The 55463-nt window shown below is 68.0% G+C and carries 56 protein-coding genes (2 of these 56 running past the window's edge); 33 read left to right on the forward strand and 23 right to left on the reverse strand.

Annotated elements, in window-relative coordinates; genetic code table 11:
- From ILP86_RS01095 to ILP86_RS01105, 3 genes are all read left to right on the forward strand, one after another.
- Positions 1 to 456 carry the 3' portion of a holin gene (locus ILP86_RS01095; protein WP_187254693.1) on the forward strand. The gene continues 45 nt to the left of window position 1, outside the view, so the window shows 456 of its 501 coding nt (coding positions 46–501); its start codon lies off the left edge, out of view; the stop codon is at positions 454 to 456.
- Between the two features lie 126 nt (positions 457 to 582).
- Positions 583 to 2067 (forward strand): hypothetical protein, encoded by a 1485-nt coding sequence (locus tag ILP86_RS19850; protein ID WP_193761181.1) that lies wholly within the window; start codon positions 583 to 585, stop codon positions 2065 to 2067.
- Positions 2068 to 2084: 17 nt separating this feature from the next.
- Complete coding sequence (locus ILP86_RS01105) at positions 2085 to 2951, forward strand: DNA adenine methylase (protein WP_193761182.1); 867 nt, start codon at positions 2085 to 2087, stop codon at positions 2949 to 2951.
- 128 nt (positions 2952 to 3079) lie between these two features.
- On the opposite strand, the gene ILP86_RS01110 is transcribed toward ILP86_RS01105, so the two are convergent.
- Positions 3080 to 3292, reverse strand: coding sequence for a hypothetical protein (locus tag ILP86_RS01110; RefSeq protein WP_147805344.1), 213 nt, complete (start codon positions 3290 to 3292; stop codon positions 3080 to 3082).
- Between the two features lie 365 nt (positions 3293 to 3657).
- On the opposite strand from ILP86_RS01110, the gene ILP86_RS19980 reads away from it, so the two are divergent.
- The 3 genes from ILP86_RS19980 to ILP86_RS01125 all read left to right on the forward strand — a co-directional run bounded on the left by ILP86_RS19980 (position 3658) and on the right by ILP86_RS01125 (position 5278).
- Positions 3658 to 3906 carry a DUF3263 domain-containing protein gene (locus tag ILP86_RS19980; protein ID WP_147805342.1) on the forward strand — a complete coding sequence of 83 codons (249 nt, stop codon included), beginning with the start codon at positions 3658 to 3660 and terminating at the stop codon, positions 3904 to 3906.
- Positions 3907 to 4161: 255 nt separating this feature from the next.
- Positions 4162 to 4767 carry a dCTP deaminase gene (gene dcd, locus ILP86_RS01120; RefSeq protein WP_045263886.1) on the forward strand — a complete coding sequence of 202 codons (606 nt, stop codon included), beginning with the start codon at positions 4162 to 4164 and terminating at the stop codon, positions 4765 to 4767.
- Position 4768: 1 nt separating this feature from the next.
- A complete protein-coding gene (locus ILP86_RS01125) occupies positions 4769 to 5278 on the forward strand; it encodes a hypothetical protein (RefSeq protein ID WP_179515729.1) in 510 nt (169 codons plus the stop codon).
- 10 nt (positions 5279 to 5288) lie between these two features.
- On the opposite strand, the gene ILP86_RS01130 is transcribed toward ILP86_RS01125, so the two are convergent.
- The gene (locus tag ILP86_RS01130) at positions 5289 to 6320 is read right to left on the reverse strand and encodes an FUSC family protein (protein ID WP_058630803.1); all 1032 of its coding nucleotides are present in this window, start codon (positions 6318 to 6320) and stop codon (positions 5289 to 5291) included.
- Positions 6321 to 6363: 43 nt separating this feature from the next.
- Complete coding sequence (locus ILP86_RS01135; protein ID WP_193761184.1) at positions 6364 to 6768, reverse strand: hypothetical protein; 405 nt, start codon at positions 6766 to 6768, stop codon at positions 6364 to 6366.
- Positions 6769 to 6838: 70 nt separating this feature from the next.
- Here ILP86_RS01135 and ILP86_RS01140 point away from each other — a divergent pair, with 70 nt between their 5' ends.
- Positions 6839 to 7261 carry a MarR family winged helix-turn-helix transcriptional regulator gene (locus ILP86_RS01140; RefSeq protein ID WP_058630805.1) on the forward strand — a complete coding sequence of 141 codons (423 nt, stop codon included), beginning with the start codon at positions 6839 to 6841 and terminating at the stop codon, positions 7259 to 7261.
- 15 nt (positions 7262 to 7276) lie between these two features.
- Here ILP86_RS01140 and ILP86_RS01145 read toward each other — a convergent pair whose 3' ends face one another.
- Both ILP86_RS01145 and ILP86_RS01150 read right to left on the reverse strand, forming a co-directional pair.
- On the reverse strand, positions 7277 to 8182 hold the full coding sequence (locus tag ILP86_RS01145; protein ID WP_308431869.1) for an NAD(P)-binding domain-containing protein: 906 nt from the start codon (positions 8180 to 8182) through the stop codon (positions 7277 to 7279).
- A 24-nt stretch (positions 8183 to 8206) separates the two neighbouring features.
- The gene (locus tag ILP86_RS01150) at positions 8207 to 9667 is read right to left on the reverse strand and encodes an MFS transporter (RefSeq protein ID WP_046748678.1); all 1461 of its coding nucleotides are present in this window, start codon (positions 9665 to 9667) and stop codon (positions 8207 to 8209) included.
- 116 nt (positions 9668 to 9783) lie between these two features.
- Between ILP86_RS01150 and soxR the strand changes: the two genes are divergently transcribed.
- On the forward strand, positions 9784 to 10224 hold the full coding sequence (gene soxR, locus ILP86_RS01155; protein ID WP_046748766.1) for a redox-sensitive transcriptional activator SoxR: 441 nt from the start codon (positions 9784 to 9786) through the stop codon (positions 10222 to 10224).
- Positions 10225 to 10251: 27 nt separating this feature from the next.
- On the opposite strand, the gene ILP86_RS01160 is transcribed toward soxR, so the two are convergent.
- On the reverse strand, positions 10252 to 10578 hold the full coding sequence (locus ILP86_RS01160) for an NIPSNAP family protein (RefSeq protein ID WP_193761186.1): 327 nt from the start codon (positions 10576 to 10578) through the stop codon (positions 10252 to 10254).
- 18 nt (positions 10579 to 10596) lie between these two features.
- Positions 10597 to 11454, reverse strand: a complete 858-nt coding sequence (locus ILP86_RS01165) for an alpha/beta fold hydrolase (protein WP_193761187.1) — start codon at positions 11452 to 11454, stop codon at positions 10597 to 10599.
- A gap of 73 nt (positions 11455 to 11527) precedes the next feature.
- Here ILP86_RS01165 and ILP86_RS01170 point away from each other — a divergent pair, with 73 nt between their 5' ends.
- A complete protein-coding gene (locus ILP86_RS01170; protein WP_046748681.1) occupies positions 11528 to 12172 on the forward strand; it encodes a TetR/AcrR family transcriptional regulator in 645 nt (214 codons plus the stop codon).
- 70 nt (positions 12173 to 12242) lie between these two features.
- Here the strand turns inward: ILP86_RS01170 and ILP86_RS01175 are convergent, their stop codons facing one another.
- A complete protein-coding gene (locus ILP86_RS01175; protein ID WP_193761188.1) occupies positions 12243 to 12980 on the reverse strand; it encodes a hypothetical protein in 738 nt (245 codons plus the stop codon).
- A 118-nt stretch (positions 12981 to 13098) separates the two neighbouring features.
- Here ILP86_RS01175 and ILP86_RS19520 point away from each other — a divergent pair, with 118 nt between their 5' ends.
- Positions 13099 to 13686, forward strand: a complete 588-nt coding sequence (locus ILP86_RS19520; RefSeq protein WP_227750884.1) for a MarR family winged helix-turn-helix transcriptional regulator — start codon at positions 13099 to 13101, stop codon at positions 13684 to 13686.
- Positions 13687 to 13708: 22 nt separating this feature from the next.
- Here the strand turns inward: ILP86_RS19520 and ILP86_RS01185 are convergent, their stop codons facing one another.
- The 5 genes from ILP86_RS01185 to ILP86_RS01205 form a co-directional block, all read right to left on the reverse strand.
- A complete protein-coding gene (locus ILP86_RS01185; RefSeq protein ID WP_193761189.1) occupies positions 13709 to 14272 on the reverse strand; it encodes a hypothetical protein in 564 nt (187 codons plus the stop codon).
- A 99-nt stretch (positions 14273 to 14371) separates the two neighbouring features.
- Positions 14372 to 15289 carry a cation diffusion facilitator family transporter gene (locus ILP86_RS01190; RefSeq protein ID WP_058630809.1) on the reverse strand — a complete coding sequence of 306 codons (918 nt, stop codon included), beginning with the start codon at positions 15287 to 15289 and terminating at the stop codon, positions 14372 to 14374.
- Between the two features lie 49 nt (positions 15290 to 15338).
- Positions 15339 to 16745: an MFS transporter gene (locus ILP86_RS01195; protein ID WP_052748776.1), complete on the reverse strand. Its 1407-nt coding sequence runs from the start codon at positions 16743 to 16745 to the stop codon at positions 15339 to 15341.
- Between the two features lie 82 nt (positions 16746 to 16827).
- Positions 16828 to 17337 (reverse strand): DUF3253 domain-containing protein, encoded by a 510-nt coding sequence (locus ILP86_RS01200; RefSeq protein WP_193761190.1) that lies wholly within the window; start codon positions 17335 to 17337, stop codon positions 16828 to 16830.
- Positions 17338 to 17396: 59 nt separating this feature from the next.
- On the reverse strand, positions 17397 to 18305 hold the full coding sequence (locus ILP86_RS01205; protein ID WP_227750885.1) for an Lrp/AsnC family transcriptional regulator: 909 nt from the start codon (positions 18303 to 18305) through the stop codon (positions 17397 to 17399).
- Positions 18306 to 18515: 210 nt separating this feature from the next.
- Between ILP86_RS01205 and ILP86_RS01210 the strand changes: the two genes are divergently transcribed.
- The 4 genes from ILP86_RS01210 to speB all read left to right on the forward strand — a co-directional run bounded on the left by ILP86_RS01210 (position 18516) and on the right by speB (position 24191).
- A complete protein-coding gene (locus ILP86_RS01210; protein ID WP_113681436.1) occupies positions 18516 to 19853 on the forward strand; it encodes an MFS transporter in 1338 nt (445 codons plus the stop codon).
- A 61-nt stretch (positions 19854 to 19914) separates the two neighbouring features.
- Positions 19915 to 21582, forward strand: a complete 1668-nt coding sequence (locus ILP86_RS01215) for an amidohydrolase (protein WP_141368290.1) — start codon at positions 19915 to 19917, stop codon at positions 21580 to 21582.
- A gap of 10 nt (positions 21583 to 21592) precedes the next feature.
- Positions 21593 to 23209, forward strand: a complete 1617-nt coding sequence (locus ILP86_RS01220) for a thiamine pyrophosphate-binding protein (protein WP_193761191.1) — start codon at positions 21593 to 21595, stop codon at positions 23207 to 23209.
- Positions 23210 to 23243: 34 nt separating this feature from the next.
- On the forward strand, positions 23244 to 24191 hold the full coding sequence (gene speB / locus ILP86_RS01225) for an agmatinase (protein WP_141368294.1): 948 nt from the start codon (positions 23244 to 23246) through the stop codon (positions 24189 to 24191).
- Positions 24192 to 24297: 106 nt separating this feature from the next.
- Here speB and ILP86_RS01230 read toward each other — a convergent pair whose 3' ends face one another.
- Positions 24298 to 25194, reverse strand: a complete 897-nt coding sequence (locus tag ILP86_RS01230; RefSeq protein ID WP_113681040.1) for a serine protein kinase RIO — start codon at positions 25192 to 25194, stop codon at positions 24298 to 24300.
- A 189-nt stretch (positions 25195 to 25383) separates the two neighbouring features.
- Complete coding sequence (locus ILP86_RS01235; RefSeq protein WP_193761192.1) at positions 25384 to 26511, reverse strand: hypothetical protein; 1128 nt, start codon at positions 26509 to 26511, stop codon at positions 25384 to 25386.
- A gap of 134 nt (positions 26512 to 26645) precedes the next feature.
- Here ILP86_RS01235 and ILP86_RS01240 point away from each other — a divergent pair, with 134 nt between their 5' ends.
- Positions 26646 to 27842, forward strand: coding sequence for an MFS transporter (locus ILP86_RS01240; RefSeq protein ID WP_058632341.1), 1197 nt, complete (start codon positions 26646 to 26648; stop codon positions 27840 to 27842).
- 13 nt (positions 27843 to 27855) lie between these two features.
- On the opposite strand, the gene ILP86_RS01245 is transcribed toward ILP86_RS01240, so the two are convergent.
- Positions 27856 to 28788 carry a helix-turn-helix domain-containing protein gene (locus tag ILP86_RS01245; protein WP_058632340.1) on the reverse strand — a complete coding sequence of 311 codons (933 nt, stop codon included), beginning with the start codon at positions 28786 to 28788 and terminating at the stop codon, positions 27856 to 27858.
- 169 nt (positions 28789 to 28957) lie between these two features.
- Here ILP86_RS01245 and ILP86_RS01250 point away from each other — a divergent pair, with 169 nt between their 5' ends.
- The gene (locus ILP86_RS01250; protein ID WP_061015245.1) at positions 28958 to 29419 is read left to right on the forward strand and encodes a DUF3817 domain-containing protein; all 462 of its coding nucleotides are present in this window, start codon (positions 28958 to 28960) and stop codon (positions 29417 to 29419) included.
- Between the two features lie 25 nt (positions 29420 to 29444).
- Here ILP86_RS01250 and ILP86_RS01255 read toward each other — a convergent pair whose 3' ends face one another.
- From ILP86_RS01255 to ILP86_RS01265, 3 genes are all read right to left on the reverse strand, one after another.
- The gene (locus ILP86_RS01255) at positions 29445 to 30104 is read right to left on the reverse strand and encodes a hypothetical protein (RefSeq protein WP_058632338.1); all 660 of its coding nucleotides are present in this window, start codon (positions 30102 to 30104) and stop codon (positions 29445 to 29447) included.
- 48 nt (positions 30105 to 30152) lie between these two features.
- Positions 30153 to 31103, reverse strand: coding sequence for an NAD(P)/FAD-dependent oxidoreductase (locus tag ILP86_RS01260; RefSeq protein WP_227750886.1), 951 nt, complete (start codon positions 31101 to 31103; stop codon positions 30153 to 30155).
- Positions 31104 to 31232: 129 nt separating this feature from the next.
- A complete protein-coding gene (locus ILP86_RS01265; RefSeq protein ID WP_058632336.1) occupies positions 31233 to 32033 on the reverse strand; it encodes a MerR family transcriptional regulator in 801 nt (266 codons plus the stop codon).
- Positions 32034 to 32150: 117 nt separating this feature from the next.
- On the opposite strand from ILP86_RS01265, the gene ILP86_RS01270 reads away from it, so the two are divergent.
- The 6 genes from ILP86_RS01270 (at position 32151) to ILP86_RS01295 (ending at position 38596) form a co-directional block, all read left to right on the forward strand.
- Positions 32151 to 32900, forward strand: coding sequence for a phosphotransferase (locus ILP86_RS01270; RefSeq protein ID WP_193761193.1), 750 nt, complete (start codon positions 32151 to 32153; stop codon positions 32898 to 32900).
- Between the two features lie 109 nt (positions 32901 to 33009).
- On the forward strand, positions 33010 to 34362 hold the full coding sequence (locus tag ILP86_RS01275) for an HNH endonuclease signature motif containing protein (protein ID WP_193761194.1): 1353 nt from the start codon (positions 33010 to 33012) through the stop codon (positions 34360 to 34362).
- A 162-nt stretch (positions 34363 to 34524) separates the two neighbouring features.
- Positions 34525 to 36390, forward strand: coding sequence for a molecular chaperone DnaK (dnaK, locus tag ILP86_RS01280; protein WP_193761195.1), 1866 nt, complete (start codon positions 34525 to 34527; stop codon positions 36388 to 36390).
- A 2-nt stretch (positions 36391 to 36392) separates the two neighbouring features.
- On the forward strand, positions 36393 to 37049 hold the full coding sequence (locus tag ILP86_RS01285) for a nucleotide exchange factor GrpE (protein ID WP_046748698.1): 657 nt from the start codon (positions 36393 to 36395) through the stop codon (positions 37047 to 37049).
- 7 nt (positions 37050 to 37056) lie between these two features.
- Positions 37057 to 38040 carry a DnaJ C-terminal domain-containing protein gene (locus tag ILP86_RS01290; protein WP_046748699.1) on the forward strand — a complete coding sequence of 328 codons (984 nt, stop codon included), beginning with the start codon at positions 37057 to 37059 and terminating at the stop codon, positions 38038 to 38040.
- Positions 38041 to 38182: 142 nt separating this feature from the next.
- A complete protein-coding gene (locus ILP86_RS01295; protein WP_046748771.1) occupies positions 38183 to 38596 on the forward strand; it encodes a heat shock protein transcriptional repressor HspR in 414 nt (137 codons plus the stop codon).
- Between the two features lie 53 nt (positions 38597 to 38649).
- Here ILP86_RS01295 and ILP86_RS01300 read toward each other — a convergent pair whose 3' ends face one another.
- On the reverse strand, positions 38650 to 39582 hold the full coding sequence (locus ILP86_RS01300) for a hypothetical protein (RefSeq protein ID WP_227750887.1): 933 nt from the start codon (positions 39580 to 39582) through the stop codon (positions 38650 to 38652).
- A 68-nt stretch (positions 39583 to 39650) separates the two neighbouring features.
- On the opposite strand from ILP86_RS01300, the gene ILP86_RS01305 reads away from it, so the two are divergent.
- From ILP86_RS01305 to ILP86_RS01330, 6 genes are all read left to right on the forward strand, one after another.
- Positions 39651 to 40811 (forward strand): DUF4185 domain-containing protein, encoded by a 1161-nt coding sequence (locus tag ILP86_RS01305; protein ID WP_193761196.1) that lies wholly within the window; start codon positions 39651 to 39653, stop codon positions 40809 to 40811.
- A gap of 155 nt (positions 40812 to 40966) precedes the next feature.
- Complete coding sequence (locus tag ILP86_RS01310; RefSeq protein WP_193761197.1) at positions 40967 to 42334, forward strand: ABC transporter substrate-binding protein; 1368 nt, start codon at positions 40967 to 40969, stop codon at positions 42332 to 42334.
- A 71-nt stretch (positions 42335 to 42405) separates the two neighbouring features.
- The gene (locus tag ILP86_RS01315; protein ID WP_046748703.1) at positions 42406 to 43332 is read left to right on the forward strand and encodes a carbohydrate ABC transporter permease; all 927 of its coding nucleotides are present in this window, start codon (positions 42406 to 42408) and stop codon (positions 43330 to 43332) included.
- Positions 43332 to 44225, forward strand: a complete 894-nt coding sequence (locus ILP86_RS01320) for a carbohydrate ABC transporter permease (RefSeq protein ID WP_046748704.1) — start codon at positions 43332 to 43334, stop codon at positions 44223 to 44225. The genes ILP86_RS01315 and ILP86_RS01320 overlap by 1 nt, the downstream gene beginning before the upstream one ends.
- A gap of 57 nt (positions 44226 to 44282) precedes the next feature.
- Entirely contained in the window at positions 44283 to 45383 is a 1101-nt protein-coding gene (locus ILP86_RS01325) for a DUF4185 domain-containing protein (protein ID WP_052748778.1), read from the forward strand.
- Between the two features lie 109 nt (positions 45384 to 45492).
- Complete coding sequence (locus tag ILP86_RS01330) at positions 45493 to 45933, forward strand: DoxX family protein (RefSeq protein WP_058632328.1); 441 nt, start codon at positions 45493 to 45495, stop codon at positions 45931 to 45933.
- Positions 45934 to 45945: 12 nt separating this feature from the next.
- Here ILP86_RS01330 and ILP86_RS01335 read toward each other — a convergent pair whose 3' ends face one another.
- Positions 45946 to 47079 (reverse strand): glycoside hydrolase family 172 protein, encoded by a 1134-nt coding sequence (locus ILP86_RS01335; protein ID WP_193761198.1) that lies wholly within the window; start codon positions 47077 to 47079, stop codon positions 45946 to 45948.
- 103 nt (positions 47080 to 47182) lie between these two features.
- Here ILP86_RS01335 and ILP86_RS01340 point away from each other — a divergent pair, with 103 nt between their 5' ends.
- The gene (locus tag ILP86_RS01340; protein ID WP_193761199.1) at positions 47183 to 48166 is read left to right on the forward strand and encodes a LacI family DNA-binding transcriptional regulator; all 984 of its coding nucleotides are present in this window, start codon (positions 47183 to 47185) and stop codon (positions 48164 to 48166) included.
- Here ILP86_RS01340 and ILP86_RS01345 read toward each other — a convergent pair.
- Positions 48163 to 48477: a hypothetical protein gene (locus tag ILP86_RS01345; protein WP_193761200.1), complete on the reverse strand. Its 315-nt coding sequence runs from the start codon at positions 48475 to 48477 to the stop codon at positions 48163 to 48165. The genes ILP86_RS01340 and ILP86_RS01345 overlap by 4 nt on opposite strands.
- Positions 48478 to 48678: 201 nt before the next feature.
- Between ILP86_RS01345 and ILP86_RS01350 the strand changes: the two genes are divergently transcribed.
- The 3 genes from ILP86_RS01350 to ILP86_RS01360 are packed head-to-tail and all read left to right on the forward strand — an operon-like array spanning position 48679 to position 54367.
- A complete protein-coding gene (locus ILP86_RS01350) occupies positions 48679 to 50172 on the forward strand; it encodes an FGGY-family carbohydrate kinase (RefSeq protein ID WP_113681054.1) in 1494 nt (497 codons plus the stop codon).
- Positions 50169 to 52736, forward strand: coding sequence for a GH116 family glycosyl-hydrolase (locus ILP86_RS01355; RefSeq protein ID WP_193761201.1), 2568 nt, complete (start codon positions 50169 to 50171; stop codon positions 52734 to 52736). The genes ILP86_RS01350 and ILP86_RS01355 overlap by 4 nt, the downstream gene beginning before the upstream one ends.
- Entirely contained in the window at positions 52733 to 54367 is a 1635-nt protein-coding gene (locus ILP86_RS01360) for a fucose isomerase (RefSeq protein ID WP_193761202.1), read from the forward strand. Before ILP86_RS01355 ends, ILP86_RS01360 begins: the two co-directional genes overlap by 4 nt.
- Before the next feature lie 14 nt (positions 54368 to 54381).
- Here the strand turns inward: ILP86_RS01360 and ILP86_RS01365 are convergent, their stop codons facing one another.
- Positions 54382 to 54693, reverse strand: a complete 312-nt coding sequence (locus ILP86_RS01365; RefSeq protein WP_113681049.1) for a hypothetical protein — start codon at positions 54691 to 54693, stop codon at positions 54382 to 54384.
- A gap of 238 nt (positions 54694 to 54931) precedes the next feature.
- Between ILP86_RS01365 and ILP86_RS01370 the strand changes: the two genes are divergently transcribed.
- Positions 54932 to 55463 carry the 5' portion of a hypothetical protein gene (locus ILP86_RS01370; protein WP_218867275.1) on the forward strand. It continues 296 nt past the right edge of the window, so only the first 532 of its 828 coding nucleotides appear in the window; the start codon lies at positions 54932 to 54934; the stop codon falls past the right edge of the window.

Genomic DNA, 55463 nt, shown 5'->3' on the forward strand with positions numbered 1-55463 from the left:
CGTGCGCTCTACACCGCGATCGCCATCGCCATCCCGTACATCGCTGCCGTCGAGCTCGCGGCCGTGCCGTGGCTCATGGCCGCGTCCGCCGCAGCCGTCGGCGCGATCCTGTCCTTCGCGACGTCGCTGTTCGGGCTGCCCGAGTCCGAGGGCGTCGACCTGCCCTGGTGGCTCGCCGCGCTCGAGCGCGTCGCGAAGACCTTCGGACAGGCGCTCGCTGCCGGCCTCACCGGCGCCGTCTTCCTGACGGACGTCGACTGGGCCGTCGTGCTGCAGGCCGCGCTCGGAGCAGCGTTCATCTCGCTACTCCGACTCATCCTCGCAACGCTGCCCGCTGACCCCGCCGCGCCGAAGGCGATCGTGCAGAACTTCACCTTCGAGACCCGGAGCGGTATTCCGGGCACGCTCGAAGTCGACGACCGAGCGCAGATCAGCAAAACCCACGATCGATCCTGACGTATTCTCCGCAGAGCCCCCGCTCAGCTTCGGCTGGGCGGGGGCTTTCGCGGTTTCGTGGCCGGCCTACGGGGAATTCGCACCTGCGCTAGAGTCATTGCAAACTGCTGACCTTGGGGGATGTCCGTGATCGAGAAGACCACGCTGAGTGGCGGAGACCTTTGGAAACTCCGGCTGGATGAACAGAATCCGCGTCACGAACCGAAGTCCCAGCAGCAGGACATCATCAACTACCTGGCAGCGAACGAGGACGTCTTGCCGCTTCTTCAGGACATTGCCGAGATGCGGTCTTTGAATCCCTTCGACCGCTTTGGGGCGATCCGTGACGGCGAGCTGCTGATCGCTATCGAAGGTAACCGACGCCTATGCTCTCTGATCCTACTGAACGACCCTGACCTGGCTCCTGCGAAGTATCGTGCGCGAGTACGGGCAGCGGCAGAAGGATGGGATCCCGGCTCGGTAGACATCGACATCGCAGTATTCGATTCGCGCGACGAGGCTGATCCGTGGCTCGAGCGGCGGCACCAAGGTGCGCTCGCCGGGCGCGGGCTGCGCCAGTGGTCGCCGGCTGCGAAAGACCGTCACTTCGGGGAGTCAGGGAACGCTCTCGCTCTGAAGCTTCTGGACGATGGGTTGGCGCAGAATCTGATCACTCCCGAGCAGCGCCAGAAGCGGGTTGTGACGACGGTTCGTCGATTCTCGGACCGAGTTTCCTTCCGCCGAGAGTACCTGCGGATCTCGACCGGCGCGAGCGATCCCGAGTACGTGACAGACCTCACGCCAGAGCTCTTCAAAGAGCGACTGCGCATCTTCCTTTGGGGGCTGTTCGCCGCAGAACCGACAGTCCATTCCAGGATGTCCGCGAAGGACATCGAGAATTGGGTCCGTGACCAGCTCCAAGATCCAGTTCTGGCGGAGGATCCTGTAGAGAGCTCATCGGACGCCCCAGATGGAAGCTCATCCGATATCTCGGGGGAAAGGTCCTCGGATGGCCCTACTGAAGACTCGAGCGGATCGACCGCGTCATCGTCGACGACGCGTGGCGCGGACGGACCAGCGCCTAGCGCTGCGGGTGCAGGCAACGGTGCTGCCGGTGCCGCGGACGAACCGGGGGAGGCGGTGCCTCCGGTACCCAAGCCTGCGCCACCTGCGAGCCGCTGGAGCTTGGTGGACGGCGGGACCTTCGCCACCGCGACCAACGACCCGGTGCGCAGACACGTCATCTACGAGCTCTCCCGGATCACCCGCAACACGCCTTTGGCTGCCGCTGTTGTCGCGCGCGTGCTGTTGGAGGGCTTGTACCTGGATTTCTGGCACCGAACGTGCGTTGGAAAGGCCGACTCCAAGCTTCACGTAAAAGTCCTCGAGATCGTCAAGGTGATCGAAGCATGGAGCGATCTCACTCGCGCCGAAAAGAATGCGCTCAACGCACTGCAGCGCAGTGCGCAGAACCCCGGTCAGGTACTCAGCCCCGCAGCGTTGGGTGCTGCGGCACACGGGGCTGCTATCCCGGCGTGGAGCACGCTTGTGGCGGAGTGGGACACGCTGCTGCCAGTCACCCGTCGTATCTTCGCGTTCGTCGAGAGCGGCGCTGGCCAAGCAGGCCTCTAGTCGCTAACGTTGCACTCGTGCCGATCACTGATTCACCCCTCCGCTATCCCGGAGGAAAGAGCGCTCTGTTTGACGCCGTTGTCGATGTGATCGACCGCAACGGGCTGAGAGGGCACCGCTACGCGGAGCCCTACGCAGGCGGCGGCGGTCTTGCTCTGTCTCTCCTCTACGGGCGGCACGTGCACCGCATCGCGCTCAATGATCTAGACCCCGCGATCTACTCGATGTGGTGGTCGATTCTGAACGAGAACTCGGACTTCGTGTCGAGGATCTCATCAACGCCGATCACGATCGATGAGTGGCATGCTCAGCGATCGATCTACTTCGAGGGAGATATCCGCGACCCGGTGACGCTCGGCTTCTCGGCATTGTTTCTGAATCGGACCAATCGCTCAGGTGTGATCAAGGGGGGCGTGATCGGAGGCCTATCCCAAACCGGGAACTATCTGCTCGATTGCAGATTCAACCGCGACAACCTTCGACAGAAGGTCGAGAGAATTTGGAAGTATCGAGCCCAGATCGAGCTGTCTCGGCAAGACGGGCGCGACTTTCTCAGAGATCACGACCAGCGCGATGAGTCAACGCTGTTTTTCGTAGATCCCCCCTACTTCGTCAAGGGGCGCGGACTGTACTCGAACTACTTCGAGGACGACGATCACAACCTCCTTTCGCAGCGCGTTCTTGGGCTCAAGAATCCATGGTTGTTGACGTACGACGATGCCGACACCATCGCCGACCTGTATCAATCTCAGCCCCTCTATCGATACTCGATCCGCTACTCGGCGGCGGTGAAGCGGACGGGCACCGAGCTTCTCGCGACGTCGCGCGGACTCGCTGTTGCATTCCCGAACATGCAACGCGTCGAGGTTGCTCAGTCTGCCTGAGAGACGCCGTGGCCGATACCGGGCGGCGTCGACACGTCGGCGACGGGCCCGTGCAGTGGGGCGATGCTCTCCGGATGGCAGCGACCCTACGCGCGGCCGTGGACGTCGTCGAGCGTCGGGTAGCCGGATCAGCGCTTCTCGAGGTCTTGGATCCGCATGTCGAGGGCGGCGATGATTCGGGCTTGCCCTTCGGTGATCGCGAGCATCGTGTCGACGATGTCGGAGATGTTCGCGGCTTCGGGGTCGTCATGCCATTGCATGGCGAGGGCCTGGACCTGATCGGACGTCGCGAGGAGCCACCTGTTCGCAGAGGCCGGGAGGTTCGGGTCATCCAGTTCCATGACCACGACGGTACCGCTACTCGGAACGGTCGTCGAGCTGGACCGCGCTGCCCCACACCCAGCACCGAAACGTCTGATCTTCAGCGCGGAACTCGATCCCTGCCGCGATCGGTGTGGAGCGGACGAGCCTGGCGTCGACACGTACCGCCTCGGGGCCGAACCTCACCCACGCGCGGACGCGTTTCGGCCGCGGGTAGATCGTCATTGGCTGCTCGCGCACGTCCATCTCGCGAGCGGTGAGAGACTGCAGCGGGCCTTGCTTCGCTGCTTCGAGGATCGATCGCGCTTGCGATTGCTTGTCGCGGTACGCGGAGAGCGTTGCCCCAGGGTTACGTCGCCACGTCGGACACCGCTGTCGGTGGTCGATGGCAGGATCGTTGACCGTGACGCCCGCCGACCTCCTCGCTTTCGAAGCTGCCTACCCGACGTCGTCGCCGGCACGCGACGAGCTCATACGTACACAGCTGCGGATCTCGCCGGTCCGATACACCGTCCTGTTGCTTCGGGCGGCGGCGTCTCGGGATGGCATCGCCGCTGACCCGTTCACCGCGCGACGGGTGCGCGAGCGGCGAGAGCGAAGCGCGCGTGTGCGCGAGCGTCGGTCAGCGGCGTAGCGGCACTGCTCGCGGTTTACTCGCGGTTTTTGAAGATGTCACGTGCTGTCACCAGTTGTAAAAACCCGCGGAATCATGCGGGGTGTGACGGTGAGTGACAGCCGGTGACGGGTATGAGGTGTAGCAGAAGTTCTACCATTGAACTACAGCCCCGTACCCGCATCCGAGGAGCGGGCGAACGCCAGCCTACCCGTCCGGTGCCCTTTGGCCAAAGCAGGCACGGCGTCGGAAGCCCGTGGCAACTAGGCTGGTGCCGTGCTTCTCAGCGACCGCGACATCAAGGCAGAACTCGCATCCGGCCGCATCGGCCTCGACCCGCGTGAAGACGGGATGATCCAGCCGTCGAGCATCGACGTGCGTCTGGACCGGTACTTCCGCCTGTTCGACAACCACAAGTACCCCTTCATCGATCCGTCGGTCGACCAGCCCGAGCTCACGCGGCTGATCGAGGTCGACCCCGACGAACCGTTCATCCTGCACCCCGGCGAGTTCGCACTCGGCGCGACGTTCGAGCAGGTCACGCTGCCCGACGACATCGCGGCACGTCTCGAGGGCAAGTCGTCGCTCGGACGCCTCGGGCTCATCACGCACTCGACCGCGGGTTTCATCGATCCCGGCTTCACAGGGCACGTCACGCTCGAACTCGCGAACGTCGCGACCCTGCCGATCAAGCTGTGGCCGGGCATGAAGATCGGTCAGCTGTGCTTCTTCCGGCTCACCTCTCCCGCCGAGAACCCCTACGGATCCGGCCCCTACGGCAACCGCTACCAGGGTCAGCGCGGACCGACGGCCTCCCGGTCGTTCCAGAACTTCCATCGGACGGATGTCGGCACCACCGACGTCGGAGCAGTCGGAGGCTGAGATGACCGACGCGAGCGGCACGCAGCCGGAAGAGCCCGTCATCCCGGAGCAGACGCCCTCCCCGGAGGGCCCCGATCTGCCCGAAGGGCTCGATCTTCCGGACGAGTCGCTGATCCCGCCCGCCGACGTCGTGATCCCGCCGCCTCCGCCCGAGATCCCGATCCCGGACGGGCTGCTGACCCCGCCGCCGTCTGACCTCCCGTCCGCCGACGCGGTGATCCCGCCGCCTCCGCCCGCGACGCGGCGCGGCGACCGTGCCCGTCCGACTCCCGCCATCCTCGAGGGGGAGCCGCCCGCCGCGGTGGCCGATGACTGGGCGCTGCCGTCCGTCGCCCCCGAGGTGCCGACGTCGGGTGGCTACCGCGTGCTCACCATCGTGATCTTCGCGTTCCTGTTCCTGCTCCTCGTCGCCGCGATCGTCGTGGGTGTGTACCTGCTGAACACCACCAGCTTCCCGTTCGCGGGCGCCGACGTCGCAGCGTCGTCGATCTCAGGCGTTCCGCTCCTGTGACCTGCTGAGCTCAGGAGCGTTTCGGGGCCGTCCTGCGTCGAAGTGCTGCCGAGGCGACGGCGACGATCGTGCCGACGGCCACCCCGATCACGGTCTCGATCGCGCGGTCCTGCAGCAGCATGTCGACGGGCGTGGGTGCGGCCAGGTGCACCATGAGCAGGGCAAGCGGGGTGATGAAGATCATCGCGATGCCGTAATTGCGGCCGACGAACAGCTCGGCGGCGGCCTGCAGCACGACCACGAGGGCGATCACGGCGAGAGGGGGCAGGTCGATGGCGAGGATCCCGGCGGCGACGAGCACTCCGAGCAACGTACCGACAAGGCGCTGGATGCCGCGGATCACGCGGGCGTTGAGCTGAGGTCCGCTCACGGCGGCCACCGCGCCGACCGCCGCCCAGTACCAGTGCGAGTCCATGATCAGCAGCCCGGCGAAGCCCGCGCCCAGGATCGCGACTCCGACCGACGCGGCCATCTCGCCCGCGATCGGGCCGACGGGCTGCAGGGTCTTCGGCGGCACGTCGTCGGTGCTGCGGGTGAGGATGCCGATGAGGGCGGTGATGGCCAGGCCGAACAGCACGCTCGGTCCACCGACCAGCAGCACGTCCCCGAAGGAGGCGGCTGTGGCGGGGATCGTCGCGCAGGCTCCGACCGCGAACACCGGGAACAGCGGCCCCGGCGGGTGCCACCGCATCGTGTAGGCGAGCAGGGTGACGGCCGACGCGATGACCGCGACCACGAGGATGCTGGCCGGGGCCGGGGCGGCGAGGACCGACAGTGCCGTGCCGACGAGCATCGAGGCGAGGATCACGCCACCGGCGCTCGCCTGCATGCGGATGCGGTCGCGGAACACGTCGTGCCGCCCGTAGAGGGCGGCGAAGGCGCCGAAGCTGGCGTAGATGCTGAGGTCGAGGCGTCCCAGTGCCCAGAGCACGAGTAGGGGGACGGCCACGCTGACCGCGGCGCGCAACGCCACCCGGTGGTCGCCGCGGTGCGGCTCGACGCGCAGAACGCCGGTCCACACCCTTCCCCGCGAATCCGCCACTGATCCAGCCTACGTCCGACTCCCGACCGCCTCCGTCGTCGGGTCAGACTGCCGAGGCGCGTAGGAGCAGCCGGGTCTTCTCCAGGATGTGGTTCAGTGCTCGTGCGGCGGCGAGCGCGTCGTCGTGATCGACCTCGTCCCAGATGGGGCCGGCGACGCGCGCGATCTCGCGGCTGATCGCGGCCACCAGTGTCGTGCCCGTGGGGCTGAGGTGAGAACCCTCGACGAGTCCCCGCTCCTGGAGGGCGCGGAGGAAGAGCGCGGAGTCGGGGTCGTGTAGACGGTCGGCGACGAACCTGTCCACGCTGCCCTCTCCCTCGAACTGGGAGACGAGGCGCAGCGTCACCCATTCCCGTTCCGACAGGGCGTGGGGGGAGAGCAGGGTGAGCAGGAGGGCGTTCAGCGCCTTCTCCGTCTGGCCGATGAGCTGCGGGCCGAGAGGGATCATGAGGGCTCCATATCGTTGGTGCGGCCAACGGTAGCACATCATTGGTGATGCCAACGAGTAGCATCGGTTCATGGATCGACTCGAACACAGGGCGACGTGGTGGGTCAGTCGGGCGCACCTGCGCTCCCACGCGCTTCTGCAGGAACTCTTTGCCGACGTGGGCGCTCGCGCGTACCACTACCGGTTGCTTGCGGCAGTGGAAGAGGCGGGCCCGATCAGTCAGGCCGACCTCGGACGCGCGACCGAACTCGACCGCAGCGACGTCTCGGTGGCACTGGTCGTGCTGGAAGAGGGCGGGTTCGTCGCGCGTGCCCCTCATCCGTCCGACCGCCGTCGGAACCTCGTCAGCCTCACCGCAGCAGGCCGCGCCGAGCTCGCCCGGCTCGATGCGGTGGTCGATCAGGCCCAGGAGCAGTTCCTGGCGCCGCTGACCGCCGACGAGCGTGCCGTGTTCCTCGACCTCACCCGCCGGGTCGCTGTCGCGACCGATTGATCGCCCTCCGGCGGGTCACTCGTCTTCCGCCTCGTCGCGGTGGGGCCGCTCGTCGTTCAGCACCTCGAACAGGCTGGAGAACCCCTGGTCGCCGTGGCCGTCGGAGATCCGGCGATCCATCAGCCGCCTGATCTCCCGCATGCGCACCGTGTCCATGCCGAGCGCTTCGCGATGGCTGACGAGGTCGTCCATGAGTGCTCTCTGCACGTGCAACGAACCCAGGTCGGGCCCGTACTGGCCTGCGGCCACGGCCTCGCCGAAGCTCTTCACCAGCGGCACATATCCCTCGACGGTCCCCGCGACGCGCTCCGCGAACCCCACGACATCGGCCCCCTCGGCCGTGATCAGTGCGAACGTATGCAGCAGTCCGATCAGGAACTCGTAGCCGACCGCCACCTGAGCGAGGAACTCGACGGCCGCGTGGCCCGCATCCTCTCCGTGGTATCCGACGGTGCCAAGGTCCTCCAGCGCCCCGCGGTGCGTGTCGAAGCCGACGCGATCTCCGCTGAAGGAGAGGAGCACCTCGGGTGACCCCACGGCGGCGGGGTCGCCCATGATCCCGCCGTCGACATATCGCGCGCCGTGCGTCTGCGCCCACTCCCCGGCGGCTCTGGCCTGGGCAGGAGAGCCACTGGTGACGTTCACGATCACCTTTCCTCGTGCCGCCCCGGCGATCGTCTCGAAGACCGCCTCCACGGCGGTGCCGTCGAGCAGGCACACGATCACGAGCGGGCTCGCGGCCACCGCATCGGCGGCCGTCCGGGCGACATCGGCACCGAGCGCAGCCAACGGTGCCGCTCTGCTCCCGGTGCGGTTCCACACGGTGGTCGGGTGGCCGCGTCCGACGAGCGTCCTCGCTATGGCTGTTCCCATCTCGCCGAGGCCGATGACGGTGACGGGCGTCCTCGGGTTCTCATCCACGTTCATCCTTTATGTCCCCCTCGTTCAGTCGGTGGCGGGTTCGGTGGCGGGAGTGGGAGCGAGGGGTGGGTCGTCGTCCGTCGAGGAGAGGCCGATGCCCCAGCTCGCGCCGCGGGCGACGAAGACTCCGAGCGCCGTGACGGCCGCGAACGCGAGCATGAGCAGTCGGGCGGCATCGACGACGTCGGGCATGGCGAGGTTCACGAGCACGCCGGCCATCGCCGAGCTGAACGCACTCGCGATGATGAAGACGGTGTTGACGGCCGCGGCGGCCTTGGCGCCCTCCTCTTCGCCCGAGGTGCTGCCGAGCGCCGCCACGGTCAGGTGGGGGAAGCCGATGCCGATGCCGGCTCCGGCGAGGAACAGTGCGATGAACCACAGGGCGATGACGAGGACGGAGGGGCCCTCGTGCTGGAGCAGGCCGTAGGCGGTCAGCCCGGCGGCGACCACGAGCGGACCGAGGGTGATGAGCGTGCGCCGGGACCGGATGCCCATCGCGTTCGCGCTGAACACCTGTGTCACCGACCATCCGAGGGACAAGGCTGCGCCGAGGAGCCCGGCGACGAACGGGGCGAGCCCGCCGATCTCCTGCCCGAACAGCGGGATGAATGCCTCGGTGCCGATCGCGAAGGCCAGCACGGCGACCGTGACGTAGACCCACCCGAGCGATGATCCGTGCGCGAAGGTGACGCGCGGCAGGATGCCGGTGCGACCGCGACGCTCGTGGCGCAGGAACCAGGCACCGAGAACGACACCGACGGTGATGGCGACCCCGGTGCCGAGGCCGCTGGGGACGACGCTCGCGATGCCCACGGCGGCGACCCCGCCGGCCAGCAGCAGGAGCGAGCCCCAGGGGAGTGACTCGCTCGACCGCGTGCGAGCGGTCCGCGGCAGTGCGCGGACCACGACGATGCCGATCAGCGCGGAGACCACGGCCAGTCCCACGAAGGTCACCCGCCAGGCATCGAGCTGCGCGAAGATGCCGCCCACGACGGGGCCGACGATGTTGCCGACGCCCCACATCGCCGAGACGAGCGCCGCGCCCCGCGCCCAGAGCCGCTCGGGGAGTGCGCGCTGGATGAGCGCGTAGCCGAGTCCGGCGAGAAGTCCGCCTCCGAGGCCCTGCACCGCCCGCCCGGCGAGCAATGCCCACATCCACGGACTCGCGGCGCAGAGCAGCGACCCGAGAGCGAACAGGCCGAGGGCGAGCAGGTACGCCCGGACGGCGCCCTGCTGGGTGAGAACACGGCTGACCATCATCGAGCTCACCACGGAGGCCAACAGGAAGGTCATCATCGTCCAGGCGTAGAACTCCGCCCCGCCGATGTCTCCCACGATCGTGGGGAGCAGGCTGGTCGTGAGGTAGACGTTGCTCGCTTCGAGGAGCACACCGCCTGCGAGCACGGCGGCGGTCGGTGCGTAGCGGCGGCCGAGGAGTTCGCGCCAGCTGCCGGCGGGGGCGGTGCGTTGCGGAGTCTGGGTCATCGGGGGTGCCCTTCGTGGCGTCGATGGGGCGGGAGAGCCGCCCGGCGGCGCCGTGTCTCGGCGGCCGTTCGTCACGCTAATACCTCGAGTAAACTCGAGGTCAAGAGGAGGCGATGATGTCTTTGGAGCCCGACGATCTGCTGGCGATCGGCGAAGTCGTGCGACGCTCCGGCGTTCCCGCGACAGCGCTGCACTTCTACGAGCAGCTCGGCCTCATCGCCTCGACACGGACCTCGGGCAACCAGCGCCGCTACCGGCGCCACATGCTGCGTCGGATCTCCCTGATCGTCGTCGCCAAGCGGCTGGGCATCCCGCTCACCGATGTGCACGAGGTGTTCCAGAGCCTCCCGGTGGACGAGCCGCCATCGCAGCGGGACTGGCAGCGGGTGGCGAAGCTCTGGCGCGCACAGCTCGACCTCCGGCGCACACAGCTCGAGCATCTGCGCCGCGAGCTCACGGGGTGCATCGGCTGCGGGTGCCTCTCCCTCAAGGCGTGCCGACTGCTCAACCCCGAGGATGCACTCGCAACGGACGGTCCAGGACCGCGCCGCATCTGACGGCGGGCGCAAGCCGTTCGGGCGCCGTCAGTCCTCCGGATCGAGGTCTGTCGGCAGCAACGGTCGCATGAAGGTGCGTTCGTTGCGCAGCACGCACCCGCTCTCGTCGCGGATGCGGTCCGCCTCGATGAACTGCGGATCGACCCCGAAGCCCTTCCGGTACACCTCGTAGTCAGCGAGCGACGGGAAGGTGAACAGTGCCAGGGCCTGATCGCTCGCTCCCTCGGAGGGAAGGAAGTAGCCGTGATGTCTGCCGCCGTGATCATCGACCAGCCGCATCCAGGCGCGCGCGAACTCTTCGAAGGCGTCGATCTTGTCCGGATCGATCGTGTACGTCACGACGCAGGTGATCACGAGGTCAGGTTACCCCGGTCACCGCATGTGCGGAGAGGCCGTCAGCGCGATGACGGCATCGAGCGTCGCATCCGCCGACAGCACCCTCGTGTGTCCCTGGCCCTCTGTGCGCACCAGACGCGACCGTGCGCCGTGGGCGTCGTGCAGACGGAGCGAATCGTGGTCGGGCATCCTCCGGTCGCCGCGGTCGTGCACCACGAGCAGGGCGGTGTCGGCGGGGAGAGGGCGCTTCACGGCGTCGTATCGTGCGGTGACGGCGGACTGATCCATGTGCAACCTCCTGCGGAATCGCTCCGACAGACGGGCGGTCGTCGCGGCGTCGAGGTGCAGGTCTGCGGAGAACTGTGCGAGGAAGGCGTCGGGGGCGGCGGCGCCGGCGATCACGGCGACGGCCGGAACCGGAACGGTCGAACGGGCTGCGGTCAGTGCCGCCAGCGCCCCGAACGAGTGGCCGACGATCACCACGAACGGCCCGTGCTCGGCCTGCAGCTGCTCGGCCGCGTCGATCCAGTCGCGGATGTCGGTGCTCCGCCCGGACGATGAGCCGTGCGCAGGAGCGTCGAACGCGATCACACGGAACCCCTCGGAGCGCAGTTCCCGCACCAGCGGCGCGAATTGCGAGGCTCGCCCTCGCCAGCCGTGCAGGAGCAGCGCGGTGTGAGGTCCGGCGCCCCATTCGTAGGTGACGACCTCCTGACCGCGTACCGTGAGCCGGCCCCGTCGGGCGTCGGCGTGCGTGGGAGCGTCCGCTTCACTCACCCGCATCCGCGGCGACGTCGTGAAGAACAGTCGATAGGCGATGTCGCCGGCGAGCGTCGGCGAGACAGCGGCGGCGAGCGGGATGCTGCGGGCGAGCAACGCGGGCACGGACGGCATGGAGGCTCCTTCGCCGGAACAATACGAACGATCATACGTATAGTAGGCGAACGATCGTTCGTATACTAGGTGTGTGACCGAGAGCGCTGTTCTGGACGGGCGGAGGGCCCGTGGTGATGCCTCGCGCCGCATCGTGCTGCAGAGCGCGACCGACCTCGCATCGGTCGAAGGGCTCGACGGACTGAGCATCGGGCGGCTGGCTGAGGCCTCGGGGTCGAGCAAGAGCAGCATCGCCACGCTGTTCCAGAGCAAGGAGGGGCTGCAGCTCGCAACCGTCGCCGCCGCCCGCGAGATCTTCACGGCGCGAATCGTCGAGCCGGCGCGAGTCCATCCACGCGGGCTGCACCGTCTCGCCGCGCTGCTGCACAACTCGCTGTCGTACTCGCGGGACCGGGTGTTCACCGGCGGATGCTTCTTCGCGGCGACGGCCGCCGACGTCGACTCGAAGTCCGGACCGGTGAGCGATGCGGTGCGGTCGGCGCTGGTCGACTGGTACGGCTATGTGGAGGCCCAGCTGCGTCACGCCGTGGATGCCGGAGAGGTCGAGGCCGACCCCGAGGTGCTCGCGTTCGAGCTCGTCGCCCTGAACGAAGAGGCCAACTCGCGCTCCCTGCTGCTCGATGACGCCCGGCCGTACGCGATCGCCGCCGCCGCGATGCGAGCGCGGCTGCGTGCCGCCGGGGCGACCGAGTCGGCCCTGCTGCTGCTCGACCTCTGACTCTCGGGCGCTGAGAACGCGAAACGCCCCACCCGAGTGTCGGGTGAGGCGTCTCGCAGTGTTGCGGGGGTCAGGCGTCGCGCCCGCGGGTGAATCCCGCATCGAAACCGCGCTCGAAGGCGTGCTGGGCGATCCGCTCCGAACGGTGCGGACCGTGTCCACGACCGCGTCCGTGACCGTGCTCGCCGTGACCGTGCTCGCGGCTGTGCGCGTGCCCGCGCTCGCATGCGTGTTCGCGGTCGAAATCGTGCTCCCGGTCGTGTTCGAAGCCCCGCTCGACTCCCGCGCCGAAGCCACGACCGAAGCCGCGTCCGAAGGGGCGTCCGAAGCCGTGGCCGAATCCGCGACCGTGGCGGGGTCCGCCGAAGCCGTGACGGCGTCCGCGGGGAAGAGGGGTCTCCTCGTCCCATCCGAACGCGCGGGCGATCTTCTCGAGCGAGGCGAGCGTGGTGGCCATGTCCTCAGGGGAGACGGCTTCCTCCACCTTGGTGCGGATGTCGTCGACGATGACGCCGAGGCGATCCTTCGCGGCGCGACCGTCGTCGGTGAGCGCCCAGCCGTCGCCCTCGGGAGAGACCCAGCCGCGCTCGACGAGCCGATGCAGCTTATGGCCGTTCAGTGGGCGGTCGGACGGGGCGGTGCCGTCGACGATGTTGAGCATGCGCCAGTCGCGACGACTCGCGTGTTCGCCGTCGAAAGCGGCGGCGAACTCGGCCGCCATCAGGCGGTCGGCGGCCTTCAGCCAGTAACCGAAGGGGCGGGAGGTGTTCTGTGGTTCAGAGATGTTGTGTGGTTCAGAGGTGTTCATGAGAAGTCCTTTTGTCGGGGTGACGTTGTTGTCAATGTGCATGTGTATGTCACAGTGCATGTACATGTAGTGTGACATGAAGTTCCGATGCATGTCAAGTCGCATGTAAAATCACCTCATGGCCACCGAACCGAACGATCCCGCCGAAGCCATCGCGCAGGCGCTGTCCCGTCTGCGCGGACGGCGTCCCGGTGAGCGCGGCCCGGGGGGAAGAGGCGGTCGCGGTCACGGCGGCCCCCACACGTGGCAGGACAGCCCGCACGGCGGCCCCGGCGAGGGGCACGGTGGCGACGATCCGCACGACCACTTCGCGCATCACCGGGGTCATCCCGGGATGCCGCCCTGGATGTCCGACCCTTCGGGGCGTCTCGGCGGCCCCGCCCGCATGCGGATGCTCGAAGCGCTCGCCGCCGCGTCCGCCCCGCTCAGCGTCAGTGACCTCGGCGCGGCGATCGGGGTCGACCAGCCCCGCGCCTCACGGCTGGTTCAGCAGGGAGTCGAACGCGGATTCGTGCGCCGCGAGGCCGACCCCGACGACGCACGGCGCACCCGCATCGCGCTGACCGACGAAGGACGCCGCCTCGCCCGCGGCATGCGCGGCGAGCGTCGCGAGATGCTGACGACCGCGCTGACCTCGTTCACCGAGGAGGAACGCGTCGAGCTCGCCAGACTGCTCAACAAGCTCGCCGACAACTGGCAGCGCTGAGGGGAGCCTCGAAGCGGCGGCGTTAGCGGCTGAGCTGGCGGCGGAGGCCCGCGACGTCGGCGGCGACGTCGATGACGGAATCCACCGGGATCGCCGTGTCGGCTGATGCCGAGAGCAGCATGCCGGTGGCCACGATCGTCACCGTGCCGCGAGGGGAGAGCAGCTGAACCGAACCCACCTCGCCGAGAGTTTCGCCGTCGCCCAGCAGCAGCACCCGTCCATCGAGAGCTGCAGCGCGCGGATCGTCGATCGCCCCCTGGAGCGTGCTCAGCTCGTCCGTGCTCCAGGTCGTCTCATCGATGCCTACCGCGAGGGAGGCGTAGTCTTCGAGAGCGGTGGACGCGGAGGCCACCGCGTCGTTGATCCAGACACAGGTGGTGCCGGAGGCGTCTTCCGAGGAGTCGTCGGGCGAGAAAGCGAAGCCCGCGGTGATCGGCGCTGCGAGCGGCTCGATGTCCGCGCAGGTGATGACGGTGTCCGCCGAGTCCGCAGGTGCCGCCGTCGGCGCGCCGGCATCGTCGGCCGGTGCGGAGCTCTGGTCGGCGGGGGCGGAGGAGCAGCCGGCGAGCAGCAGCGTGGCGGTCACGGCGATAAGGCTCAGGAGCGGGGGAGTCGTCGGGCGCACAGCCCCGATCCTGCCACACCTCGCTTCGCCGGTTCTCGCGGTCGCACGGCCGGCGCAGGCTCAGGCCGACGCGAATCCCACCGACGGCTCGTCGTCTACCGATAGGGACAGCACAGCGGTCTCGACCGCGTCGTGCTGCTCGATCCGCTGCTCCAGGTCTCGCAGCTGCCGCGCCACGTCGTGCTCGCGCGCATCGCCGGCGAGGTCGACCTCCGCCACGATGAAGAGTCGATTCGGACCGACGTACTCGATGTGCAGGTAGGTCACCCGCTCGACCTGCGGCAGGCCCAGCAGGGCGCTCCCCACCCGCGCGCGCAGTTCCGGTGCGGCGGTCGCGCCCACGAGGAAGGCGATGTTCCGCCGGATCAGGATGATCGCCACCACCCCGAGCAGGACGCCGACGAGGATCGAGCCGATGGCATCCCAGGCGGCGACGCCCGTGATCTGGTGGAGGAGGATCGCGCCGCCGGCGAGCACGAGTCCGATGAGTGCGGCGGAGTCCTCGAAGAACACGGCGCGCAGTGTGGTGTCGCTCGTCTCCAGCACGAAGTCCCAGGTCGACGAGCCGCGCTCCTTCGCGAGGCGGCGGGATTTCACCATCGCCTGCGTGAACGATGCGCCCTCGAGCACGAACGAGACACCCAGCACGATGTACGCCACGGTCGGGCTCTCGACAGGGCCGGTGTCGGACAGTTCCTGAATGCCGTGCATGATCGACACGATCGAACCGGCGGTGAAGATCCCGAATGCAGCGATCAGCGACCACACGAAGGCGTTGCGACCGTAGCCGAGCGGATGCCGCGCATCCTTGGCCTTCGCCCCGCGGCGGTCGGCGATGAGGAGGAACACCTCGTTCCCCGCGTCCGCCCACGAGTGCGCCGCCTCGGCCACCATCGACGCCGACGAGGTGATGATCGCGGCGACGGTCTTCGCGATCGCGACGAGGATGTTGGCCAGGAAGGCGAGGATCACAGTCACGCGGTCAGGCTACTCCCGCCCCGTGGCTCACAGTCTCCGCAGGACTCTCTCAGCGTGGAGCCTTGACGGGGAGCAGGAGCAGGAAGCCGGCGATCAGCACGACCACGATGCCCAGGATTCCGTAGGCGGTCTGGCTCGTCAGCACGATCAGGACGGTCCAGGCGCCTGACGCCATCCAGCTCGCCGCGCGCCCGGTCGTGGCGTAGAGACCGAAGATCTCGCCCTCGCGTCCGGCCGGCGTCACTCTGGCGAGGAAGGAGCGGGCGGCAGCCTGGGCGGGGCCCACGAAGGCGCACAGGATCAGACCGCCGACCCAGAACACCATCACGCCGGCGTCACGGAGGAAGAACACGGCGAGACCCGCGACGATCATCGACCCGATCGAGGCGAGGATGATCCGCTTCGGTCCGAGCCGGTCGTCCAGCCGGCCGGCGGCGATGGTCGAGATGCCGGCGATCAGGTTCGCGGCGATGCCGAAGATGATGATGTCCTGCGCGCCGAACTTGAACACCGCGGTGCCGATGATGGCGCCGAACGCGAAGACGCCTCCCAGCCCGTCACGGAAGACCGCGCTCGCCAGCAGGTACCAGAAGGTGGGCCGCGTCTCCTCGTTGCGGTAGAGACCTGCGACGTCCTTCACCAGCAGCGGATACGAGGCGAAGAAGCCGACCTTGCGCTCCGGGCGGCCGAGCGACGGCTCCGGCACGTTCAGGAAGATCGGGATGCTGAAGATGATCGCCCAGACGGCGCATCCGACGGCGATCAGCCGGTAGGCCAGCCCGTTGTCGGTCGACATGCCGAACCAGTCGAAGGTGTCGAGCACGACCACGATCACGAGCGCGATGATGCCGCCGAGGTAGCCGAAGCCCCAGCCGAGGCCGGAGATGCGACCGACGTTCTTCGGGTTCGCGATGCCGATGAGCATCGCGTTGGAGTTCACCGCCGCGATCTCCTGGAAAACCGTCGCGGCCGAGATCAGGGCGACGCCCAGCCAGAACAGGCTCGGCATCGGCTCGACGAACCAGAGGCCGAGCATGCACAGGATCAGCGCGCCGGTGCCGATCCCGAGCCAGAGCTTCTGACGCCCCGCCGCATCCGCGCGTTGGCCGAGGACGGGCGCGAGCAGCAGGATGCCGAAGGCCGCGATCGTCGAGCCCAGACCGAGACCGGACGCGAGGTCTGCCTCCGCGGCGAGCCGGACCGGATCGTCCACGTCGAGCGACGCGACCTCGGGCGGGAGGAAGCCCTCGCCCACGAGATAGAGCGCCGTGAACACGAACGTGAGGATGACGGTGTTGAACGGCTGCGTCGCCCAGTCCCACAGCGCCCACGAGTAGACCTGCTTCTTCGGGGCGGGCGTCTCGCCGCGCAGGTCCAGGCCGACGACGGCCACGGCGCCGCTGTTCGCGGTCGCCACGGGCTCGGGCACGGCGCTGTGCCCCTCGGTTTCGCTCATTCTCGAAGTCTGGCGGTGCCGGGTGAACGCCTGGTGACGGCGCGCCGCGCGGTGCGGCGCGGAAACGTGGTGGTGGGGCTCGTCAAAGGGCGGGCCCGCGGCGGATGCGGACCGGACCACGGGCCTCGTCGATCCGGACGGCCTCCCCCTTCTGCGTCACGACGATCTCTCCGCTCTCCGCCAGGGCCGCGGCCACGCGTCGGACGTCGGGCATCCGTGAACGCCAGGACTCCCCGCCGATGGCGCGGGCCACGTCGCTCGGACAGATCGATGACTCCGAGCGCTTGCGGGTGAGGGTTCGGATGGTGGCGGCGATCCGATCGTCCGCGGCTTCCGGCAGCGGTTCCTCCCACCAGGGCACCCCGCGCTCGCCGAGTGCGGTCTTGGCGTCGTGCACCCGGCGACGGGCATCGTCGTCCGAGGTCTTCACCGCTCGCCGCGCGGCCATGAGCTCATCCACCAGTTCCTGTCGCAGCGTGTCGGGGATCGACGGATCGCTCGCACGCCAGCGTCGCCCGTTCACGACGATGTGGCGCCCGTCCGCCGTGCGCTCGGGACCGGACTCCGTCGCGGAAGACTCCTCGCTGCTCATGCGGGCAGCCTGCCCCTGTCGGGCCGCGTCCTCCATCCCCTTGACGCAGGGGCCGCGCCTCAGTCCGTCCGCAGTGGACGCAGCGTGCGGGCGTAGTCCTCCTTCAGCACGGCGAGGTGCAGCCAGGCCTCGATGCGCGTCACTCCGGGCAGCGCACGCAGGCGTTCCAGGCTGGCGTAGAGCGCGCCGGCCGAAGGCTCGACCAGAGTGGCGACCGCGTCGAAGCGGCCGAGCGTGCGCGCGGCGAAGTCCACCCCACGGCCGCGACGCAGCTCGTCGATCACGGCGTCGTCGTCGTCTCCGAGGGTCATGCCCACCCCCATCGACAACTGCCGGTGCGCGAGTCCGCGCGCCTCGACCGCGCTGATCTTGATCACGCCGGCATCGATCAGCCGCTGCACCCTGGTCGCGACGGCCGAGGGGGAGAGGCGCACCTCTTCGCCGAGCGCGCGGAAGCTCTTGCGCCCGTCGGCCTGCAGCTGCTCGATCAGCGCCTCGTCGATCGCGTCGAGGGTGACGCCGCCGTGATACTCCGACACGAAGAAGCCCTTGATCACGGTCGAATAGATGATCGTGCTGATGTCGAGCACCCCGTCGATCGCTCGGATCAGGGCCAGCAGGTCGTGCAGCTCCGACATCGACCCCACGCGCACTTCGGTGACCACGTCGTGCGCGCCGCCGACCGCCGACACCAGCACGGTCTCGCTCATGTCGCGCAGGTGCTCCGCCACGAGCTCGACCGATCCATCGGTGCGGATCGAGACGTGGGCGAGGACGTGCTGGCCGAGGAACACGGGGTCGACGGCGGCGACGACACGCACGGTGCGGTCGGCGAGCATCGTGCGCAGTCGCGCGGCGACAGCGGCTCTGGACTGCCCGAGCCGCTCGGCGAGGGAGAGGATGCTCGCCCGGCCGTCTTCCTGCAGCGCGCGGATGAGTTCGGCGTCGAAATCCATGGTTCCGCCCATTTCGTCAGTTTCCTGCGATCGCACGCTTCGCCGTGCGTAAGTTCAGTGTAGGAGAGGTGATCGCCGTCGGGAAGACGCGCATTGCACAGATGCGCGATCATATATCCAGTGAATCTCCGTTATCGCTGGAGTTCTGCCCTTGCTGACGGGCCCGCACCTCCGTAGCATCCTTCGCTATCCGACATCTTCCGCAAAGGAGCGGGCACCCCCATGACCACTACCCCCACCAGCGGCACCCACAGCCGGGCGCGCCGCGCCGGCATCGCCGCCTTCGTCGGTACCACCATCGAGTGGTACGACTTCTACGTCTACGCCACCGCCGCGGCGCTCGTCTTCGGTCCACTGTTCTTCCCGAGCGGAGACCGGCTGGCCGAGACCGCAGCCGCCTTCGCGACCTTCGCGGTCGCCTTCCTCGTCCGGCCCCTCGGTGGCATCATCTTCGGTCACATCGGCGACAAGCTCGGCCGACGCACGTCGCTTGTCATCACGCTGCTGATGATGGGCGCGGCCACGGTGCTCGTGGGCTGCCTGCCCACCTACGAGAACATCGGCATCCTCGCCCCGATCCTCCTGATCCTGCTCCGTGCCGTGCAGGGCCTCGCGGTCGGTGGCGAGTGGGGTGGCGCGGTGCTCATGAGCGTCGAGCACGCCCCCGAGAAGTCGAAGACCTTCTACGGCGGCTTCACGCAGCTCGGCAACCCGGCCGGTGCGCTGCTGGCATCGGGCATCTTCGCGATCATGACCCGGATGGGCGACGACTTCATCATCAACGGCGGCTGGCGCATCCCGTTCCTGCTGTCGATCGTGCTGGTCGGCGTCGGCTTCTGGGTCCGTTATCGCGTCGAGGAGACCCCGGTCTTCGAGGCGAAGGTCGAGGGCCGCAAGCAGTCGATGCCGCTGGCCTTCGCGCTGCGCACCAACTGGCGCCCGATCCTGCTCGGCATCGGCATCCTGCCGATCTCGACCGGCGGCTACTACCTGGCCACCACCTTCGCCACGGCCTATGCCACCGGCGACACGGTCGCGATCAGCGAGCAGGTCATCCTCGATGCCATGACGATCGCCTCCTTCGTGGAGTTCGTCGTTACCCTCCCCGTCGCCTGGCTGGGCGACAAGTGGGGGCGGAAGAACGTCATGTACATCGGTCTGATCACCTCGGTGCTCACCTTCGTGCCGTTCCTGCTGATCCTGCCCGGACGCATCGAACCGCTCATCTTCCTGTTCGCCTCGCTGGTGCGCATCGCGATGAGCGCCACCTACGCACCGATCGCCGCCCTGCTCTCGCAGATGTTCCGCCCGCAGGCCCGCTACACCTCGATCGCCCTCTCCTACGGTGTCGGCGCAGCGGTCTGGGCCGGATTCTCGCCGTGGTTCGCGACGCAGCTGATCGCCTGGACCGGCAGCATCTGGTCGGTGATCGCGATGTTCATCGGCATGGCCCTCATCGCCGGAATCTGCACCCGCCTCGCGCCGCAGCACTCCGACGAGGCTCCCGTGACGGCGTCCTTCACCGCGCGTACGGACACCACGGCGAACCGGCTGCCCTGACGCCGGAGCGTCCCCGACAGCCCGCCTTCCTCCGTACGCCACGACCGCGAACAGGTTCCCCATGAGAAAGCTCACCCCCTTCGACCGCTCGGCTCAGACGGCTCCCCTCCTCCTGACCGCGCACGCCATCCATACCGCGGATGACGACGCCACCACGGCGACGGCGATGTTGACCGATCGCGGGCGCATCCTCGCGATCGGTACCCCCGCCGAGTGCGAGGCGGCGGCGGAGGGGGTGGGCCTCTCGCCCGAGCGCATCGATCTCGGCGACGCCGTGATCGTCCCCGGCTTCGTCGACGCGCACGCTCATCCGCTCATGTTCGGGCAGATGATGAGCTGGGTCGACTGCGGCCCCGAGAAGGCGGGCAGCATCCCCGAGATCGTGGCGCTGCTGAAGGCGGCTGCCTCCGACCTCCCCGAGGGGCGCCCGGTGCGCGGCTACGGCTACGAGCAGCGCAACCTCGCCGAGAAGCGCCACCCCACCCGGTTCGAGCTCGACGAGGTCGCCGCCGACCGCGAGGTCTACCTCATGAACGCCTCGGGTCACGGCGGTGTGGTGAACTCGTACACGCTCGCCATCAACGATGTCGACAGGGACACCCCGAACCCCGACGGCGGAGAGTTCTTCCGCGACGCGGACGGCGAGCTCACCGGGGAGCTGTCGGATGCGGCGTGCAACATCCTCACCGGCGTCCACGGCGTGAAGATCGGCCACCACGGTCCGAACTTCCACCTGGCGGACGAGCCGGAGGAGCACCTGCGCCAACTCGACGCGGCGACGCAGCGGTTCCTGGCCGGGGGAGTGACCTCGATCGGCGACGCCCAGGTCACCCGTCGCGAGTTCGACATGTACCTGCGCCTCGCCGAGGCCGGGCGCCTGGAACTGCGGGTGTCGATGTACCTGCTGTCGCACCTGCTCGACGAGGCGCTCGAGATGGGTCTCGTCGGACAGTTCGGCAACGCGCACCTCAGCTTCGCCGGCATCAAGTTCTACGCCGACGGCACGCTGGGCGGCTGGACCGCATACTTCCCCGACGGCTACGTGGGCGATCCCTGCCGCACCGGCCAGCTGTACCACGAGCCCGCCGAGTACGAGGGGCTCATCCGCAAAGCGCACGCCGCGGGGTTGCAGACCGCGACCCACGCCCAGTCGCCCACCGCGATCGAGATGGTCGTGTCCGCGATCGAGGCCGCGCTCGCCGAGCACCCCGATCCCGACGCCCGTCACCGCATCGAGCACTGCGGCCTGCCGACTCCCGAGCAGATCGAGCGGATGGCCGCCTCCGGCATCCGTCCGGTCAACCAGACCCAGCACTACTTCAACTGGGGCGAAGGTGTGGAGGAGGCCATCGGCACTCCGGGCGAGCGCTTCAACCCGCTGGGCGAGTTCGAGCGCGCGGGCGTGCCGTTCACGATCTCGTCCGATGCCCCGGTCGCCGAGCCCATCCCGCTCGAAGCCATCCAGACGGCCGTGACCCGAGTCACGCGCCGGGGGCACAAGCTCGGGCCGGACGACCTGCGCGTCTCGGCGCTCGCAGCTCTGCGCGCACACACGATCGAAGGTGCCGTGTCGATCGGCCGCGAAGACGATCTGGGGTCGCTCGAAGTCGGCAAGTACGCCGACTTCGCGGTGCTCTCCGGCGATCCGCTGGCCGTTCCCGCCGAGGAGATCTCGGCGATCACGGTGCGCGAGACCTGGGTCGACGGCGTCCGTCGTCACCGAGTGTGAGGATGATCCGATGAGCAGCGACACCACAGCGGCAGAGCAGTACGCCGACACCGCCGGGCGCGCCGTGCTGGAGACGATCCGCGCGTACGGGGTCACCGCGATCTTCGGCATCCCCGGCACCCACAACCTCGAGCTCTACCGCCCGCTCGCCGACCTCGGCATCCGCGCGGTGACGAACCGTCACGAGCAGGGCTCCGGCTACGGTGCCGACGGGTGGGCCCAGCAGACCGGCCTCCCCGGAGTGGTCATCACGACTTCAGGCCCCGGTCTGCAGAACGCCATGAGCGCGATCGGCACGGCGTTCTGCGAGTCCCGTCCGCTCATCGTCCTCTCGCCGGGGGTGCCCCTCGGGGCGGAGTTCGCCGACGTGGGCACCCTGCACGAGACGAAGGATGCCACGGCCATGGTCGGCGCGATCGCAGAGTGGTCGCGCCGCGTGACGAGCGCCGCCGAGGCGGTCGAGGCCGTGCACGACGCGTTCACCCTGTTCCGCACCGGGCGTCCTCGTCCGGTGCACATCGAGATCCCGCTCGATGTGCTGGAAGCGCCCGCCGACGTTCCCGCCGAGGCGCGGCAGCCGCGTCCGGTCCCTGCACGGGTCTCGGGTGAGTCGGCTGCGCTCGCCGAAGCGGCCCGGCTGTTGGCAGAGGCGAAGACCCCGGTGATCGTCGCCGGTGGGGGAGCCGTGGATGCCGCGCACGAGGTCACCCTCCTGGCCGAGCGTCTCGGAGCCCCGGTGCTGACCACGCTGAACGGCAAGGGCGTGGTCGACGAGCGGCATCCGCTCTCGCTCGGGTCGAACCTTCGTCTCGCCGCCGCCCGTGCTGTCGCGGAGGCCGCCGACGTGCTGCTCGTGGTCGGCTCGAAGCTCGGTGAGGCCGAGCTGTGGGCGCCGCGGCTCGAAGCCCGCGGGGCCGTGATCCGCATCGACATCTCGCTCGCGCAGCGCGACAAGAACCTCGCCGCGACGGTCGGGATCACGGGGGATGCAGCTGCCGTTCTGGACGCGCTGTCGACTGCCCTCCCCGCCGGTGTACGCCCGGCGCGTGACCTCACCGTCGAGCGCACCGCGATCGACGCCGAGATGCGCGCGACCGCCCCCGACACGGTGGCACTGGCCGAGATCATCGTCGAGGCCCTGCCCGCCGATGCCATCGTCGCGGGCGACTCGTCGCAGATCGTCTACATGGCACTCGGCAGCGTGCTGCCGTCGGCGCATCCGCACTCCCTGCTCTACACCCCGACCTACGCCACCCTCGGCTACGGTCTTCCGGCAGCGATCGGTGCCGGAGTCGCGCAGACCGAGCACCCGGTCGTGACCGTGATCGGCGACGGCGCCCTGATGTTCTGCGTGAACGAGCTGGTGACGGCGGTCGAACAGCGCCTCGACATCACGATCGTGTGCGTCGACAACGGCGGGTATGCCGAGATCCGTCAGAACGAGGTCGACCGCGGCATGGAGCCGATCGGCGTCGACCTGGTACAGCCCGACTGGGCAGCGCTCGCCTCGGCCTTCGGCGCGACCGGGCGGCGGGTGGAACGCCGTGACGACATCGCATCGAGCATCCGCGCCGCGATCACCGACGGGGGAGTGCAGCTGGTGCACATCCCGCAGAGTGCGCTCTGAATCCCTCGACATCCCCGACAAACAGGAACGAGCAATGACCGACAACATCGGCCCCATCGACGCCTCCGTGAACCCGCGGTACTCCGGCATCGCGACCTTCGCCCGGCTGCCGCGTATCGAAGACGTGCCGCGTGCGGACATCGCCGTCGTCGGCATCCCCTTCGACTCCGGTGTGAGCTACCGACCGGGCACGCGCTTCGGCCCGTCGCACGTGCGGGAGTCCTCGCGGCTGCTGCGCCCCTACAATCCCGCCCAGGACGTGTCGCCGTTCGCGATCGCGCAGGTGGTGGACGCCGGTGATATCCCGGTCAACCCGTTCGATCTCACCGAGGCCGTGACCGAGGTCGAGCGCGCGGCGCTGGCGCTCGGCGAGCAGGTGCAGCGCATCGTCACGATCGGCGGCGACCACACGGTCGCTCTGCCACTGCTGCGTGCGGTGGCGGCGAAGCACGGGCCCGTGGCTGTGCTGCACTTCGATGCGCACCTCGACACCTGGGACACCTACTTCGGGGCCCCCATCACGCACGGCACTCCCTTCCGACGCGCGAGCGAGGAGGGACTGATCGACCTCACCGCGAGCTGCCATGTCGGCACCCGTGGCCCCCTGTACTCCAAGCAGGACCTGGAGGACGACGAGCGCCTCGGCTTCTCGATCGTGTCGAGCGAATACATCGAGGAGCACGGGGTCGAGGCCGCCATCGCCCGCATCCTGCAGCGCATCGGCGACAAGCCGCTGTACGTGTCGATCGACATCGACGTGCTCGACCCCGCCCACGCGCCCGGCACCGGCACCCCCGAGGCCGGCGGGCTGACGAGCCGCGAGCTGCTGCGGATCTTGCGGGCCCTGGCCTCGCAGAACATCGTCGGGGCGGATGTGGTCGAGGTGTCGCCCGCCTACGACCACGCGCAGATGACCGGCATCGCCGCGAGCCACGTGGTCTACGAACTCGTGACCCTGCTGGCCGCCCGCCTCGCTGCCTGAGCCCCCCGGACCCCCGACCTCCCCGGCCCGCCGCCGGGCCGCCCCCGCCTCCTGAGTCGCCCCGCCTCTCGATTCAGCCTCCGGAGCAGGGCGGGCGGGGGGCGTGTCAGGTGTACGAGGCGGCGAGCAGCTCGGCGAACAGCTCCTCGGGGTCGCAGTCGACGCGTCGCCGGGTGAACCACTCGCAGATGTTCATGCAGTCGCGGTGCAGCAGGTCGAGGCCCTGTGGGTTGGCGATGATGTCGACGATCTGCGGCAGGTCGATCACGCGCACCCGCCCTTCGTGCACGAGCAGGTTGTATGCCGACAGGTCGCCGTGCGCGAAGCCGGCTGCGGCGAAGGTCCGCATCAGGTCGACCGTCTGCGCGTAGAAGTCCTGCAGCTCGGCGCGATCGCTGCGCACCTGGGCGAGGCGGGGCGCGGCCGTGCCGTCGGAGGTGCCGAGGAACTCCATCAGTACCTCGGTTCCGTTCACCTGCACCGGGTACGGCACGGGTGCGCCGAGCTCCCACATCCGGCAGAGCGCCTCGAACTCGGCGAACGACCACTGCGCTGCGGCCACCTCCCGGCCGTGGACCGACTTCCGTGCGAGCGCGCGCGTATCGCGGGTGTTCCGGGTGCTGCGGCCCTCCGTGTAGATCGACGAGCGGTGGAAGCTGCTGTGCTCGGCGCTGCGGTATCGCTTGGCGGCGAGCAGGCTGTGCTGCGTCGGGTCGCCAGGCACCGCGCGTTCGAGCAGGAACACGTCGGCTTCCTTGCCGGTCTTGAGGATGCCTCGCTCCGTGTCGAGCGCCCCGGCCGAGGTCACGACCCATGCGGGCCGGGGTTCAGGACCTCGCTCGGAAGGGGTGACCGCCGGCCACGTGGTCCAGCGCTGCCCCTCGCCGGGAACGACGTCGGCGAAGGTTAGTTCGGTCTCGAGGGCGTCGAAGGAAGAGGCGTCGAAAGAAGAGGATGGTGCGTCGAAGGACGCGGCTTCCGAGGAAGCGAAGAGATCAGACACGATGTGGCTCCGGGAGCAGGAGGCCACACCAGGATCAGGAGCGGGTGGCCTCGAGGGGAAGGTGGTCGGCGGAGAGCGCGACAAAGACGGTGTTCATGTCTTCGGCTCCTTCCGCTCGGGCTTCCCGGGATCCTCCCGGTGCGTCGTCGAGCCTAGGGTGTCGACGACACCGTGTCCAGAGGCGCGTGTCTAGAGGCGCGTGTCCAGAGGGGGCCTGAGCCGGACGAGTACTCCATCGCCTTCGCCGCCGGTTGCGACCACCCAGGAGTCGCCCGCCCAGACGGCGGCATTCGCGCCACAGAGGAACGGCAGCGGATGCTCTCCGGAGGCGTTGCCCAGACGGAGGGCGTCACCGGAGCGGAGCGTGCCGTCGCTCGGGATGTCGGTGCACCTCATCCGACGCTCGATCGCCGCTCGCGCGTCGGATGAGCCGCCGACGATCACGCCCTGCGCGTCGCTCGGTTGCGGTCGTCCGCCCCACCACAGGGCTGTGCCGTCCGGTGCGACCGCGACGAGCGGACGATCGGCGACCTGCGCCTCCCTGCTCAGCTCCGTACCGTCGGCGGCGAGCACGATCCGCGCGGACGGAGTGGCGAGGTACATGTGTCCGGCGTCGTCGACATCAAGGCTGATCGGCGGGACGCCGGGGCGAGCGCCCGGTGCGTCGTCGAGGTCGATCGGACCGCCGTGCAGCAGCGTCCGAGCGCCGCTGTCGACGTCGACGCGCAGCACCTCGTAGTCGAGGTAACCGTCGGATGGGCGCGGCTGGTACCGCACGACCAAGGCGTCTCCCTCGTGCACGGCGACATCCCCGAACTCGAAGTCCCCGAAGTCGAAGTCGCCTTCGTCGCCGACGGCATCTCCCGGCAGATCACGCACCGCCATGGTGGTGGTATCGAGCACCGAGAGCATCGGCATCACATGCAGCCGGTCGCCCTGCAGTAGGACCAGTTCGGTGGGCGAGAGCGCGGCGATCGCCCCGACATGCGAGAGCGGGTCTTCGGGCTCGGTGTTGAACCGGGTGAGCGTCTGGCCATTGGCCCCGACGTGCAGCCATGATCCGGACGAGACGGTCCAGAAGCCGCCGGCCCCGTCGTCGGACAACACACGCATCCCGTAGGCCAGATCGATCGGCTCGCCGGCCGGTGTGGCCTCCGGGCCCGCGCCGACGGAGGAGTTCTGGAACGGGATCGCCTCGAGTGTCCAGTCCTCAGGCCCGACCGCCTGCTGCGGGGTGCATCCGGCGGTGAGCATGATCGCCGCGATGACCGAGGCGCCGTGCAGCATCCGCTGCCGTGCCCCTCCGCGCTCCTGCATATCGATACTCTGCACGCTCCGGCTGGGAACTCCCCGCCTCTCCGCTGGCCCGCCGGAACCGGACCGGACGAATGGTCGGATGCGGCGGACGCCTGATCGGGCGTCGGCCTCCGCGGACTGCGAGTGTGGAGAACATGACCACGACTGCCCCCGTCCCCACCCTGCCGCCGTCCGCGGCTGTCCGCATCCGCTACGGCGGACTGATCGTCCTGATGCTGATGGGGTTCCTGCTGGTCACGGCCGAGTTCCTTCCCAACGGCGTCCTCACCGAGATGGCCGACGGGCTCGGGGTCACCCCGGGGCAGGCAGGGCAGACCGTCACCGTCACCGCGCTGGTGGGGCTCGTGGTCGCTCCGACCGTCGGACTCATGTTCCCGCGGCTCGACCGGCGGTCGCTGCTCGTATGGATGGCGCTCGCGGCCGCCGTGTCGAACCTCATCGTCGCGATCGCCCCGAACCTGATCATCGTGCTGCTGGCGCGCTTCCTGCTGGGCGCGGCGATCAGCGCGTTCTGGGCGATGTCGATCACGGTCGCGGCACGGCTCGCGGGACCGGAGAATCTCGGTCGCGGTGTCATGTTCACCTCGGCGGGGGTGTCGCTGGCGACGGTGGCGGGTGTGCCGCTGGGTGTCATGCTGAGCGAGCTCGTCGACTGGAGGATGGTCTTCGCCATCGCCGGTGTGCTGATGGTCGTCCTCGCCGTCGTCCTGCGTTTCGCGCTGCCCTCGGTTCCGGCCGAGAGGGCGTCGAGCCTGCGTCTGCTCGTGGACACGCTGCGCCGCCCGGGGATCGGTCTCGGCATGGTGGGCCACGTCCTGGTCGTGCTCGGACACTTCCTCGCCTACACCTATGTGCGTCTCGCGTTGGAGCGCATCCCCGAGGTGGACGCCTCGACCATCGTGGTGCTGCTGGCGCTGTTCGGCGTCGGCGGGCTCCTCGGCAACATCACGATCGGGCTCGTCATCGACCGCACCTTCGCGTTCTTCGCGGTGTTCGCACCGCTGGTGATCGCCGTGTCCGTGATCTCGATGATCCTGTTCTCCGGGTCGATCATCGGCGTCGGCATCGTCGTGCTGGTGTGGGGCTTCTTCTTCTCGTCCTGGTTGATCGTCGCCAACACCTGGGTCGGTCACCGCATGCCGGATCGTCTCGAAGCGGGAGGCAGCCTGGTGGTCGTCGGGTTCCAGGGAGCGATCACGCTGGCGGCGGGCATCGGCGGTCTCCTCGTCGACACCCTGAACGTCGAGCTCGTCTACGTGATCGGCGCGATCGCGCTGCTCGCCGGTGCGGTGCTCTTCGGCGTCTCCAACCGGGTCAGCAGCAGGGACTGAGCCGCGCGCGGCCTCAGGCCGAGACGGGGAGGCGGTGGGCGAGCCGCCACGACGAGGGGGTCAAGCCGGTGCGGCGTCGGAACGCACGGCTGAACCCCTCGTCGGAGGCGTATCCCAGCTCGCGCGAGATGTCGGAGACACTGCGTCCTGCCTCGAGCATGCGCTTCGCCGCGTCGACACGCACCTCGGTCACATAGTCCGCCGGTGAGCGGCCGACCGCGCTGCGGAACCTCTCCGCGAAGGTCGACCGCGACATGGCGCCGATGCCGGCCAGGCGCTCGACCGTCCAGTCGCGTCCTGGCTCCTCGCGGATGGCGTCGACGACGCGGTCGAGGAATGGATCGTTCGACAACGAGGGCCATCCCGTCGGCGCGCAGCCGTTCGCCGCCCATGCCCTGATCAGGGACAGCAGCACGGTGGTCGCCATCATGCGGCAGATGATGGGGTCGCCCTGGCGTGCGGGTGTCACCGTGTGATCGATGACCCCCATGTTGAGGGCGAGGGCTGCGGCGGCGGGCTCCACGGCGTCGAAACCGGTGACCGTGAGGAACGGGGGCAGCAGGGCGGGGAGCGGGGATGCCGCATCCGCGAGCTCGATGTCGGCGATCATCAGACTCGTGTCGTCCTGTGCTTCGAGGACGAAGGGCGAACGACCGAGCGTCAGGAACGCGTCCCCCGCCACGAGCATGTCTCGGCGGGCCTTCGGGTCGAGGGCGAGGGAGTCGAGCGAGAAGCGCTTCGAGTCGGTGTCGACGTCGAGTCGGCAGCCGTCGCCGAGCGGCGGGTGCCCGTTCACGCCTCCTGCGGCGACGTAGACCAGGGTGATGCTGTCGGCCGGGATGGGCAGCAGCGATCCCGCGGGCAGCGAGGCGCGTCGACCGATGCCGACACGGAGGTCGACGGAGCCGAGCACGTTCGAGAGCGCATCCGCATCCACTGTCACCATGCCTTCGGCAACGCCGTCGGGCCGTTCGCTATTCCGTCGCGCCGTCTGTGGTGGCCTTGCGATGATGCGCTGTGCGGTGTCGGAGCTCCGCTGACCGACCTCAACCATTCGGTTGATTCGGAGCCCTGAGCGTGCGGATACGGTGGAGGGACACCACCCGAGGAGTACCGTGTTCCGCACCCCCGACCGCCTGTTCCGAGTTCTCGCGATCGCCGAGGCGATCACCTGGACGATCCTGATCTCCGCGATCATCGCGCGCGCCGTCGGCGCTCCAGGAGTCGTGGTGACCGTGGGCGGTGGCATCCACGGGTTCGTGTTCCTGTCGTACGCGGCGACGGCGATCCTGGTCGCGCTGAACCAGCGCTGGCATCCCGGCGTCGGCGTGCTCGCGGTGGCCAGCGCCATCGTCCCCTATGCGACGATCCCCATGGAGATCTGGCTGCATCGCACCGGCCGACTCACCGGAGACTGGCGCCTCGAGGCGACGGACGATCCGCGCGATCGGCGCTGGTACGACCGGCTGATGCGGTGGTTCCTGCAGCGGCCGTGGGTGCTCGCGCTGCTGCTGGTCGTGGGCATCGTCGCGCTGTACGTCATCCTGCTGCTGATCGGCCCTCCCGGCGGGAAGTGAGCCGACGCGGGCCGTCCTCCGCCGTTCAGGGCGTGACCACGACCGCGTTCTCCTCGTTGATCTTCGCCATGGTCGCTTCGGCGTCCCCGGCGGTGCAGTCCACGATCACGGAGAGTCCCACCCCGGTCTGGGTGAAGGCACGTGCGGCCATCAGCCAGGTGCGGCTGCCGTCCACTCCGACGACCTGACGCGTCTCGACGCCGCCGTTCCCTCCCGCCATGTAGCTGAACTCACCGGTGGTGGCGAGCGGCGTGATGTCTGCCGTCGGCATCTGCAGCAGCACGCCGAGGATCGCGTCGGACGACGCGCTGTCGTCACCGGGGACCACGGCCACGTCGGTCGTGTGACCCTGCCAGAACCGTGCCGTGCAGGTGCCGTCGACCGTGCCGTAGGTCCACCCGCCGTTGCCGTCGTCCGGCGCGACGATCTTCCACCCGTCGTCGACGACGAGACCGTCGCCCCACTCGATGTAGGTGTCGCTCGTGAGATCGAGCCCTTCCGCGAAGGTCAGGGTCGAACCGGAGGGGCCGTCGGCCGGTGCGTCGGTTTCCGTGCCCGCGGAGGGAGCGTCGGAGGGCGAGCCCGTCGGGATCTGCGCGTACAGACATCCGCTGAGGGACAGGACGGCCAGGGTGGCGACGGCCGCGGCGGTCAGGCGCAGGGAGATCGAGAAGGCGCGCGTCATGCCGGTCAGCCTAGTCCGGTCCCGTTGCGCTCTCACGCCGATGATCGTTCAGTGCGCGGTGGCCACGCCGATCGAGTCGTGCACCATGACCGCCGCGACCCGAGCGCCCGCACCTGCTGCGACGATCAGCTGCTGCGGTCCGGGAGCCGCCGCGTCGCCTGCAGCGTAAAGTCCGGGTACGTCCGTGCGCCCTGAGCGGTCGATGCGCAGATGCCCGGCGTCGTCCGTCGCCGGTGCGATCCCTTCGAGGAACGACAGCGTGCTGTGCCATTTGGGGCGTACGAATCCGCCGTCGATGGCGACCGTCGTGCCGTCAGCCAGGCGGATGCTCTCGATCTGACCTCGGTCGCCGACGAGCTCGACGATGGGTTCCCGGCGTAGCGCGATCCCGGCGGCGGCGAGTTCGACCTCCTCCTCCGCCGTGACCACATCCGCGCCGTGGGTGAACACCGTGAGGTTCTCGGTCAGGCGACCGATGAGGCGGGCACGTTCGGCGATGTCCGGTGCCTCACCGATGAGGGCGAGGCGACGACTCCGGAGCTCCCAGGCATCGCAGGCGGCGCAACTGAACAGACTCATGCCGTAGTAGCCACGGAGGTTCGGCACCTCGGGGAGCGTCTCGCGCAGGCCGGTGGCGAGCAGCACGGCGCGTGCCGTCACCGTCGTCTCCGCCTCGCGGCGCCCGATCTCGGCCGCGAACCCGCCGTCGCTCGGGCGAAGCGAGGTGACGCGGGTGCGCCGTCGCACCTCGACGTCCGGATATGCCGAGAGCTCCTCCCTCGCGAGCCGTCGCAGCTCCTGCGGCGGGATGCCGTCGCGGGTGAGGAAGCCGTGCGACCGCAGGGTCGCAGCATTGCGTGGACGATCGGCGTCGATCACCAGCACGCGCATGAGTGCGCGGCCGAGGTTGAGGGCGGCGGACAGACCGGCCGGCCCGCCGCCGACGATGAGCACGTCGTAATCGGTGCTCTCGCTCCCACCCATCGCCGCAGATCTCATCCGCACGGTCCTTCCGAGAAAGGGACGGATCCATGCCGCGGCGTCTGCCGGGCGACACCGCCGGGGCGGCCGGTAAGGCTCGCCTTACTCTCATCCTGCCACGGTTCGACGCCCGCGGCGCCGTGTGCCTCAGCCCCGCCGCACGGGCTGCTGCAGTTCCGTGACCCAGTCCGACTGGTCGTCGGAGACGGCGCGCACGTAGAGCTCGCGGCAGGGGCCGTCGTGCGTGAGGCCGCGGGCCACGATCTCGGTGTGGATCGCGTGCCAGCTCTCGGCGATGTGCTCCATCGAGCCGAGGTGGATGCCGCACACGGCCTCGTCGGCCGGAGGCAGCTCGATGATCTCGAGACCTTCCCGTGCGGGCCCGGCATAGATGTATCCGGCGATGACCTGCAGGGCGTCGTCGAGGGTCTCGTACTGGGCGATCGGGGTCGCCAGGGAGTGGTCGTCGCCGATGATGTCCGCCACAGTGTCGAACGCGGGACCGACGACACCTGCGACGGCGGGCTGGTCGGCCACGATGGTGCGGATCGCGGCCAGGCGGACGGCGGGGAGCGGCTTGTCGATGATCTCGATCTGGGACATGTGATTCTCTCTCTCGATGAGGTGGAGGCGCCTTTCCACGTCGACGAGTCTCTCTGCGGCGACGCGGTGCTCCTGCTCGACCTCGGTGCGACGGATCCGCAGCAGAGCGGCGATGCGCTCGGCATCGACGCCACGGTCGAGGATCGCGGAGATGTCATCGAGCCCGAACCCCAGCTGGCGCAGGGCGACGATCCGGTGCAGCCGTTCCAGCTGTGACGGATCGTAGGAGCGATAGCCGCTGAACTCGTCCACGTGGGCGGGCATGAGCAGGCCGGCGGCGTCCCAATGCCGGAGCATCCGGTGGGTCACCTGGCCGATCTGCGCGAACGCTCCGATGGACAACATGCCTCAGTTCTCCCGTCTGCCACTGTGTGAGGGTCAAATGAGTGTGAGGGTCAAATGGCTCTCGGGGTCAAGTATCGCGGTGGGACGGCGGGGGCATCGGCGCGCTAACGTCGACGCGTGGACGAAGAGGTGCTGGCCGGGGGGAACGCGAGCGGGGCCGTGGTGCGCATCGGCGACACGGTGCGCAAGGCGTGGACGGCGGCCACTCCGAGCGTCGATCATTTCGTCGCGGCGATGCGGGTGGCGGGGGTCGATGCGCCGGAACCGCGTGGCCGCGACGGAAGGGGGCGGCACGTCGTGGAGTTCGTGCCGGGAACCCTGGCCATGGACGGTGAGCGGCTGACGGTGGCCGAGCTGAGGCGCGTCGGCTCGATGATCCGCGGGATCCACGACGCCAGTGCCCGCTACACGCCGCGGGCGGACGCGGTCTGGGAGACGGCGATCGTCGCGCCCGGTGCCGAGCTCATCTGCCACAACGATCTGGCGCCATGGAACCTCGTCGTCGGCGACCGCTGGGTGTTCATCGACTGGGATGCCGCCGCTCCGAGCACCCGGCTCTGGGACCTCGCCTACGCGGCACAGGCGTTCGCCCTGTCGGATGTCGGACGAGACCCGGTGGATGCGTCTCGGGATCTCGCTGCGCTGGTCGATGGATACCGGGCGGACGATGTCATGCGCCGTGATCTGCCTCACGGCATGGAGGACCGGACGGCGGCGATGCTCGCGCTGCTCGAACGGTCTCACGCCGTCGGCGACGAGCCGTGGGCCTCGATGTACGTGGACGGGCACGGCGACCACTGGGCGAACGCGCTGCGGTACGTACGGGAGCATCGAGCGGTGTGGGCCGGAGCCCTCGGCGGGGGCTGAGCGGCTTTCCGGAGTGCTCTCGGGTGCAGCGACGACCACATTCCGGCATATCGTTTTTCTGCTGTGATCTGGGGCTTCGAATGTCGGTGGCCCCTGATTCACTGCAGGTATGACGGCACCGGCTGACGCGACGCTCGAGCAGGTGGGCGCGCTCGCCGCGCTCACCGAGATGCTCGTCGAGGTCGAGCGGACGATCAGCAGTCTGCAGGCCGCGCGCGACGGCATCCTGGCGTTGGGGTCACGGATCGCTCTCGAGGTCGCCGACCAGGCGGAGCATCCCGATCACGGCGACATGTCGGCGCGCACGGTGGCTGCCGAGTTCGCCGCCGCCCTGCGGGTGAGTGATCGGACGGTGCAGCGCCGGATGGCAGACGCGGCATGGATCGTGGAGCGCTTCCCACTGGTCTGGGAGGCGCAGGGCGCCGGTCGCATCAGTGCGGCGCACGCCCGGGTCATCTGCGAAGCCGGGGAACACCTCGATGAGGGGGCGACTCTTGATGCCTATGCGACGCAGGTGATCGCCTTCGCCGAGTCGGAGTCTCCGGGGCGAGTGGGCCGCATGGCTCGGCTGGTGGCTGAACGATTCCAGGCACGGTCGATCGAGGACCGGCACCTCGACGCACGGGAGAAGAGATCCGTGTGGGTGAAAGACGTCGGCGACGGGATGTCGCAGTTGGGCCTGCTCGGGCCGTCGACGCTCGTCCACGGCGTCTTCGACCGGCTGACGCAGATGGCCAAGATCGTGCAGGGAGCGGATGAACCTTCGGGTCCGGAATCGGCCGTTGCCACCACCGATCCGCCCACCACCGATCCGTGCACCTCTGATCCGTGCACCTCTGATCCGCGCACCTCTGATCCGCGCACCGTCGCTCAGCTCCGTGCCGACCTCGCCCTCGACCTGCTCCTCGCGGGTGCTCCGATCGGGCACGACGCTCCCGAGGGGCTCCTCTCGGGTGTCCGTGGAGCGGTGTCGATCACCGTTCCCGTCACCACCCTGATCAGAGGCGGCGGGGCGTCGGCCGAGTTGAACGGTTGCACTCCCATCGACCTCGAGACCGCTCGCGCGCTCGCCGGAGCGGCCTCCGGATGGGATCGAGTGCTGACCCACCCGATCACCGGCGCGCTTCTCGCAGTCGACCGCTATCGTCCGGGGTCTGATCTGAAGCGACATCTGAGAGCGAGGGATCAGCGCTGCCGATTCCCCGCCTGCGGATATGCCTCCACTGATTGCGACATTGATCATCATCACGACGCCGCTCTCGGGGGAGCCACTCGCGAATCGAACCTCGGCCACCTCTGTCGGCGCCATCACATGCTCAAACACCACTCTCCGTGGATGGTCGAAGCTCTGGGTGCCGGTGTCTACGCCTGGACGAGTCCGACCGGCAGGGTCTACGTCGACCGGCCGCCCCTGCAGAACACCGTCACCTTCACCGAAGACCTCGCGGTGGCCCCGTTCTGAGCCCTTCCTCAAAGTTGAGCCAGTTCATATCAAGTTCATTTGACTCCTCGTCGACGCCGAAGTACACTTGAGTCATCGCGACTCAGGTTTTCCTGATCGCCGCAGATTTCTGAGACACAGAGAACTTCCCACGAAGAGAACTTCCAACAAAGGAGAGAACACATGGCACGTGCTGTCGGTATCGACCTCGGAACCACCAACTCCGTCGTCAGCGTCCTCGAGGGTGGCGAGCCCAAGGTCATCGCCAACGCAGAGGGCTTCCGCACGACCCCTTCGGTCGTGGCCTTCACCAAGGACGGGGAGGTGCTCGTCGGTGAGACCGCGAAGCGCCAGGCCGTCACCAACGTCGACCGGACGATCGCTTCCGTCAAGCGCCACATGGGCACCGACTGGACCTTCGACGTCGACGGCAAGAAGTGGACGCCGCAGAAGATCTCCGCGCGCATCCTGATGAAGCTGAAGCGCGACGCCGAGGCGTACCTGGGCGACACGGTGACCGACGCGGTCATCACGGTCCCCGCGTACTTCAACGACGCCGAGCGTCAGGCCACCAAGGAAGCCGGCGAGATCGCGGGCCTCAACGTCCTGCGCATCATCAACGAGCCGACCGCTGCCGCTCTGGCGTACGGCCTCGACAAGGGCAAGGAAGACGAGCTCATCCTGGTCTTCGACCTGGGTGGTGGAACGTTCGACGTCTCGCTGCTCGAGGTGGGCAAGGACGACGACTTCTCCACGATCCAGGTGCGCGCCACCGCCGGTGACAACCGCCTCGGTGGAGACGACTGGGACCAGCGCCTGGTCGACTACCTGATCAAGCAGTTCAAGGAGACCACGGGCGTCGACGTCTCGGGTGACAAGATCGCCCTGCAGCGTCTCAAGGAAGCTGCGGAGCAGGCGAAGAAGGAGCTGTCCTCCTCGACGTCGACCAGCATCAACCTGCCGTACCTGTCGCTGACCGACTCCGGCCCCGTGTCGCTGTCCGAGACCATCACCCGCGCGAAGTTCGAGGACCTCACGAAGGACCTGCTCGACCGCACCAAGAAGCCGTTCGAGGATGTCATCCGCGAAGCCGGCATCAAGGTGTCCGAGATCGACCACATCGTGCTCGTCGGTGGATCGACGCGTATGCCCGCGGTCGCCGAGCTCGTCAAGCGCGAGACCGGCAAGGACGCCAACAAGGGTGTCAACCCGGACGAGGTCGTCGCCGTCGGTGCCGCCCTCCAGGCCGGTGTCCTCAAGGGCGAGCGCAAGGACGTCCTGCTCATCGATGTCACCCCGCTGAGCCTCGGCATCGAGACCAAGGGCGGCATGATGACCAAGCTCATCGAGCGCAACACGGCCATCCCGACCAAGCGCAGCGAGACCTTCACCACGGCAGACGACAACCAGCCGTCCGTCGCGATCCAGGTCTTCCAGGGCGAGCGTGACTTCACGCGTGACAACAAGCCGCTCGGCACGTTCGAGCTGACGGGTATCGCCCCGGCTCCCCGTGGCATCCCGCAGATCGAGGTCACCTTCGACATCGACGCCAACGGCATCGTGCACGTGTCCGCCAAGGACAAGGGCACCGGCACCGAGAAGTCGATCGTCATCTCCGGCGGCTCGTCGCTGTCGAAGGAAGACATCGAGCGCATGGTGCGCGAGGCCGAGGAGCACGCGGCCGAGGACAAGGCGCGTCGCGAGGCCGCCGAGGTCCGCAACCAGGCCGAGACGCTCGCGTACTCGATCGACAAGCTGATCACCGAGAACGACGACAAGCTGCCCGAAGACGTGAAGACCGAGGTCAAGGCCGATGTCGACGCGCTCAAGACGGCTCTGGCCGGTGAGGATGACGACGCTGTGAAGACCGCGTTCGACAAGCTCAACCAGTCGCAGTCCAAGCTCGGCGAGGCCATCTACGCCTCCTCGCAGGCGGATGCCGCTGCCGGCGCTTCGGCTGACGGCGAGGCCCCGGCCGGTGACGCTCCCTCCTCCGACGAGGACGTCATCGACGCCGAGGTCGTCGACGACGAGGACGAGAAGAAGTAACCATGACCGACAAGAACTTCGACGAGAACCAGAATCCTGAGTCCGCCGAAGGTCGCAGCGAGGGGTCGGATGCTCAGGCATCCGGCCCCGCGCCGCACCACCAGGACTCCCGCGATGCGCAGGCCGCCGAGGGCTCGGACGAGACCCCGGCAGACGGCGCTCCCGACGACCTGACGGTCGACGACATCCTCGGCGCGACCCAGACCGGCGAGGCCGCGGCGGAAGACGCCGTGCTCGCCGACCTCGAGTCCACTCTGCTGAACGACCTCAAGCGTCTGCAGGCCGAGTACGCCAATTACCGTCGCCGCACCGAAGAGCAGCGGCAGGTCGAGATCGAGCGGGCGAAGGGCGAGGCCGCCAAGGGCCTGGTCCCCGTGCTCGACGACCTCGATCGCGCGGCCCAGCACGGTGATCTGGTCGAGGGCACGCCCTTCGCCGTGATCGCCGAGAAGGTGCGCACGGTTGTGGAGCGTCTCGGAGTGGTCGCGTACGGCGAGAAGGGCGAGGAATTCGACCCGCAGCGTCACGAGGCGATCTTCCAGCAGCCGACGCCCGGCGCCGAGAAGACCACGATCCTCGAGGTCGTCGAGGTGGGCTATCGTCTCGGTGATGTCGAGCTGCGCCCTGCGAAGGTCGTCGTCGCTGTCCCGGAAGGGTAGGTGATCGATGGCCAGCCAGGATTGGTTCGACAAGGACTTCTACAAGACCCTCGGGGTGTCCAAGGACGTCAGCGATGCAGAACTGAAGAAGACGTACCGCAAGCTCGCGCGCAAGTATCACCCGGACTCCAATCAGGGTGATGCCAAGGCCGAGGCGAAGTTCAAGGAGATCAGCGAGGCCTACTCGGTGCTCTCCGATGCGGAACAGCGCAAGGAGTACGACGAGATCCGCGCCATGGGCTCCGGTGCCCGCTTCACGGCGGGCGGCCAGGGCGCAGGCGGCTTCGAAGACGTGTTCAGCCGTTTCGGCCAGCAGGGCCGAGGGCAGACGGCGGACTTCGAGGACATCTTCGCGATGTTCAACCAGGGCCAGGGTGCGAGCTTCGGCGGCGGACGCTTCGGCCAGCCGAGCGGCGGCTACCGCGGCTTCGGCGGGCCGCAGCGCGGTGCTGACGTGACCGCGCGCACCACGCTCGACTTCGTCACCGCCGTGCAGGGCGAGACCATCTCGCTGCAGGGCGAAGACGGCAAGCCGTTCAAGGTGAAGATCCCCGCCGGTGTCGCCGACGGTCAGAAGATCCGTCTGCGCGGCCGCGGCCGGCCCTCGCCCGATGGTGGGGAGAGCGGTGACATCGTGGTGCAGATCACGGTGCGCCCGCACCCTGTCTTCACGCGCGACGGTCTCAACCTGCGCGTCGTCGTGCCCGTGACCTTCACGGAGGCGACCCTGGGGGCGACCATCGAAGTCCCGACCCTCGGCGGCGACGTGGTCAAGCTCCGCGTCGCACCGGGCACCCCCTCAGGGCGGGTGCTGCGGGTCAAGGGTCGCGGAGTCGCGACGTCGAAGGGCACGGGCGATCTGCTCGCCGAGCTCCAGGTCGCGGTGCCGACGCACCTCGACGAGGCCGCACGCGCGGCGCTGGAGAAGTTCCAGGAGCTCGAGCCCGATGAGAACCCGCGAGCCGAGTTGATGGCGAAGGCCCGGCGATGAGCAGTCGTCGGGATCACATCGCCGGGACAGGCGTTCGCGCCGGATCAGGCCGTTCTGTGAAGAACGCGCCTGTTCCGGCGCCTCTGCCTGAGTCCGCGCGTACGACAAGAGACACGGGTAGGAGAGGAGAGGGGAATCGATGATGAACGCCGACACCCCGGTGTTCGCGATCGCGGCCGCCGCCGAGCTCTCCGGCCTTCACCCTCAGACGCTGCGGCAGTACGACCGCATCGGCCTCGTCGTCCCCGGCCGTACCTCGGGCGGCTCGCGCCGCTATTCGTCTCGCAACATCGAGCAGCTGCGCGAGGTCGCACAGCTCTCCTCCGAAGGGGTGAGCCTTCCCGCGATCGCTCGTCTGCTCGACCTCGAAGACGAGAACAGAGCGCTGCGCAACCGGATCGCCGTGCTCGAAGCCGCCCTGCGCACCGAGCGGGAGAATCGCCCCGGCGTGCGCGTGTTCGCCGCAGGTTCCGCAGGTGTCGTGCCCATGCCGACCGGTCGCCGTCTGCGCCGCTCGACCGAGGTCGTGCTCTGGGACCCTAGAGGCAGCGCCTAGAGGCAGCGCCTAGAGGCAGCGCCTGGAGGCAGCGCCTGGAGGCAGCGCCTCGATCAGAGCGGCTCCACGGAGAACCGGAACGCCGCACCATTGCGGAACGGTTCGACGATCTCGAAGTTCTCGTACGCGGGACCCCCGGGGATCGGCGAAGAACTCGCCCAGTAGGACCAGCGGGCGTTGACCACTGCTTCGAGCGCCGGGTGCGGGTCATCCACGCGCCAGGTCTGCACGGCTCGACGACCGAGGAAGCGCCAGTGTTCCGCGGTATCAGCGGAGTACTCGACGGACCATGGCTCCTCCTCGTCGCCGGTGGCGCTCACCATCGCCGATTCCCCGTCGCGGGTCAGGTCGGCGAGCGGAAAGCGGCCGTGAGCGGTGAACGCGGTGCCCGAGAACTCCGGCCACAGCTCGGCAGGCGACACCACGCGGTCCGCCAGGTGCAGCAGCCGCAGTCGTGCCCAATTGCCCATCGTCGCGGTGAGGATCAGGTGTGAGAGCGGCACAGATGTCGCCCTCGTGAACCCCGCGACCTCCACCTCGTGCGGCCGGTCGGCGAAGAACCGTATCCTCACACTCACATCCGCACCGTTGGCGAAGCGTTCGACGCCGATCCAGACGGTGAGCGTCTCCACGCCCTCGACGGTACCGATCCGTCCACGGGCCGGGGCCGTCGACGGCATGGAGTTCGCACCTGCAGAATCGTCCGCCGACCAAAACCTCTTGCCCTGCTTGCCGGGATCCAGCGTGCTCGGCTCCATCTCTGAGAATCCCCGTTCTGTCGCGCCCTCCGGGACCGGCTCCACGGCGATGAAGTTCACCAGCCGCTCGTGGGGGTGGTCGAGGTAGGGGGTGAAGACGCGCAGGAGCCCGCGCGGCCCCGGTGTCGGCGGGATTCCGACCTGGAGCCCGCCGACAGGTCCCCACCGGGGCTCAGATGCGCCGTCACCAGAGGGCCGAAGCCAGTGGGGTGTCGCGAAGTCGAGCATGTCGACGACCCTAGTGTGTTGAAATCGATTTCGCTAGATTCGAGGAATCACGTCGATCGAGGAGGATCATGTCCCGCCCTGTCGCCTTCCTTCCTGTCGCCTTCCGCCGCGTGGCCGTGGCGGTATCCCTCGTTCTGGCCGTCGCTGTTGTCGGGTGCAGTGGAGAGGGTGGTGTGATCGTCGATCCCGATCCTGACAAACCGTTCGTGCTCGATGGGGTGTCCGGCCTCACCGAGATCGCGCAGCTCACGGGGCCTGGCGCCATGAACGACACGGAGTCGGTCTCGGTCGCGGGCACCGACCTCGGATCGATGGTGAACGTCGGTGACAAGACCTTCTTCTTCTTCGGCGACACGTTCGGCGAACGCGAGCCCGGGTCGATCGGTGGGCAGGGCGGGTTCTGGCGCTCGAACGTGGCTGCGTGGACGACCGACGACGACCCGTCGGACGGCATCGAGTTCGAGGGGTGGCTGGAGGATGAGGTCGGCCTCGCCGCGCCCCTCATCGAAGGCGATCACGACGCGAACGGCGCCGGTGGCGAGGTCACGAAGATTCCGACCTACGGCTTCGCTGTCGGAGACGCGATCTACGTCTCGTACATGTCGGTGCGTTTCTGGGGCAGCCCTGGAGCCTGGGATTCCAACTACTCCGCCCTCGTCGTCTCGCGGGATCTCGGATCTACATGGCGCCCTGTCGAAGGCGTGGAGTGGCCGGGTGACTCGAACTTCGTGCAGTTCGCGACGGCCGAGGTGAGGGACGGCGACGCGGACTGGATCTATTTCTGGTCGATTCCGTCCGGCCGATTCGGTGGTGTTCAGCTGATGCGCGTCCCGGCCACCGAGGACGCCGTCGAAGACCAGTCGGAGTACTCGTACTTCGCAGGTCTCGAAGGAGGGACGCCGCAGTGGAGCGACGACCTGCGCGACGCCGAGACGATTCTGGAAGGCACGGTCGGAGAGCTCTCGGTGATGTGGTCGACGTATCTGGACCGCTGGATCATGACCTATTCGGATGCCGGTTCGGCATACATCCGTGAGGGTGTCACGCCGTGGGGCCCGTGGGGCGAGGCGATCGAACTCGTTCCCCGCGAGGACCATCCCGGGTTGTACTCGCCGTACCTGAATCCGCGATACGTGAGCGACGGCGGACGTCGGATCTACTTCACGCTGTCGCTCTGGGATCCGTACAACGTCTTCTGGTTCTCCGCAGACCTGGAGCGCGCAGAGTGATCGACGCACGGATCATGCCTTGCGTATGAAATCGATTTCGCCTACTCTGGCGCATACCCGATCACCGACGATCCAGGGATGCGACCAGGGCCCGTCGGCGGCAGCCGAGATCACCGCAGCGACTCGATGAGGAGTCCGTTCCTGAGGAGGAACCCATGAGAATCACAACTCGTACGCGCAGGGCCGCGATCGCCGCTCTGGGCGCGCTCACGGTCGGCGTCATGCTGGCCGCGTGCGGTTCCGGCACGCCGGGGGAGTCTGCCGGCGACGGAGGCGGAGAGGACGGCGTCACCACGGTGCAGTTCTGGCACCGGACGTTCACGCCTGTGGAGAACGAGTGGTACGCCGACATCGTGAAGAAGTTCAACGCCTCGCAGGACAAGATCGAGGTCGTCGATACCGAGGTGCCCGCCGACGCGTGGGACCAGAAGATGAAGGCGGCCCAGGCCGCCGGCAAGGCCCCGGACGTCTACACCAGCTCCGCCAACCTCTACGACCTCGTGAACGCCGGATCGGTGCACGAACTCGACTCCATCGTCCCGAAGGACGCCCTCGACGAGATCCTCGACAACGCGAAATCGATCTCCGAGATCGACGGCACGCACTATGCCTATCCACTGCTGCTCGAGCCTCAGACCGTGCTGTTCTGGAACAAGGACATGTTGGACGCTGCCGGTGTCGATTCAGGGAGCGCCCCGGCGACATGGGACGATCTCCTCGCCGCCTGCGCGAAAATCCAGCCGACGCTCTCCGACGGGCAGTACTGCATCTCGCCGGCGCAGGATGCGGTGACAATGGCGTGGTCGACCGTGGGGCAGCAGTACAACTTCGCCGGACACCTGGCGCTCACCGACGACTGGACCGCCCCTGACATCGACAACGAGGGCTACCGGAGCCTGATGGAGCAGTACCAGCAGCTGTGGGACAAGGGATACATGCCCAAGCAGCCTCTCGCGGCATACGTCGCAGGCGAGGACTTCGGTCAGCAGAAGGTCGCCTTCAAGGTGTCCGGTTCGTGGATGATGTCCGAGATCGGCTCGGACTACACCGACCTGCTCAGCAAGACCGGCGTCGGTGCCTTCCCGAGTTCGTCGGATGCGGACGGCCGCACAGCCACCACGATGGGCAACTTCACCTGGGTTGTCGACGCGAAGAGCAAGGCCCCCGAAGCCGCCGGCGAATTCCTCGCCTGGGCGATCGGCGGCGAGCCGCAGAACCTCGTCCCATTCTTCGTCGACACACAGTTCACCAAGGTGCCGGTGCGTCAGTCCGTGCAGGATGCCGTCGCGGCGAGCGAAGAGGCCGCTGATGCTCCGTGGTCGAGCATCATCGTCGACGACATCGCGCCGGACGCCATCCCCGGTTCCACCTACCCCTGGGATGTCAATCTCGCCGTCGGCACGGCGATGGAATCCGTGATGAAGGGCTCCGCCTCGGTGGATGACGCGATCAAGACCGCGAATGCGGCGATCCAGACCGTCATCGACCGCGACGGGCTGTCCGACAAGGCACCAAAGAACTGACGTCGCTCACTGTTCGGGGGTCGGCCCCGGCCCCCGAACAGTGAAGGACACGAGATCACGACGAGGTGGATATGGCCAATCAGGCTGTGCAGGAACGCCGGGCGATCCGGCAGCGGCAGAACCGTTACCGCTATCGCGACAACAGGACCGCGTACTGGTTCCTGCTGCCGCTGGTGGTGCTGCTGGGGATCTTCGTGATCTGGCCGGCCATCTACGCCGGATACCTGTCATTCCAGGACTGGAGCTTCTACAAGGACCCGGAGTTCGTCGGCATCCGCAACTACGCCAACGTGCTCAAGGATCCGCTGTTCCTCGCGACCATCGGTCGCGGCTTCGCCTTCGTGCTCCTCACCGTGCCGATCATGCTCGTGCTGGCGTTCCTCTTCGCAAGCCTCGTCGTGACCGTGTCTCGACGGGCGGCCAGCCTCCTGAAGGTCAGCATCTACATCCCGACGATCATCTCCGCCGTGATCGCGTCGATCATCTTCGTGCTGATCTACAACTACTCCGGCGGACTCCTCAACGCTTTCCTCGGTACCTTCGGCATCGAGCCGATCGCCTGGATAGGTGATCCCAAGTGGGCGCTCCTCGCCATCGCGGTCCCGGCGATCTGGCTGGGCATGGGACTGACCTCGCTGATCATGGTCGCCGCGATGGTCGACATCCCGGCGGAGTACTACGAGGCGGCGGCGATGGAGGGGGCCAACTGGGGCCAGAAGACCGCGTACATCACCATCCCGCAGATGAAGAACGTGGTGCTGTACCTGCTCATCACCGGTTTCGTCGCCGCGATCCAGCAGTTCGAACTGCCCCTCGTCATGACCCAGGGCGGTCCGCTGGATTCCACGACCCTGCCGAACCTGTTCATCTTCAACCACTTCCGCAACGATGTGAACGTCGGCTACTCGATCGCCGCAGCGCTGTTGCTGTTCGTGGTGCTGGGTACGATCTCTGCCCTCGTCTTCAAGTTCGTCAACTCCGAGAGGCTGGTGGACTGATGGCCGTCATGCAGGAGACCACGCGCATCGTGCTCGCCGGCAGAGAACCTCGCTCGACCAGGCCGCCGCGCAGCGCCGGAGGCTGGCTCGTCGTCATCGGCAAGGTGATCCTGGGTGCGCTGTTCGTCATCGCGTCGCTGTTTCCGCTCGCCTGGATGGTGATCGCCGGCTTCAAGTCGAAGACCGAGGTCGTGGAGACCCCCTTCCAGTTCTTCCCCGAGGTGTGGCTCTGGCAGAACTACGCGCAGATCCTGGCCGATCCGACGTTCCTGCGCACTCTGCTGTGGACGTTCTTCGGTGCCGTGCTGTTCACCGTGGGCAGTCTCGCCGTGAACTCGCTCGCCGCCTACGCCTTCGCACGCCTCGACTTCCGGTTCAAGAAGACGATCTGGGCGATCGTGATCACGACGATGTTCATCCCCGGCATGACGATCCTGCTCACGAGCTTCATCGTGGTCACCCGCCTCTCCATGCTCGACACGCTGGCCGTGCTCGTGATCCCCGGGCTTGCGAGCGCCGGCATGGTGTTCTTCATCCGGCAGTTCTACCTGAACATCCCCAAGAGCTTGGAAGAGGCCGCGATGCTCGACGGGTGCGGTCGGTTCGGCATCTTCGTGCGCATCTTCCTGCCCTTGTCGAAGCCGCCGTTCGTCGTGATGGGGATCACCGCATTCCTCGCGTACTGGAATTCGTATGTCTGGCCGATCCTGACCATCACCTCACCGGAGCGGTTCGTGCTCCAGCAGTATCTGGCGACGTTCCGCTCCGAGCGCAGCACCGAGCTCGGCCTCTTGATGGCCGGGTCCGTGCTCGCCGCAGCGCCGGTGATCATCCTGTTCCTCATCTTCCAGCGTCAGATCATCGGCAACATCAAGATGGCAGGCCTGAAATAGCAGCACTCTGCAGCACCACCGGCACCCGCCACCCGGCGGCAGCGAGAGGAGAGATCGATGGAGATCGAGCAGAACCAGGAGTCATGGCTCAGCCGCAGGGGCGTCCTGCAGGGAGCGGTGGTAGCGGGAGCGGCGTTCCTGGCTGCGACCGGCCGGCCCGCTCCCGCGGCCGCCGCCGGACTGTCCGTGACGAGGGTCAAGGTGCTCGCCGGCACGCAGAGCCCCGTGCAGTACGGCATCGGGGCCACGGATCTCGGGATCCCCGCTCGCACACCGGATGGTCGGATGCTCTTCATGTTCGGCGACACGTGGGCCGATGGTGTCGGCGGCGCGAACTGGCGTTCCCCCGTCGCTCTCTACTCCTCGACGACGAACCTCGCCGCGGGAGTCACGTTCAACGGGAGCGCGGGTGCCGGAGCGAACACGCAGGGCGTCGCTCCGCAGCTCTGGTATTACCCGCACGACGCCTACTTCACGACAGTGATCCCCTCCGATGTGATCACCGTCGGATCGCGAATGTATCTGCACGCGATCGTCAATGGCCCTCAGTTCGGAGCCGTGCGCTGGACGGAACTCTGGAAGTCGGACGACAACGGCGCGTCCTGGCAGCACACGGGGCTGCAGTTCCCCGCGGATATGGCGGGCGGCAAGTTCCAGTGCATCACGTGGGGCGAGGGCAACGACGGCTACGTGTACATCTACGGCACGGGCTTCCAGCGCGACAAGGGCATCGTGCTGTACCGGGTGCCGTCGAACAACATGACGACGCTCTCGGCCTATCAACCGTGGGGCTTCGCGAACGGTTCATGGGGGTGGGGCAAGCCCGTCACCGAGGTGCTCGGCGGCAAGTTCGGTGAGATGTGCCTGCGACCGCTCGGCGGGAAGTGGATTCTCACCTGGTTCAACTCCGGCGCGTATCGGATCGACGCGATGGTCCTGAACACGCCGACCGACAACCTCTACACGGCCACGAAGACCACTCTCCTCACCGGCACCGAGTGGAACACGGAAGATGCCTCGCACGTCGCGCAGCTCTACGGCGGCTACATCATCCCCGGGTCGACCCTGTCGGACCTGCACCTCAGCGTGAGCCAATGGAACACGGGCAACAACAGCGTGTACCACTCGGAGCAGTTCCGCGTGCAGGGGCTGGTGTAGGCGGGCGCGTCCAGGAGACCGAAAGCAACGCTTCCTAGCTTGGGGAGCAGGGAACGACCCTGCTCCGCGCCTGGCGCGCGGGTGTCCTGCCACGAAGGAAGAACTCCTCATGACGAACACCAAAGCCCCCTCTGCCGCCGCCTCGACCGGCCTCCTGGTCCTCCGGGTCGTCGTCGGCGCGATCTTCGCCGCCCACGGCGCGCAGAAGATCTTCGAGTTCACGCTGCCCGGGACCATCGGCAGCTTCGCCGGCATGGGAGTGCCGTTCGCTGAGATCGCCGCCCCGCTGGTGGCGTTCCTCGAGCTCGTCGGCGGCATTCTTCTGATCATCGGATTCCTCACGAGGCCGGTCGGCATCCTGCTCACCATCGACATGGCGGTGGCGCTTCTCCTCGTGCACCTCCCCGCCGGGCTGTGGGTCGGGGACGGGGGCTACGAGTTCGTCGCGGTCCTCGGTGTCGCCGCGCTCGCGCTGGCGCTCACGGGAGCCGGCCGTTTCTCCATCGACGGCGCCCTGCTTCGCGGTCGTGCCCCTGCCTGGCTCGCCTGAGAGTCGCCGCGCTCAGTCCTGAGGCTCGCGGGGCGGAGTGGCGCCGATGTCCGGCACCGGGGCTGTGCCTAGGTGCACCTCCAGGTCGTCGGCCGTCGGCGTCTTCGGGCGCCGCGCGGTCGGGCGGTCGAGGTAGAACAGTGCTGTGGAGGCGATGTCGTCGCGCAGCGGTAGGTACCGCCAACCGCTGCGCCATCCGAGCGCCTGGATGTCGACCTTCGGGATACCGGTCGCGAAATGGATCGGGTCGAGCAGGTGCCAGCGGTACATGCCGAAGCGCTGCTGCGACACATACAGCCCGTCGGGACGGAGCACCTGGGGCATGCCCAGATAGGGAGTCGAGAACTCCGTGTAGCCCTGGCCGGGGATGTCGAAGTTCCAGGCACCGCCGAAGTAGTCCTCTGTCCCCGTGCCGCAGATCGTCGGATAGTCGGTGTCGTCGTCGAGGTAGAACTTGATCTCGCCTTCGCCCCACCATCCGTTGGAGTTCACGCCCCAGGCGATGTACGTGCCGACGTACTGACCCTGCCCTTCGACGCCCTCCAGAATCACGTGCGGGGTGAGATCGGCCAGCGGGTTCGATCGACGCCACTGCGCGTGGAAGTACGCGTCGTTCGAGTGGTCGCCTCCGACCTCGTAGGTCACCTGGTAGTAGACACGCACGTCGACGACGGAGGTGTTCTCGAGGGTCAGTCTGGCGCCGTCCTTGAACGGCATCGGCCAGTAGGAGTTGAATCCGCCGTGCGGGTTCGCAGCGATCGTCTGCGAGTTCACCTGCGCGAAGACTCCCCAGGCATTGCAGAAGAAGTCGCCGTACGGCACCTCGACGGCGGGTTCGTCGGCGCCGTCCCAATATGCGCGCAGCAGCAGGGTGCGCCAGTTGTCGGTATGGGTCGTGATCCAGAGGTGGGTGATCTTGCCCGCACCGGTGATGTTCGCGAGCTCGAGCGTCTCGCCGGCCTTGATGTCCATGCTGGGCGAGATCTTCCAACCGGGACCGAGGTCACGAGCGTTCATCGCGCCCGTGCCCTCGGTCGCGCGGCCACCGCCCCCAGCGGATCCGTCGAAGTTCTCGGGGGAGATCGATCGGGTCTGCACCGGTCGCAGCGCTGCGAGGGATGCCAGATCAGAAGCAGAGGAAGTCATGGGCGCCAATGTAATCGATTTCAGATGAGAACGCCAGAGAATCGAGGTGTGCGCGATACTGTTGCTTTCACGTCCGGCGCGTCCGGGCAGGCAGTGAGGGTGCATGACCACGATCTATGACGTCGCGGAACTCGCGGGTGTCTCCCCGGCGACCGTCTCGCGTGTGTTCAACGGCACGAGCGTGTCCGAGGAGAAGGTGGCCGCCGTGCGCGACGCCGCGGCCCGGCTGAACTTCACGCCGAATCGCACGGCTCGTACACTCCGACGCCAGAGCTCCGAGGTCATCGCGCTCGTGATCCCGGACATCGAGAACCCCTACTTCACGGAGATGGCGCGAGGGGTCGAAGACGTCGCCTCCGAGGCGGGCTACTCGGTCGTCCTGTGCAACTCCGACGCGCAGATGGAGAAGGAGGCGACATACCTCCGTATCGCGATCTCCGAGCACATGTCGGGGATCATCATCGCGACGGCCGACGAGCGGTCCAACCTCGAGGGCATCCTCGCGACGGGGCGTCCCGTCGTGGCGGTCGACCGCAGCACCACGTACGACATCGACGGTGTCGTGATGGCGAACCGTGCAGCGGGCACGTCCGCGACGCAGGATCTGATCGACGCGGGCTATCGTCGCATCGCCTATATCGGCGGACCCGAGCACATCGATACCGCGGCAGAGCGAGCCGCAGGATGGCGCTCCGTGCTCGCTGCGGCTCAGCCCGACCTCGACCTCGACGAGCTCGCACGGTTCGCGACGTTCCGCGTGGAGGGGGGCCGTGCCGCTATGGAGGAGCTCCTCGCGCTTCCCGAGCCGCCCGATGCCGTGGTCGCCGGGAACAACCTCATCGGCGTCGGCGCCATCCAGGTGCTCACCGAGCACGGGCTCACTCCGCCGCAGGTCGGTGTCGCCGTGATCGGGTCACTGCCCTTCACGACGCTGTCTCCCACCGCCGTCACCGTCGTTCGCCTGCCGGCGCGCCACATGGGTGTGACGGCGGCGCGGATGCTGCTCGAGCGCATCAAGGGCGACCGGCAGCCCTCGCGCACCGTGGTGCTGCGCAACGAGATCCAACCCGCCAGCCAGCGGGTCTAGCGGGAGCCCCAGAAGCGGGTCGCCAGGTGGGCGACCTCTTTGTCGAGCTCTTCGAGTCGTCGATCGACAGAGCCCAGTCGCGCGTCGAACGTCGCCTCCAGAGCGTCGAATCGGGTGTGGACCCTCGCGTCCATCGCCTCGAACTTCGTCTCCATTGCCTGGAGCTTCGTCTCCATCGTCTCGAACCGGTATCCCAGCTCGCGCCGGAGGGACGATGTCATCTTGTCGTTCTGGCGGATGAGGACGGTGAGCGCCCCCAGCATGAAGGCAGCGAACACGCCGATCAGAGTCCAGACCTGGGGTTCGTTCATCTGCATGGCTCCATCCTGCGGGGGAGTCCTCAGATTGTCACGGTATTCCAGTGCGGCTCGGGCTCGAGCCCGTGAAGAGTGGAGAGCGCGCGCTCCCCGCAGATCGTGCAGGAAAGGTCGGATCTTCTTGCGATGTGAAATCGATTTCGCATAAAGTGGCCACAGGTTTCAGATTCTGTGCCCGGTTTCAAGGAGGACACCATGCGCTGCACCCTCGGGGTGGACATCGGCACGTCCAGCAGCAAAGGCGTGCTGGTGGGGGTCGACGGCACGATCATCGCGTCGGCGAGCCGTGCGCACGAGGTCCGCCGCCCCCACACCGGCTGGGTCGAGATGGACGGCGACGTGTGGTGGGACGAGTTCGTCTCGATCTCTCGCGAGCTGCTTGAGACGGTGCCCGATGCCGAGGTGGTCGGAGTCGGTGTGAGCGGGATGGGGCCGTGCATCCTCCTCGCCGACGAGGATGACCGCCCGGTGCGTCCCGCCATCCTCTATGGCGTCGACACACGCTCGACGGCGCAGATCGATCGGATGACGGCCGACCTCGGCATCGAGGAGATCACGCGCGTCGGCGGATCGACGCTCACCTCGCAGGCGGGTGGCCCCAAGATCGCCTGGATCGGGGATGAGGAGCCGGAGGCCCTGGCGCGTGCGCGACGCCTCTTCATGCCGGCGTCGTGGCTGACCAGGAACCTCACCGGGGCGTATGTGCTCGACCACCAGTCCGCGAGTCAGGTCTCGCCGTTCTACGACATCGAGGCCGAGAGCTGGTACGGGCCGTGGTGGGAGCTGTACGCGGGCGGTATCGAGCAGCCCGCACTGCTCTGGGCGGGCGACTTGGCAGGAGAGGTCACCGCCGCCGCGGCAGCGGCAAGCGGCATCCCGGCGGGAACACCCGTGATCACGGGCAGCATCGACGCCTGGACGGAGGCGGTCAGCGTCGGCGCGCACGAGGTCGGCGACCTCATGCTCATGTACGGGACGACGATGTTCCTGGTCGCGACGGGGGCGGAGACTCTGCGCACCCCGTCGATGTGGACCACTGCGGGAGCGTTCGCCGGCACACGCAACCTCGCGGGCGGGCTCTCCACGTCCGGCGCGCTGACCGCCTGGTTGAAGGATCTGACCGGGGCGGATTACCCCGAGCTGCTGGCAGAGGCGGAGCTCTCTCCACCCGGTGCGAGGGGATTGCTCGTGCTGCCGTACTTCGCCGGGGAGCGTACCCCGATCCAAGACCCTGATGCCCGGGGCGTGATCGCCGGACTCACGCTCGAGCACACGCGAGGCGACCTCTATCGTGCCGCTCTCGAGGCCACGGCGCTCGGCGTGCGCCACAACGTGGAGACCATGCGCGCGGCGGGTGCCGACATTCGTCGGATCGTCGCGGTGGGCGGGGGCACCCAGGGGCGGCTCTGGCTGCAGGTGGTCTCCGACGTGACAGGTCTCGTGCAGGAGGTGCCGCAGACGACGATCGGCGCGAGTTACGGTGCGGCCTTCCTCGCCGCGACCGCGATCGCCGCGCCTGACGAGACGCCGGTGATCACGGACTGGAACCCCGTCGCGGAGACGATCCGGCCTGATGAGGCGCTGCGCCCGGCCTACGACGACCTGTTCGACAGATACGTGCGCCTCTACGCGGATTCGAAGGACGTCGTGCACGAACTCGCAGACACGCAGCGCGGAGCATCCGCATGACCCGCGAACGGCGCGCCCGCGGTATCCCGCACACGTCGCAGGCGACGGCGTTCCCGCTGGGAGGCATCGGGACGGGCAATGTGTCGATCGGTGCCAGGGGAGAGCTGCGCGACTGGGAGCTCGAGAACCTTCCGGACAAGGGGCGTCGCAACCCGCACTCCTTCTTCGCGATCCACGCGGCTCCGGAGGGCGGCGACGCGGTCACCCGAGTGCTCGAAGCGCGGCTCGGCGGGCGTCACGATGCAGACGCGGGCTACGCGTTCGACCAGCTCGCGGGCCTCCCGCGACTCGATGCCGCGACGCTGCACGGCGAATACCCGGTGGTCGACGTCGACTTCAGCGACGCCGTCCTACCGGTCGACGTCTCGCTGCACGCCTTCACACCCCTGGTGCCTCTCGACGCGGACGAGTCCGGCATCCCGGCAGCGGTGCTGCGTTACCGCGTGACGAACCCTGGGTCGGTCCCGGTGGCGGTCACGGTCGTGGGCAGCATCTCGCACACGGCGGGGCGTGGCACCCCGGGGCCGGATGCGCCATGGGGGATGCGTGCGACGCAGACGGTGCGCTGGCGCGACGACGGCGAGGTGCGCGGACTCGACTTCGGGGTGGATCTGCCCGAGGATGACTTCGGCTACGGGACGCTGAGCCTCACCACGACGGATGCGGCCACGACCGCCAAGCCGCAGTGGGTCACCAGCTACTGGCCCGACGGTGCACGGCTGTTCTGGAACGATCTGACTGACGACGGGCTGCTCGCGGCGGAGCCGAGGCTCACGCTGGAGGATCGGCCCAGAGGGCTCTTCGCCGAACCCGATGCCGATCCGGACGCCGCGCCGCTGACCGAAGCGGAGATGCTGGCGAAGCTTCCCCGTCTGCGCACCGGCTCGCTCGGCATCGTGCACGTCCTCGCTCCCGGTGAGAGCCGCGACTTCGAGTTCGTGCTGTCGTGGAGCTTCCCGAATCGTCGTCGTGGGTGGAACGGGCATATCGTGTTCGCCGACCCGAACCTCGACGAGATCGTGCGGAACCACTACGCGACGCTGTGGCCGGATGCCTGGGCCGCCGCTGCCCACGTGCACGCGCACCTCGCAGAGCTCGAGGAGACGACGGATGCGTTCGTCGAGGCGCTGTACGGCGGGAGTCTCGATCCGGTGCTGATCGATGCGATCGGAGCGAACATCGCGGCCGCCCGTTCCACGACCGGCTTCGTCATCGAATCCCCGAACTCCGAGCTGGGCGATGGACCGGTGTTCGCGGCGTGGGAGGGATCTTTCGATCACGGCGGCTCGTGCGAGGGCACCTGTACCCACGTGTGGTCGTATGCGCAGACCCTCGCCTGGCTCTTCCCCTCGCTCGAAAGAAGTGCTCGGCGGGTGGAGTATCTGCTCGAGACGGACGAGTCCGGGGCGCAGAAGTTCCGCGGCAACCGCGTCTTCGGAGGTCCCTCCTGGTTCATGGGTCCGGCCGTCGACGGACAGCTCGGCACTCTGCTCCGCCTGCACCGGGAATGGCGCTTCAGTGGAGACGACGACTTCCTGCGTGAACTGTGGCCCGCAGCCGCTCGCACCCTGGACTACGCGATCCGGGTATGGGATCGCGACGGAGACGGGCTCCTCGACGGGGAGATGCACAACACCTACGACATCGAGTTCCACGGGGCAGAGCCCCTCGCGAACGGCGTGTACCTCGCGGCGCTCCGGGCGGGTACGCGCATGGCTGCCCATCTCGGTGAGGACCGGCGGGCGGAGGCATGGTCGGCTCGAGCGGACCATGTCGCCGCGGCGATGGACGAGACGCTGTGGAACGGTGAGTACTACCGCCAGGTGATCGGCGATGCCGACGCGCACCGGTACCAGTACGGCGATGGCGTGCTGTCGGATCAGCTCCTCGGGCAGTTCCACGCATTCGTGAACGGCCTCGGGCACATTCTTCCCCCAGAACGAGTCGATTCGGCGCTTGCCGCGATCGTGGCGCACAATCACCGTGACGACCTGTCTGCGCACGAGAGCACGCAGCGCGTCTACGCCCTGAACGACGAAGGTGGGCTCCTGCTCGCATCCTGGCCGCACGGTGGACGCCCGGCGATCCCCTTCGTCTACTCCGACGAGGTGTGGACGGGAGTCGAGCATCAGGTCGCGGCCTCGCTTCTCTATGCCGGCCGCGTCGATGACGCGATCCTCGTCGAGCGTTCGTTGCGCGGGCGGTATGACGGGCGTCACCGCAGTCCGTGGAACGAGATCGAATGCGGCAACCACTACGCACGATCGCTCGCGTCGTGGGCGCTTCTGCTCGGAGCGAGCGGTGTGCAGTGGGATGCCCCAAGCGGCGAGCTCTCCTTCGCTCCGGCGACCGGCGGTGATCTCCGCAGCCTGTTCACCACGGGAACCGGCTGGGGGCGTGTCGAGATCGACGAGCATGAGCTGGCCATCCATCTCGACGGCGGCACGCTCGATGTCGCAGACCTGCGGCTGCGCGGCCGGACCGTCGGCCGCGACATCCGACTCCGAGCCGGGGATACGCATCGTTCCCGGCTCACCCCGACCCCAACCCCGGAGGCATCATGACCACCTACGCCCTGCCGACCACGGCATCCCGCCCGACGACCGCTCCGAAGACCGCGTATCTCATCACGTCCGGAGACCTTCGTGAGTCGGCGAACGTGGCGGGGTGGCCCACCCAGGTCGAGCTGGAGACCGGCGTCACCGGGGTGCTGAACGCCCTCGGGTGGGAGGTCATCCGGCCCTTCGGCGTCGACCCCGAGACCGGGCACGGATTCATCTCGAGCCAGCGCATGGGCCTCGAGGTGTTCACGCGCATCCCCGTCGACGCGCCGCTCATCGTCGCGATCGCCAACTGGCAGTACTCGCACCATGTGCTCGCCGGACTGCGATCCCACGAGGGGCCGATTCTCACGGTCGCGAACTTCGCCGGCGATTGGCCGGGCCTCGTCGGCCTTCTCGGGCTGAACGCGGGTCTGACCAAGATGGGCAAGCCCTACGCGACCACCTGGTCCGTCGACTTCGCCGATGAGTGGTTCTCCGACGGCATCAAGGAATGGACGGAGTCCGGCGCCATCACGCACGACAGCTCGCACGTCCGACCGCTGCCCGCGCTGCCGGACAGCCCGGAGAAGCAGCTCGGCGAGGCGCTCGCGGCACAGCTGCTCTCCGAGAAGGCGATCATCGGCGTGTTCGATGAAGGCTGCATGGGCATGTACAACGCGATCTTCGACGACGAGCTGCTCAACCCGACCGGCATCTACAAGGAGCGCCTCTCGCAGTCGGCGTTGTACGCCGAGATGCTCGACGTCACGGACGATGAAGCCGACGCCGCGTACGACTGGTTGATCGATGCGGGGATGACGTTCCGCTACGGCGAAGACGGCGTCACCGAGCTCACCCGCGACCAGGTGCAGTGGCAGCTGAAGATGTACATCGCCGCGCTCCGCATCGCCGACGACTTCGGGCTCGACGCGGTCGGCATCCAGTACCAGCAGGGCCTGAAGGACCTGGTGCCCGCCTCAGACCTGGCCGAGGGCATTCTGAACTCGACCCAGCGCCCGCCGGTGACCTCGCGCGACGGCTCTCGCGTTCTGCACGAGGGACGGGCCTTCCCGCACTTCAACGAGGCCGACGAGGGTGTCGCCGTGGACGCGCTCGTGACCGACCGGGTGTGGCGCGCGATGGGCCTCGTGCCCGACAACACGCTGCACGACGTCCGCTGGGGCGAGGACTACGACGGACAGTTCGTCTGGGTCTACGAGATCTCGGGGTCGGTGCCGGCATCGCACCTCGGGGGCTGGCAGCACGCGGAGGGATGGCGGCAGGGTCATGTGTTCTTCCCCGCGGGCGGCGCCACGATCAACGGCGTCTCGAAGCCCGGCGAGGTGGTGCTCTCCCGAGTATTCATCGCCGAGGGCATCCTGCAGGCCGACATCTTCCGGGCGTCGGTGGTCGAGCTGCCGGCGGAGGAGACCCAGCGGCGGAAGGATGCCACGAACCCCGAGTGGCCGATCGCCCACGTGGTGCTGCACGGCGTCTCGCGCGACCAGTTCATGGCACGGCACAAGGCGAACCACGCGCAGCTCGTCTACGCGCCCGACGCCGAGACCGCGGACAAGGCCCTGATCGCGAAGGCCGCGATGTTCGACGGCATGGGGATCAAGGTCAACCTGGTGGGAGAGGTGACGATCTGATCGGTCGCTGCACATCACTGCGAGCGCCAGAAGCGGGTCGCGAGGTTCGTGAGTTCCCTGTCGAGGTCGTCGACCTTGATCTCGATGCGGTCGAGCCGGGCATGGAGCCCATCGATCCGGGCCGAGAGCGTGCCTTCGACGCGGTCGATCTTCGCCGAGAGCGTGCCTTCGACGCGATCGATCTTCGCCGAGAGCGTGCCTTCGACGCGGTCGACCTCGGCGCGGATCACCCGGCTGAGCTGGGTCGTCATCAGCGTCATGCCGCCCAGCATCACTGCTGCGAAAACGCCGATCAGAGTCCATACCTGCGGATCGTTCAAGCGCATGCCTCCAGTCTGATTCCGGAGGGCAAGGTTGTCACGGTATTCCGGTCGTGACGTGCTGTCATCCCGGTGGCTGTGGAGCGAATGGCGTGTAGAAGCACCGTGCAGAAGAGGTCAGGAATCGGTTGCAGCCGGAGACTCGGTGACCAAGGGCAACCTGCTCGACGGGCGAGAGCCGTGAACATGCACGCGATGCGTCAGGCCATGGGCCGCGGTGGCGACGGCTTCGAGCATGGAAGGCATGACACTTCATGAAGAGGAAGGGGCCCCGGTCGTCGTACTCGGAGCCACCGGAACGACGGGCTCGCAGGTGGCGGATCTGCTGGAGGCCGCGGATGTGCGGGTGCGACGCGCCTCCCGCCGCTCGCCGTGGCGGTTCGACTGGGACGACGCGAGCACCTGGCCGTCGCTGTTCGACGGTGCCGGGGCGGTGTACGTGGTCCTCCCCGAGGATCCGATGGACCTCACCCCCTTCGCACGGGTGCTCGCCGACGCCGGCGTCGAGCGCGCCGTGGTGCTCACCGCACGAAACCCGGGGGTCAGCGGTGACGGCATCGCGTCCGGAGCGGAGGAGGTGTTCGGTGCCGCCGCGCCCGCTTCGACCTTCCTGCGCCCCTCATGGTTCGCGCAGGGCTTCACCACAGGTCTCTTCGCCGCTCAGCTGGATGCCACCGGCGAGCTGCGGCTGCCGGTGGGAGATGGGAGGGAGCCGTTCATCGATGCACGCGACATCTCCAGAGTCGCAGCGACGCTCCTGCGATCGCAGACGCCGG

It is taken from the genome of Microbacterium sp. R1, from assembly GCF_015159725.1.
Taxonomy (GTDB): domain Bacteria; phylum Actinomycetota; class Actinomycetes; order Actinomycetales; family Microbacteriaceae; genus Microbacterium; species Microbacterium oxydans.

Coding starts and splice junctions, on each gene's coding strand:
- ILP86_RS01340 (WP_193761199.1), top strand. CDS start 47,183: ATGACCACGATCTATGACGTCGCGGAACTCGCGGGTGTCTCCCCGGCG.
- ILP86_RS01365 (WP_113681049.1), bottom strand. CDS start 54,693: ATGCGCTTGAACGATCCGCAGGTATGGACTCTGATCGGCGTTTTCGCA.
- ILP86_RS01200 (WP_193761190.1), bottom strand. CDS start 17,337: ATGAGCAGCGAGGAGTCTTCCGCGACGGAGTCCGGTCCCGAGCGCACG.
- ILP86_RS01220 (WP_193761191.1), top strand. CDS start 21,593: ATGAGCAGCGACACCACAGCGGCAGAGCAGTACGCCGACACCGCCGGG.
- ILP86_RS01360 (WP_193761202.1), top strand. CDS start 52,733: ATGACCACCTACGCCCTGCCGACCACGGCATCCCGCCCGACGACCGCT.
- ILP86_RS01290 (WP_046748699.1), top strand. CDS start 37,057: ATGGCCAGCCAGGATTGGTTCGACAAGGACTTCTACAAGACCCTCGGG.
- ILP86_RS01235 (WP_193761192.1), bottom strand. CDS start 26,511: ATGCAGGAGCGCGGAGGGGCACGGCAGCGGATGCTGCACGGCGCCTCG.
- ILP86_RS01305 (WP_193761196.1), top strand. CDS start 39,651: ATGTCCCGCCCTGTCGCCTTCCTTCCTGTCGCCTTCCGCCGCGTGGCC.
- ILP86_RS01140 (WP_058630805.1), top strand. CDS start 6,839: ATGGATCGACTCGAACACAGGGCGACGTGGTGGGTCAGTCGGGCGCAC.
- ILP86_RS01125 (WP_179515729.1), top strand. CDS start 4,769: ATGACCGACGCGAGCGGCACGCAGCCGGAAGAGCCCGTCATCCCGGAG.
- ILP86_RS19520 (WP_227750884.1), top strand. CDS start 13,099: ATGGCCACCGAACCGAACGATCCCGCCGAAGCCATCGCGCAGGCGCTG.
- soxR (WP_046748766.1), top strand. CDS start 9,784: ATGTCTTTGGAGCCCGACGATCTGCTGGCGATCGGCGAAGTCGTGCGA.
- ILP86_RS01135 (WP_193761184.1), bottom strand. CDS start 6,768: ATGATCCCTCTCGGCCCGCAGCTCATCGGCCAGACGGAGAAGGCGCTG.
- ILP86_RS01355 (WP_193761201.1), top strand. CDS start 50,169: ATGACCCGCGAACGGCGCGCCCGCGGTATCCCGCACACGTCGCAGGCG.
- ILP86_RS01240 (WP_058632341.1), top strand. CDS start 26,646: ATGACCACGACTGCCCCCGTCCCCACCCTGCCGCCGTCCGCGGCTGTC.
- ILP86_RS01350 (WP_113681054.1), top strand. CDS start 48,679: ATGCGCTGCACCCTCGGGGTGGACATCGGCACGTCCAGCAGCAAAGGC.
- ILP86_RS01260 (WP_227750886.1), bottom strand. CDS start 31,103: ATGAGATCTGCGGCGATGGGTGGGAGCGAGAGCACCGATTACGACGTG.
- ILP86_RS01300 (WP_227750887.1), bottom strand. CDS start 39,582: ATGCTCGACTTCGCGACACCCCACTGGCTTCGGCCCTCTGGTGACGGC.
- ILP86_RS01165 (WP_193761187.1), bottom strand. CDS start 11,454: ATGCCGTCCGTGCCCGCGTTGCTCGCCCGCAGCATCCCGCTCGCCGCC.
- ILP86_RS01320 (WP_046748704.1), top strand. CDS start 43,332: ATGGCCGTCATGCAGGAGACCACGCGCATCGTGCTCGCCGGCAGAGAA.
- ILP86_RS01295 (WP_046748771.1), top strand. CDS start 38,183: ATGAACGCCGACACCCCGGTGTTCGCGATCGCGGCCGCCGCCGAGCTC.
- ILP86_RS01110 (WP_147805344.1), bottom strand. CDS start 3,292: ATGGAACTGGATGACCCGAACCTCCCGGCCTCTGCGAACAGGTGGCTC.
- ILP86_RS01335 (WP_193761198.1), bottom strand. CDS start 47,079: ATGACTTCCTCTGCTTCTGATCTGGCATCCCTCGCAGCGCTGCGACCG.
- ILP86_RS01285 (WP_046748698.1), top strand. CDS start 36,393: ATGACCGACAAGAACTTCGACGAGAACCAGAATCCTGAGTCCGCCGAA.
- ILP86_RS01345 (WP_193761200.1), bottom strand. CDS start 48,477: ATGAACGAACCCCAGGTCTGGACTCTGATCGGCGTGTTCGCTGCCTTC.
- ILP86_RS01215 (WP_141368290.1), top strand. CDS start 19,915: ATGAGAAAGCTCACCCCCTTCGACCGCTCGGCTCAGACGGCTCCCCTC.
- ILP86_RS01210 (WP_113681436.1), top strand. CDS start 18,516: ATGACCACTACCCCCACCAGCGGCACCCACAGCCGGGCGCGCCGCGCC.
- ILP86_RS01310 (WP_193761197.1), top strand. CDS start 40,967: ATGAGAATCACAACTCGTACGCGCAGGGCCGCGATCGCCGCTCTGGGC.
- ILP86_RS01195 (WP_052748776.1), bottom strand. CDS start 16,745: ATGAGCGAAACCGAGGGGCACAGCGCCGTGCCCGAGCCCGTGGCGACC.
- ILP86_RS01205 (WP_227750885.1), bottom strand. CDS start 18,305: ATGGGCGGAACCATGGATTTCGACGCCGAACTCATCCGCGCGCTGCAG.
- ILP86_RS01265 (WP_058632336.1), bottom strand. CDS start 32,033: ATGTTGTCCATCGGAGCGTTCGCGCAGATCGGCCAGGTGACCCACCGG.
- ILP86_RS01325 (WP_052748778.1), top strand. CDS start 44,283: ATGGAGATCGAGCAGAACCAGGAGTCATGGCTCAGCCGCAGGGGCGTC.
- ILP86_RS01255 (WP_058632338.1), bottom strand. CDS start 30,104: ATGACGCGCGCCTTCTCGATCTCCCTGCGCCTGACCGCCGCGGCCGTC.
- ILP86_RS01275 (WP_193761194.1), top strand. CDS start 33,010: ATGACGGCACCGGCTGACGCGACGCTCGAGCAGGTGGGCGCGCTCGCC.
- ILP86_RS01150 (WP_046748678.1), bottom strand. CDS start 9,667: ATGACCCAGACTCCGCAACGCACCGCCCCCGCCGGCAGCTGGCGCGAA.
- ILP86_RS01330 (WP_058632328.1), top strand. CDS start 45,493: ATGACGAACACCAAAGCCCCCTCTGCCGCCGCCTCGACCGGCCTCCTG.
- ILP86_RS01315 (WP_046748703.1), top strand. CDS start 42,406: ATGGCCAATCAGGCTGTGCAGGAACGCCGGGCGATCCGGCAGCGGCAG.
- dnaK (WP_193761195.1), top strand. CDS start 34,525: ATGGCACGTGCTGTCGGTATCGACCTCGGAACCACCAACTCCGTCGTC.
- ILP86_RS01175 (WP_193761188.1), bottom strand. CDS start 12,980: ATGAACACCTCTGAACCACACAACATCTCTGAACCACAGAACACCTCC.
- ILP86_RS01245 (WP_058632340.1), bottom strand. CDS start 28,788: ATGGTGACAGTGGATGCGGATGCGCTCTCGAACGTGCTCGGCTCCGTC.
- ILP86_RS19980 (WP_147805342.1), top strand. CDS start 3,658: ATGGCAGGATCGTTGACCGTGACGCCCGCCGACCTCCTCGCTTTCGAA.
- speB (WP_141368294.1), top strand. CDS start 23,244: ATGACCGACAACATCGGCCCCATCGACGCCTCCGTGAACCCGCGGTAC.